Source organism: Paenibacillus sp. 2RAB27 (assembly GCF_052115445.1).
Taxonomy (GTDB): Bacteria; Bacillota; Bacilli; order Paenibacillales; family NBRC-103111; genus Paenibacillus_E.
In genome coordinates, this window is record NZ_JBFRGR010000005.1 from 230687 (window position 1) to 288357 (window position 57671).

Sequence of the window (57671 nt, forward strand, 5' to 3'; positions counted from 1 at the left end):
TCATCACGACAGGCTCATGATGAAACTTGCCTCAAGAGTAAAGGACAAGAAAGTTCTTCTACTCATACGGAAGTATCTACAAGCAGGTGTAATGGAGGATGGTTTGGTTAAACCGTCTGCGGAAGGAACGCCACAAGGCGGTCCGTTAAGTCCATTGTTATCCAACATTGTACTTGACGAATTAGACCAAGAGCTAGAGAAGCGTGGACACCGCTTCGTACGTTATGCGGACGACTGCAACATCTACGTGAAAACTAAAAGAGAGGGCGAACGAGTCAAGGCATCCGTATCCCAATTCATTGAAGTCAAGCTGAAACTTAAAGTGAACCAAGCCAAGAGTGCGGTGGATCGTCCTTGGAAACGTAAGTTTCTTGGATTTAGTTTTAGTGTGAACAAACAACCGAAAGTAAGGATTGCCAATCAATCTTTGCAGAAAGCTAAGGCACGAATTCGAGAGATAACCTCTCGGAAGAAGCCGATGAAGATGGAGCAGCGAATAAAAGAACTAAACCAGTATCTCATAGGGTGGTGCGGTTATTTCTCGCTTGCGGATACGCCAAGTATTCTGAAGGATATGGACAAATGGATTCGAAGAAGACTACGAATGTGTCTTTGGAAACAATGGAAGTCACCTAAAACCAAAGTAAAAAGGCTGTTATCTCTAGGGATTCCTAAAGATAAAGCATTTGAATGGGGAAATACCCGAAAAGGGTATTGGCGTATTGCAAGTAGTCCAATATTAACCCGAGCATTGGATAACCAATATTGGGAATTCAACGGTTTGAAGAGTCTATTGGACAGATACAACTTATTACGGAATATTTCATGAACCGCCGTATACCGAACGGTACGTACGGTGGTGTGAGAGGTCGGGGACTAGCCGTCCCCTCCTACTCGATCAATTCCGTATGCCCCGAGGGGAGCTTTTCTCAACGACAGGTTGCTGTCACCTGCTAGCGAGGACTATAATAGAAAAAGCACGCGCACGCGGAAGAAAGGGATGAGATCATTGGCTCAATCCACATTTAAGTTTCATTCTGAGCATGAAGCAGATACGGATAAACTGGGAACTCTATTATCAACGTATCTACAGCCAGGAACGGTCTTAACATTAGATGGAGATTTGGGTGCTGGCAAAACGAGATTCTCGCAAGGATTCGCCAGAGCGATGGGGATTTCGGAGCACGTAAACTCACCTACATTTACCATTATCAAAGAATACGAGGGAGCTGGACTCCCCTTCTACCATATGGATATGTATCGCATTTCGCAAGAGGAAGCAGATGAGTTGGGATTAGAGGACTATTTCTATGGGGCAGGTGTTACCCTGATTGAATGGTCGAGTTTAATTGAGGATCTGCTGCCACCTGATAGGTTAAGTATTACGATCACCCAAGAGGTTGATCAAACCCGCGTATTTCACTTGATTCCACACGGTTCGCCGTATGAGAGCTGGTGTGTACAGATGAAGGAGAACGGACATTTACATGACGGAACGGATAACTAATACGGGGCGATGCTTAGCGATCGATACCTCTACATCGGCAATGACAGTTGCTATATTGGAAAATGGACACCTGCTCGGGGAAATGAGCTCCCATGCAGAACGGAACCATTCTCTGGGATTGCTTCCCCACATTCAAGATTTGCTAGCTCGCTTAGGCATGAAGCCGAGAGATCTGCGCTCGGTTGCCGCCGGCCAAGGGCCAGGCTCGTATACAGGCGTGCGGATTGCTGTTTCTGTAGCCAAAACATTTGCGTGGTCGTTAGGACTTGACTTGATCGGCGTCTCTAGTTTGGAAGCTATGGCTATTGGTGGTTCTGTACAGAACGACTATATAGAAACTGGTTTAACATGGGTTGTTCCTCTGATGGATGGGAGGCGTAAGCAGGCCTTTACGGCTGTGTATGCTTTTGAAGGGACGACAGCAATTACGGCAACAAGAGAACCGGATGCAACTTGGCATGAAGTATTGCCTGATGGTATTCGAGTTATTGGAGCGTGGACGGAGCAGATTCTCTCGCAAGCTAGTCGTTTAGCTCCTGATCACATACTGTTCGTCGGTGAGACAGCAGGCTTTGCGGCTGAATTGGAGCAGTTTACGAAGGATTTTGCTGGTCATGTGAGCATAGTTCCCTATGGGATTGAAGCCGAGTATATTGGCTTGCTAGCTAATCCAAGATTAGCGCGGGGCGAGAAGTCAGACGTTCATTCGTTTGTACCGAATTACACAAGGCTTCCAGAAGCGGAAGCGAATCTGCTGGCTGGTCTGCAGACGAAGAAAGGGGATCTGTTATCATGGAACAAAGACAGCCGCATGCCATAGAAAATTCATTGGTATTCCGCTCAATGACCATGGAAGACATTCCTTTTATTGTCGAGATCGAGCAGGAGGCGTTCACGACACCTTGGACACGAGGTGCGTTTGAGAATGAGCTGACGAACAACCAGTTTGCGCATTATATGATTATGGACATCGATGGGGAAGTCGCGGGTTATGGCGGCATGTGGCTCATTATGGAGGAAGCACATGTCACGAACATCGCTGTAAAAGATACCTATCGCGGTCGCAAGCTAGGAGAAAGACTCCTGCGCGAGTTGATGAAAACATCCGCTTTCCTTGGTGCCATCCGCATCACTCTGGAAGTGAGAACTTCGAACTACGTGGCGCAAAATCTATACGAGAAACTAGGTTTTCGCTCCGTTGGTGTGCGTAGAGGGTATTATACAGATAATCGCGAGGACGCTGTCGTTATGTGGGCGGATCTGCCCAATCGTAGAAAGGATAGTCTCAAAGACTGAGGCTTTCAAATAGGTGAATAGTGTGAGTAGTGAACAAGAGGTAACAAAATCAGTTTATATTCTCGCCATTGAAACGAGTTGCGATGAGACTTCCGTGGCCATTGTTGAAAATGGGAAAATCATTCGCTCGAATGTGATTTCCAGCCAGATCGAAACGCACCAACGCTATGGCGGCGTTGTGCCGGAGGTGGCTTCCCGGAAGCATGTGGAGTCAATCACATGGATGCTGGAGGAAGCTGTTACAGAAGCGGGCGTCTCGCTCCATGAGCTCTCCGCCATTGCCGTAACCGAAGGCCCCGGATTGATCGGGGCCCTGCTCGTTGGCGTCGTCGCGGGCAAAGCGCTCGCTTGCGCCTTAGACCTCCCGCTGATTGGTGTTCACCATATCGCGGGACATATCTACGCCAACCAGCTCGTGCATGAGCTGGTGTATCCTTCGATTTCGCTCGTCGTGTCCGGCGGACACACCGAGCTCATTCTGCTCGAAGGCCCCGGCCAGTTCCGTATCATCGGGCGCACGCGCGATGATGCGGCCGGCGAAGCCTACGATAAAATTGCCCGGGCAATGGGATTGCCTTACCCGGGCGGCCCCCACGTGGATCGGCTTGCTCAGGAAGCCGATTCCGAGATCAAAATGCCTCGCTCCTGGCTCGAGGCAGATTCCTACGACTTCAGCTTTAGCGGATTGAAATCCGCGGTGCTGAATGTCGTCAACCAGAGCAAGATGCGCGGCGAAACCGTTCAGGTCGCGCAGATTGCCAAGGGCTTCCAAGCATCCGTCATCGACGTGCTTGTGGAGAAGGCAAGTCGCGCCGTGAAGGAATACGGCGCGAAACAGCTTTTGCTCGCGGGCGGAGTCGCCGCGAACAAGGGGCTGCGCAGCAGGCTCGCCGAGCGATGCGAGCAGCTGGGTGTGCCGCTGCTGGTGCCGCCGCACCGGCTCTGCACGGACAATGCGGCGATGATTGGCGCCGCCGCTTTCTTGAAGTGGGACAAGCAGGAGTTCGACTCCATGGAGTTGAAAGCCGAGCCTCAGCTCAAACTGGAAGAGTGGTAAATTAGTCGTACAGTCTCCTCCCTTTTGATTACTTCTGTGAGGGCGGGCGAAGGACTTCTTGATGTGATTAGTTAGAAAAAAACGAACTAAATTAAATCTAGTAGACCCCGATGATGGTGTAGTTCGATTTCGCCGAACTATTAAGCCGATTTTCGGGGTAACTGCTGTTTTAGGGCATTTTAAGTTGGTGAATTCCAACTAATGCCGTTAATCTCCTCCAACGGTCGTAAATAAGCAGGGAAAATCGAACTAATTCGACTTCTGCTCAAATACCTTACTTGCTTCCGGAGCATTTCTATCAGGTGATCGAATAAAAATAATTTTCTGATAAGTGTATTGACTTTGGAAAAAGTGCATATTATAATCACAATCAATACTTTCAAACGCAACGAACGGGAATAGTAAGGCAAGATTAGTTTCGCTCAGAGAGCTGTGCATGTGGTGAAAGCACAGACGAAACGTCACCTGAACTCGCCCGGGAGCGGTAGGACTGATTAGGATGCCAAGGATCCAGCACCCAAGTAGGTCTTGACGGTTGACCCCCGTGATCAGGTACATGAGTGGTTTCGAGTGTAACAGCTCGGATCAATTAGAGTGGTACCGCGGAAGGTTCAAGCCTGTCGTCTCTTTTATAGAGATGGCAGGCTTTTTTGGTTGTTCTGAAACAAATGTAAACTAGGCAAACACATATAATAACGCGATGAACAAGAGTAGTAAGGGCACCATGTCTCTGGTACAGAAAGCTGCGGGTTGATGCGACGCAGACCGAGAACGCCCCGAACTCGCTTGGAAGCGGTCATCTTGATCGGCTGGCAACAGCTGTTAGGGATGGACGGATGACCTCCGTGATCGGGTGATGTAGCGAGCAGTTTGCTGGCTATATCTGAGGTGGGCTCCTTAACGGAGTCAACAAGAGTGGTACCGCGCTGGGTGAAGACCCGTCGTCTCTTATGTGGAGATGACGGGTCTTTTTGTCGTCTGTTGGAAAGTGTGCTGCAGCCGCTTTTTACACAGATTCGCAAGTCACTTCCCACCTATCTCACGCTGTAACAGTGAAATTCGCGCTTACAGCACAGAAAATCTATCACATCCGACCAATTCCAGGCTGTAACGCTGAAAAACACGCTTACAGCATCAAGTAACTCGCCAATTGCCCGAATTCACCGCTGTAATAGTGAAATTCACGCTTCCAGCATCATAGTCGCTCAATATCTGATCCCCACGCAAAATAAACATCGCCTTCGGGCATACCTTAGGAGGAATTAACCATGGAAAACAACACAAATACGAATCGACGCATTCGCATTTTTGATACAACACTTCGCGATGGTGAGCAAGCGCCGGGCGCATCCCTCTACCCAGAGGAGAAAATTCGCATCGCGAGACAGCTTGCTCTTATGGGCATCGACACCATTGAGCCGGGCTTCCCGATCTCAAGTCCTGGCGATTTCCAAGCCGTGCAGCAGATTTCACGCGAGCTGCAAGGTGTTGAGATCTGCGGCTTCGCTCGCGCTGTGAAAGCCGACATTGATGCAGCGGTCAAAGCTACGCAGGACGCAGCATCCAGACGTATTCACATGTTTCTGTCCTCGTCGGACATCCACCTCGATTTCCAGCTGCGCAAATCGCGTCAGCAGGTGGTGGAGATGGCTCGCACGATGGTCGGCTATGCGAAGCAATTCGTCGATCGGATCGAGTTTTCGCCGATGGATGCGACGCGCACGGGAGATGAGTTCCTTTTTGAAGTGCTGGAAGCTGTCATCGCGGAAGGTGCAACGATACTTAACATCCCTGACACAGTCGGCTATGCTCTTCCTGAAGAGTACGGTGCGATGTTCCGCAGAGTGCGCCAAAGTGTGAGAGGCGGCGATACAGTCGAGTATAGCGCCCACTGCCATAATGATCTGGGCCTTGCAGTTGCCAACAGCCTTGCGGCTATTGCGGCAGGTGTCACGCATGTGGAGGTAACGGTGAACGGTGTCGGCGAGCGTGCTGGTAACTGTTCACTTGAGGAGCTAGTCATGGCGATTGAGACGCGGAAGCATTCGATGGGCGTGGAAACGGGCATCGTGACGAGTGAGATTTTTAACACATCCAAAATGGTCAGCCGCATCATGGGCTTCCCGATTGCGTACAACAAACCGATTGTCGGCCGGAATGCTTTCCAGCACGAGGCGGGCATCCATCAAGATGGACTTCTGAAGAACCGCAATACGTACGAAATTATGGATCCAGAAAAGCTGGGTATCCCACGCTCCATGATTATCCTTGGCAAGCACTCTGGCCGCCATGCACTGAAGCATCGAGTTGGCCAGTTTGGCATTGAGCTTACAGGCGAAGAACTGGATACACTTTATACGCGTTTCAAAGAAAAAGCTGATGAGCAGAAAATGGTCACTGACGACCAACTGATGGAGCTTGTAGGCAGCACGGTTGATGGGCAAATGGAGCCATTTACACTGTCTCATATGCAGGTTATATCAAGCAGTGATCGCAATCGTGTTGCTTCCGTTTCGGTCAGAAATAATCAGACGGGCACAGAGAGTGTCTACTCCGGCACAGGGGAAGGCCCGATCGAAGCTATCGTACACTGTCTGCAACAAGCGATCCCGATGGAGGTAGAGTTCTCGGACCTTGAGCTGCACTCGTTGTCCACAGGCGAGAAAGCGACTGGTGAAGCTGAGGTCACGATCTCCGTTGGCGGTCAAACTTACAAGAACACAGGGATCGACCAAGATGTCCTTGTTGCGGTAGCCAAGGCGTTCATATCGGCCTGCAATCAAGCCATTCGGATGCAAAATAGCGTGACGTCCGATGGAGCGGAGACGGTCATTACAGCTTCGTAATCGACAGATTCTGACCGTGTTACCTAAATTGTAAGAAAACTTAGATATATACACACCTTGTGAGCAAGGTTATGCACACCCCCTGTGTACAATGTGTATAACTTGAAGAAAACCCGAGATATCAGCCTTTTTAGAGTACGTGTAAGAGGGATAACTTTTTCATAAAAAAGTGTGGGTAATGTGGATAACTTTGTGGAAAAATAGTGAAAAGACTGATGGGGGGCGGAAAATGCCTCCCTTTTTCTGTGGATAACGTTGTGTATAACAAAATAAGGTTCCAGAAAGAACCGTTTAAATTATCGGAACAATTCGTCATTATTTTTTTGTGTATAAGAGGGTTCTAGGAAGTGAGGATGAAAGCTTTCGGAGTAGATTTTCAGGAAATTTCAAGACAAAGTAGTGGATATCTGCTGTTCCTGTGGGTAACTTTGAACATTTTGTGAACTTGTCAACAGGACGGCAATATAAACCTCCCCGCACAGATCCAGTCGAACAAAAAAAGTCCACGTCACCGGACGTGACCCGGACGTGAACCCCTTCTATTTTAAGCCAATAAAACTTCCCATTCCTCATAACAAGCTGTCAGTGAACTCTTACGCTTATCGACCTCAGCCGTTTTCTCCTGGACAAGCATATAGTCGTTATACACAGCAGGATCAGCAAGCTCAGCTTCCAGAGCTGTCACTTCTTCTTCTAGTCGAGCAATATCCAGTTCTAGCTGTTCTAGTTTCCGCTGACGACTGCGCTCCTCACGCTTAGCCAACTTGTCCGCCTCGTAACTGCCACCACTAGCAGGCTCTGCTTTCACAGCAGCAACGGAAGATGCACTTCCGGCAGATTTCTTCTCCGCCTCTTTGGCGAGACGCGTCGCTTCCATTTCAGCAAGCTCCGCTTTTTTCTCTACATAGTCGTCATAGTTGCCGAGATAGCTCGTTAAGCCATCCTTTTGCAGATCGAGCATGCTCTCCGCCATTTTATTAAGGAAATACCGATCATGGGAGATGAATAACAAGGTGCCCTCGTAATCCATCAAAGCGGACTCCAACACTTCTTTACTATATAAATCAAGATGGTTGGTAGGCTCATCGAGAATCAATACATTGGCCTTCTGAAGCATGAGCTTAGCGAGGGAGACACGGGCTTTTTCCCCTCCACTTAATGCAGCAATCTTCTTGAATACGTCCTCGCCGCTGAAAAGAAAGCTGCCAAGCACCGTGCGAATACGTGCTTCTTCCAAATGGGGATACGTGTTCCACACTTCCTCCAACACGTTGTTGGACGGATTCAAACCTTTCTGCTCTTGATCGTAATAGCCGATCGTGACACCAGCACCCCATTTGAACGTACCAGCGTCTTGTTTGTGGGCACCGATTAAGGTTTTGAGCAGGGTGGATTTCCCGACCCCGTTAGGTCCAATAAGCGCAGCGGTTTCGGAACGGCGAAGCTGGAACGAGACACCGTCGAGAAGACGATTTCGGCCATCATACGAAAGTGAAAGACGGTCTACTTGCAGGACTTCTTTCCCAGAGGTTTGCTCGATTTCGAAAGAGAAGGAGGCACGTTTCAAATCGCCCATCGGCTTATCCAAACGGTCCATTTTCTCCAACTGCTTACGACGTGACTGCGCTCTTTTGGTTGTTGAAGCACGCACAATGTTGCGCTGCACGAAATCCTCTAATTTCGAGATTTCTTCCTGCTGCTTTTCAAACTGTTTCAATTCAATTTCATAGTTCGCTTCTTTAATCTCGATAAAACGGGAATAATTGCCCGTATACCGTTTGGATGCATGGCGTTCAATTTCATAAATCGACGTTACCAACGCATCAAGGAAATAACGGTCATGGGATACGACGAGAATAGCGCCAGGATAGCCGCGCAGATAGCCTTCGAGCCACGTCAATGTGGCGATGTCCAAATGGTTGGTAGGCTCATCGAGCATGAGCAGATCGGGTTCTTCCAGCAGCATTTTAGCTAGAGCCAATCTTGTCTTCTGCCCTCCGCTGAGGGTGTTGACTAGGGTCTCTGGTGCGAACTGTCCGAAGCCCATCCCATGCAAAATGCCGCGAATCTTGGCCTCAATTTCATAGCCGCCATGCTCACGAAACCATTCGGAGCGCAGCGCATACCGATTCATGGTGGTTTCATACTTTTTCTCATCGGAGATGAGGTCAGGGTCAGCCATCAAGGCTTCCAGTTCTCGCAGCTCGCGCTCTGTTTCTAATAAGGAACTGAATACGCTAAGCAGTTCATTCCAAATGGATTTGTCAGTGTTAAGTCCGCTGTTTTGCTTTAAATAGCCGATCTTGGTTTCCTTTGCTTTGAAAAGATCACCGCTATCATAGGACATTTCACCCGCGATGATTTGAAGAAGGGTAGATTTCCCGGCACCATTGACTCCGACGAGTCCGATGCGTTCCCGATTTTCAATTTGAAGCGTTATATTAGAGAGTACGGAGCGTACCCCATAGCTTTTGGATATGTTAGAAACTTGTAATAGCATGTTGCTGCTACCTCCTGCGTTTTAGATACATATTAATGTAAGAACCTAGTTAAGTTGACCTTTAGTCGCTGTTTCAATCCCATCAAATCATTAGTATACACGAAGAATGAGGGCAACGCCTGCTTAATTTAGACAGGAAATATAGGCCATTCGGCGGGGTCTCTGGTACGAGTATAGTTTTTTACTTTATTTATGTTAAAATGGGGGAAACCACTCCTCGCTAGGAAGGGCTGTAGCTTATGATGAACATCCGAGAGCGGAAAATAGAATTACGCAAGGAAATGGAAATACGACGTGCTTCGATTGTCGCCGAGATCCGGGATGAGAAGCAACAACTAATCAACCAAAGAATGGTGAAGCTATGTTCGGATAAGCTGTTTGAACAGGGACAAATACCGTCCAATTCTCAGCCTACGCTGATGAGCTATATGCCATTTCGTTCTGAACCCGACGTTGCGCCATTAATGGAATGGTGCTGGCAGCAGGGAATTCGTGTGCTGATACCGAAAGTAGTGGCAGATACGAAAACGATGAACTTGCACATCATAAGCCGTTATGAGGACCTCGAAAGTGGTGCTTATGGGATTAGAGAGCCGCGGAGTGATGTTCCCGTTGAACATGATTTGGGCACGATCTCCATGATCGTGGTACCAGGTTTAGCCTTTGATCTGGATTTCGGTCGGCTAGGTTATGGCGGTGGCTTCTATGATCGCTTTATGCAGTTATTCGCTGCGCGCGGTTTGAAAAGGCCTTTTGCTGTTGCAGCTGCTTTCGATAATCAATTGATTCCTGCTGTTCCTTCTTCTTGGCATGATTTCCGAGTGGATGGCATCGTAACCGAAAGTAAGATGGTGTTCAAAACAGAAACCTAATATAGAGGTGATTGCAGTGCCCGATTCTTCACCATTGACGCATTTTAATGAGCAGGGACGAGCGCGCATGGTCGACATATCGGATAAAGATGAGACGAAGCGCACGGCCACAGCTCGCTCTACCTTATTAATGAAGTCAGACACGCTTGATTTAATCCTTCAGGGTAAAATGAAAAAAGGCGACGTCCTCGCCGTGGCTCAAGTGGCTGGCATCATGGCCGCCAAGAAAACGTCAGACTGGATACCGATGTGCCATCCTATCGCTTTAACTGGGGTCGATATTCAGTTTTCGAATAATGGCATCAATGAACTATACATAGAAGCAACTGTACGTACAACAGGTCCTACAGGGGTAGAAATGGAAGCCCTGACGGCTGTTTCTGCCGCGGCATTAACCGTGTATGACATGTGCAAAGCTGTAGAGAAAGATATGATAATTAACTCGACCCTGCTTGTTATGAAAACAGGCGGTAAAAACGGGGATTTTCACAGGCAAGACAACAAAGCGTGATGGGAGTAAGATCCAGCGCCAACATACCGTTAATCGGGTTAGGTTCTGCCTATCACGCAGGTTAGTGGGTTGATCTCATTCAGTGAACAAGGGAGAGGTGACGAAGGATGCACTGGAAAGTTGCGATTTTGACAGCCAGTGACCGCGGTTACCGAGGAGAACGAGAAGACACTAGCGCTCAGGTAATCCGCGAGCTGATTGAAGAGGAGATTCAAGGCGAGATCATCGAGTATCGGGTGGTTCCGGACGAGATGGACGAAATTATGGCTTCCTTAATAGAAATGACAGATTATTATCAAGCAGATTTAATTTTAACAACGGGTGGAACTGGTTTGGCTCCGCGAGATGTTACACCGGAAGCAACGCTCAATGTGATTGATCGTGTTGCACCTGGCTTTGCCGAAGCGATGCGCATGATCTCGATGCAAAAAACGAAGAAAGCGATGCTCTCACGAGCCGTCTCTGGCATTCGCGGACGCACGCTGATCATTAATTTGCCAGGCAGTCCGAAGGGTGTTCAAGAGAATCTGATGGCGATCATTGATCAACTTCCTCATGCGCTTGGTATTCTAACAGGCAAAGAAGGCGATCACGGGTGAATGGGAAAATGAACCGTGTAAGCTGCCGCATGATGAAGTGCGGAGTATTAGGAACAAGTCAGAAGGTGACTCGTGATGAGTAAAGATACTTCCATGCTGCGCGAGGTCAAAGTGGAAGATGCGATCGGCATGATTCTTCCGCATGATCTCACGCAGATCTTGCCAGGCGAGTTCAAAGGCCGTCTGTTCCGCAAAGGTCATCAAGTGACGGAAGCGGATATTCCTGCCCTGCTCAGCATCGGCAAGGAACATATCTATGTGATGGAGCTGCAGCCTGGCTATCTCCATGAGGATGAGGCTGCCATGCGCATGGCGCGGGCCATTGCGGGAACAGATAAGTGCTCGGATCTCAGACTTACTGATCCGCATGAGGGCAAAGTGAACGTGAAGTCGGAGATTCACGGCTTGGTGAAGATCGATAAAGCGTTCGTGGACAGCGTGAACGCGATCGATGAGGTCGTGATGTCGACGATTCGCAGCAACACGGTCGTTCAGGGCGGCGCTTCGCTGGTCGGTACGCGGGTGATCCCGCTGATCGTCGACGAAGCGAAGGTTGCAGAGGTCGAGCGGCTAGCCGCGGCTCGACGTGAGGAGGGCTTCACTTTGCTCGAGGTGAAGCCGTTTCGGAAGCTGCGCGTCGGCGTAATTACGACGGGCAGCGAGGTCTTCAAGGGCCGAATTCAGGATAAATTCGGCCCGGTTGTGAAAGAGAAGGTCGCGCAGCTCGGCTCCGTGGTTGTGGACCAACGCTTCGTGTCGGACGACAGCGAAGCGATTGTGGGTGAGATCCACGCGCTGCAGGCGCTAGGCGTGGATCTGGTGCTGGTCACGGGCGGCATGTCCGTGGACCCGGATGATCGCACGCCGGGTGCGATCAAGGCGGCGGGCGCCCGCGTGGTCAGCTACGGCACGCCGATGCTGCCGGGCTCGATGCTGATGATCGCCTATCTAGGCGATCTGCCGATCATGGGCCTGCCGGGTTGTGTGATGCACGACCCGTACACGTCTTTTGATGTGCTGCTACCGCGCATCTGCGCAGGCGAAGAAATCGTGCATAGTGACATCACGGAGATGGGCTACGGCGGATTTTATCAATGTTAGAAGAGTATTCATAACGCAACACATAATGGAGATGAAGTCCATGTTTCAAAATATTGGTTTCACCGAGCTTTTATTGATCGCCGTCGTCGCGCTTGTCATATTCGGACCGCAGAAGCTGCCGGAGATCGGCAGAATGCTTGGTAAGACGTTAAGAGATTTCAAGCAAGCGACGAATGAACTCATGAGTGACGAGCCCAAAGCGCCATTAGCATCCAAAACACCAGTTGTACCTGACCCGGTCACACCTGTGGAGGTTGCTAGCGTGGTTGCAATCGATAAAGAGGCAATAGATTCTATTGAGCCATTACCTCAAGGGTCGATAAAGGCGCAAATTATGGCAGAACCAGCAGCCTCGTCTGAGGTGAAACCTGCGGTGACTTTCGTAACGAAAAAGTCCTCTGAGGTTGTTCATGTTATCGGTACGCCAGCTGAAGCTGCAGAGGCCATATCCTTGCCAATTTCGTCATCATCAGTTTCACAAGCAGACAGCGATGTGTTGTCCTCCGCTCCTGCACAAGCCTCGGCCCCTACCCCGGCGCCAGCGCAGCAGTCAGGCAATACAGGCAATTCCCGGCGATTACCGGATTAGTTTTTTTGTCACGCAGATTAAGAAGTGGTTCAGCCTGCAGGCTGTATGCACTAGATTAGGTAGGTGAAATCGGTTGAAGAATGAAGAAATGTCTCTTGTAGAGCACCTTGGCGAGCTTCGCAAGCGAATCATGTGGATATTAGTTGTTCTCGTTATTGGTATGGTGGGTGGGCTCGTAGCTGCTAAACCTATCATTCGGTATCTCAAAAGTATCCCGCCAGCAGATGGCATCGGTTGGAACGTGTTCTCCCCTTGGGATGCCTTGCGTTTGTATATGAATTTTGGGTTAGCTGTCGGTCTTCTTATCACATTACCCGTGATCCTGTACCACATATGGGCTTTCGTTAAGCCGGGCTTGCGGGAGACGGAACAGAAGGCTTCGCTCCTCTACGTACCTTACGCATTTTTACTCTTTTTGTTGGGATTATCCTTTGGATATTGGGTTGTCTTTCCGATGGCGTTTTATTTTACTTCGTCAATTAGTAAGAGTTTAGAAATAACGGAGATGTATGGTGCTGCGCAGTATTTTACCTTCATGTTTAACATCGTTCTTCCGCTTGCGTGTGTGTTTGAGATGCCTATCGTGGTGATGTTTCTCACAAAGATTAAGCTGCTGAACCCGAAGCGCCTGCATAAGTTTAGAAGGTATGCTTACATGCTGATGGTCATTCTTGCGACCGTTATTACGCCGMCAGATGCGATTTCAGCGATTTTAGTTGCGGTGCCGCTCATTATTCTATATGAATTCAGTGTCTTCATGTCGGGCTTCATTTATCGCAAACAGCTTGCGAAAGATGCCGCCTGGGAACTGGAGTTTGGTCCTAAATGAAGAAGTGCATGAACATAGTCTGCCTACATGGTGGGCTATTTTTTTTCATTCATAGAGGGAATATTTGGTTATCATTTGGGTAGAATGAGGGGGGTGTCCTAAAGAATGAAAAATGTGTAAAAGGACTTGCAAATTACTCCCAGAATGAGTATCATAAGAGGTGTTGTTAGCACTAAACACATTCGAGTGCTAATAACTAAGAAATATACCCAAGACCAATTTTCTAAAGGAGGCTATTTTTCCATGATCAGACCGTTAGGTGATCGAGTTATCATTGAAGCCGTTGCGAAAGAGGAGACTACAGCAAGTGGCATCGTGCTGCCAGATACAGCTAAAGAAAAACCACAAGAAGGTAAAGTTGTAGCCGTTGGCGCTGGCGCGTTGAAAGATGGCGTACGTGTTCCGCTTGAAGTAAGCGAAGGCGACCGCATCATTTTCTCCAAATACGCTGGAACTGAAGTGAAATACGAAGGCCGCGAACTGTTGATCTTGCGCGAAAGCGACATCCTCGCTGTATTAGCCTAAGTTAGAGCAGCATATAGATCGGCTTTACGTTAATAACAATTTATCTAGGTTTTTAATTAGAGGAGGTTTCCTATCGTGGCAAAAGAAATTAAGTTCAGTGAAGACGCACGCCGCGCGATGCTTCGCGGGGTAGATGCTTTGGCGAATGCCGTTAAAGTAACACTTGGTCCAAAAGGCCGTAACGTAGTTCTTGAGAAAAAATTTGGCAGCCCATTGATCACTAACGATGGTGTTACAATTGCGAAAGAAATCGAGCTTGAAGATGCTTTCGAAAACATGGGAGCTCAACTTGTTAAAGAAGTTGCTACCAAAACAAACGATGTTGCCGGTGACGGTACAACAACTGCAACGGTGCTTGCGCAAGCGATGATCCGTGAAGGTCTGAAAAACGTTACTGCAGGCGCTAACCCAATGGTTATCCGCAAAGGTATCGAGAAAGCTGTTAAAGCGGCTGTAGAAGAGCTACAAGCTATCGCGAAGCCAATCGAAGGCAAACAATCTATCGCACAAGTAGCGGCAATCTCTGCTGCTGACGAAGAAGTAGGCGAATTGATCGCTGAAGCTATGGAAAAAGTTGGTAAAGACGGTGTTATCACAGTTGAAGAATCCAAAGGCTTCTTGACGGAGCTTGAGGTTGTAGAAGGTATGCAATTCGACCGTGGGTACACATCCCCATACATGATCACTGATACGGATAAAATGGAAGCAGTTCTAGACAATCCGTACATCTTGATCACAGACAAAAAAATCTCGAACATCCAAGAAATCTTGCCTGTTCTTGAAAAAGTGGTTCAATCCGGTAAACAACTTCTGATCATCGCTGAAGATGTTGAAGGCGAAGCGCAAGCTACGCTTGTCGTTAACAGACTTCGTGGTACATTCACTTGCGTAGCTGTTAAAGCTCCAGGTTTCGGTGACCGTCGTAAAGCGATGCTGGGTGATATCGCTGCTCTAACAGGTGGCCAAGTGATTACAGAAGAGCTTGGATTGGATCTGAAATCCACAACTCCTGACCAATTGGGTAGCGCTCGTCAAATCCGTGTTACCAAAGAAAACACAATCATCGTTGATGGTGCTGGTAACCCACAAGATATCAAGGCTCGCGTTACACAAATTCGTTCCCAACTGGAAGAAACAACTTCCGACTTCGATAAAGAAAAGCTTCAAGAGCGTCTGGCTAAACTTTCTGGCGGCGTAGCTGTTATCAAAGTTGGCGCAGCGACTGAAACTGAATTGAAAGAGCGCAAACTTCGCATCGAAGATGCTTTGAACGCGACTCGTGCAGCAGTTGAAGAAGGTATCGTTTCTGGTGGTGGTACTGCCCTAGTTAACGTTTACAACGCAGTAGCGAAAGTAGTAGCAACTGGTGATGAGCAAACGGGTGTTAACATCATCCTTCGTTCCCTTGAAGAGCCAGTTCGCACAATCGCAGCTAACGCTGGTCAAGAAGGCTCCGTTATCGTTGAGCGCTTGAAAAACGAAAAAGTAGGCATCGGCTACAATGCAGCAACTGGACAATGGGTAAACATGTTCGAAGCTGGTATCGTTGACCCTGCGAAAGTAACACGTTCCGCACTTCAAAACGCAGCATCTGTTGCAGCTATGTTCTTGACAACAGAAGCGGTTATCGCTGATAAACCAGAAGCAAACAAACCAGGTATGCCTGATATGGGCGGTATGGGTGGAATGGGCGGCATGATGTAGGGAGCTCGTCAGAGCTTCTGCGCATGCAGAGAGAAAGACTCCTTCGGGGGTCTTTTTTTGTTTGCTTAAATGACGATTTAAAGATATATATTCGGAGAATTAGAACATATGTTCTAATTCTATGGAAATAAAAAGCCCATTGGGGCTGCGAAGTTGGAGTTATCTGTTTTTTAACTTGTCGATTTCAATAGCGTGATCAACGAGTTGTTTATCGATGACATTAAAATGATGGGCGAATGTATGATGTTCTGTCACTAAATGTCTTTGAACTGCTTCTAGTTGCTTGACATCTTCTCGCGTTTCTAGGACTGCTTGTCTAATTAGAGGTATGTCAGATACAAAAGCTTCAATTGAATTTAATCGCTCATTCATTTGCTTTTGTTCGGTTTTCATTTCTTTTATTTCTTCCAGTATTTGTATTAATAATTGCTCGTTCATGAAGGTATCATCCTTTCCTAATGTTTTTGTTTCAATAAGTACAAGTCTTCCTCGGTTTTGGAGATCTTATCTCTTTGAAAGTCTAAGCGGTCATTGGTTGTGTGAATTGCTTCAAGGAGACGGTCATCAGATTCAATATTTTCGAGATGATGTGAGTCTAAAGTTAGCTGAATACGATCAAGTTTTGTTTCCACGTTTTCTAGTCTGGCGTCCATGGATTCTAGCTTTGTTTCCACGCTTTCAAGTCTAGTGTCCATAGATTCTAGTCTCGTGTCGACGCCCTTTAGTCTTGTGTCCATGGTTTCAAGTTGCAACATTATTTTATGCAGTAATTCTTCCATATCCATCACCTCTTTTTAAGTTCGCTTTAGCTTCCTGTCTAGTGTGTGACAAGCTCCTGTTCATAATTATACAGCGTAATTCCCATACTGTGAACGATAACATAAATTCACTTTTGTTTACTCCTAAGTAATCGCTACACAGCCTGGCTCTTTTCTATTTGCTTGGACACCATGCCTGCTTGGCCCACGCGCATCTGCCCAATTATGGGAAAGATAGGCATTGGTACACTCTCTGGACTAGGGTTAGGCGTATACTATCTCATACTAACAGAGGAGTTGACGCATTCATGGCTTTACAACCAAATCAAGGAAACCAATTTCAGTGTCCACCTGCTGACCCGATAATGACAGATCCAGAAAGAGTAGTTAGAGATTTCTATCACCCACAAAAGGTTCAAGTCATTCATCCAATCCAAATTGTAAATCGCCATCACTGCGTACCGGTTTATGAGCACGTGTATACATGTACCGAAACCGATGAGTATTGCGGAACTCACCCACATCCACATCAAGGTATGCTCAGGAAGTAACAGATAAGCACTTCTCGCTAAGAATCATTCGATGATTCTGGCGGGGGGTGTTTTTTTGTTAGGGGAGTTAATTATATAATAAGGGAAGGATGTTGACTGGTAACGGGGGATAGGCACATGCAAGAGTTAGAAATTGATTGGTCGTTTTGGATAGAACGGATACGTCCTAAATTCGATAAAGTGATCATCGCGAGAGGTTGGGCTTATTTCAATGAAGGTGTTGTAAGGGATATTCAAGTTGAAGGTACCTCGATTATGAAAGCTAGAGTGGACGGAACCAATAGGTACAAGGTTACCTTGGATCTCAAGAGCTTCACAAAGAGTGGCTGCACGTGTCCCTACGGTTATTATTGTAAGCATATGGCTGCGGTGCTGTTTGAAGTGGCGAAGCAAGCGGGATATGATCCGGAGGAATTTCGGTTTGGTAAAATGAAGATGGCGCAGGTAGATCAGAAAATTCCACAGAAATCTAAGTCTACAACTAGGCTGCCAGATTCGACGGATAGCTGTGAGAAATGGCTGACTTATTTTCATAAACAATATGGCAATGCCAAGATTTATAATGCATTTAGTCTTGAGGAAGTTTGTATGCGAGCGTGGCGTGAGCTCAATAAGCTTGCTGATACGTGGGAGCCGACCATTCGAGGTGTGTATGATATTCAAGTTGCGCTGTATGTTATTCAGTTATGCGATACGATGGCGGGATCAAAAGCGATCACATATGATTTTTATCAAAATACGAACTATTATGTCAAACGTGTCTTGAAGCATGCCCGTGAGCAGTTGGAAGCGATTCTTCACGTGCTAGATGTTAACAAGGCATTTAAGCAGTACGGTGGATATATGAAGGATTTATCGGCTTATTTAGCTGACATTTGCGAGAATGGATCAGGCTTGTATCTGTATGATTGGGTCGATTTGTATAAGCTGTTATGGTCACAGTTATTTCAGGATAAGGACATGGTAGCGTTAGAAACAACGAGGCTCAGACAGCTGCATGCAGATTCGGAAGCGAGCCAACAAGCGCATAAAGTCGCTACTCTCGGTTCTATTCATTTGGATATTAGCCAAGGTGAAGATGAAAATGCCTGGGAACGAGCAGAAAATGGGATGTTTGATATTGAGCCGGATTATTGGTTCGATTATTTGAATGGATTTGTTTTTGAGAGTCAGTGGGATCGTTTGTTGGCTTGGTTGCGGTGGTTAAAACCGAAAATGGCGTGGAACGAGCGAGTATATGCGGATGAATTTTTGCATTACTGGCGTTTGGCAGCGGAACAGCGAGAAGTTGAGAATGAGCAGCGGGACGTCATGATTTCGCTTTTGCCTGCAAGCTACGATCACTATGCGAAATTCCTACTGTCAAAAGGTGAGTACCAGGAATGGGCAGATCTCTGTCTCCTTTTGGATCTATCTACGGTTCACATCGATGCAGCACAGCTCAAACTCGTCGAGAAAGCGAATGTTCGATACCTTCTGCCGATTTATCATCATGCGATTGAAGCATTTATTCAGGGGAAAAATCGTCCCGATTATATACAAGCTATAAAGCTGTTGAAGAAATTAGCGGCTGCTTATAAAAAGCTGAAGCTAACCCCTCGTTTTGAAGCGTACTTGGAGCAAATCGTGAAACAATACGCTCGGTATCGCGCCTTCACTGAGGAATTGCGGAAAGGGAATTTGATACCATGATGACTTTGGCACCAATTCATATGAGAATTCAAAGGCTTCCTTCGGGGAGTTTTGCCCTGTATGGAGAAACAGAGCAAGCGAACGCGGTTCCTGGATATATGCTGCGCAAGCTGCTTTTTGCCTGGCATGAGCGCTCATTCTATGGGACTGGGCTGGAAGTGACTCGGATTCCTTATGGGGATGCGATTGTGCTGTCTCCTGTTATGGCTTTAGATTATTTACGTGCACCAGGGGTGCTCTTACATAGCAGTTTAACATGGGAAGAGGGATTTACGGAGCTGCAAAAAGGTGCGCGCTTCCTTAGTGAGGCAATCGATGCTGGCTGGTATTTGCCGTCCTATGAGCTTTGGCGCGAAGGGAAAAATGGCTGGAAGTTTAAGGTGCCGGTGGGACAGGTTGAGAGGTTTAGAGAGCTGTGCGACGGGGCTTGCCCGGAAAGCTCTTGGCAGAGATGGTTTAGCCGAATCGTTGAAGAGCTGCTAGAGACTGATGCGGATTTCGAGCTAACTCCGGTGTGGAATGGATTAGTTCAAGCGAATAGGCTGCTGCAAGTTAATGCCCGAGGGTTTGAGGCTTTGCTGTTGGAATCGTCTTGGATGCAGGAAGAGGACTGGCTCCTTGCAATTGGTTGGACTCATGACGATGATGCGCCATATCGTATTTGTGTGCAGCTCGTTGAACCMTATGCTGAGACGTATATCGACGGCACGACAACCGCTAAGGATAACGCAGCAGATTGGCGCTTGCGATTCATTGCACAGGATCGTAAGGATGCGAACCGATTCGTTGAGTTTAGTTCCACAGGCAATGTGCTAGTTGGTGAGATACCGCTTGCTTGGCAATCAGATATTGCTGATAGTCTTCAGGAACAAACGAAACGTATTTTGCGGATGCTGCCAGAGCTAGAGAGTGCCTATCAACCAGGTAAAATCATCGAGCAATTATCAGATGAAGCAGCGTGGACGTTCCTAACCGAATCGAGTCTACAGCTTGTGGCGGCGGGAATTTCCGTCTTTTTACCATCATGGTGGGAAGAGATTCAGAAGATGGGTCGTCCTCAGCTGAAGGTGAAGATCAAAAGCTCCGTGGGTTCTACGCGTAAAGCCATGTTTGGCATGGATCAAATCGTGCAGTTTGATTGGCGTGTGGCGCTAGGCGGCGTAGACTTGTCTGAGGAAGAGTTTGGGCAGTTGGCGTTGGAAAAAAAGCGCTTGATCTACATCCGAGGTAAATGGGTACAACTGGATCCAGCGCATTTGGAACAAATTCGCAATGCTATGAAGCAGGTTGAGAGGAAGAAGGGGCTGTCCTTCCGGGATGTGTTGGAAATGCATCTGTCAGAAGATGAGGAAGGTCGCGCGGTGGAGGGTGATGAGAGGGCTAAATCCTTGGAGGTCAAGGTAGAACTCAATAGTCATATGCGTGGCTTGATGAAACAGTTGAGCCAGACCAAGTCTATTCCACATGTGGGGAACATTGAGGGCTTGTGTGCTGAACTTAGGCCATATCAGGTGCAAGGGGTGTCGTGGCTCCTTTTCCTACGTAATATGGGGCTAGGTGGCTGTCTGGCGGATGATATGGGGCTAGGGAAGACCATTCAGTTTATTGCTTATTTGTTGAAGGTGAGGGAGCAGGGGAAGACAGAGGTAAGATCGACGGTAGATTCAAGATCAAAGTCAAAGTCAGATTTCGGATCAAAATCAATGTCAGATTCCAGACCAAAACCCTCCTTGCTCATATGTCCGACCTCTGTGCTTGGCAATTGGCAGAAGGAGCTTGCGCGATTTGCGCCGACGCTTCAGGTTCAACTTCATTATGGTGCGCAGCGGGCAAAAGGGGAAGCATTCGAAGCATCGCTTGGTGATGCTGATCTGGTGATAACGTCCTATACTCTCGCACAGTTGGATGAAGAGGAACTGTCGAGCGTTACATGGGATACGCTTTGCTTGGATGAGGCACAAAATATCAAGAATGTGTATACGAAGCAATCGCAGGCCATTCGTAAGCTAGAAGCGGGTCAGCGTGTTGCGTTGACTGGCACGCCGATAGAGAATCGATTGACCGAGTTGTGGTCGATTTTTGACTTTGTGAACCCGGGATATCTGGGGACGTTGACTCATTTTAATAGACAATATGTAGGTCCAATCGAGAAAAATGGGGATGGAGCGAAGGAATTAACGGGGCGCGTACAGCGTTTGATAAGGCCGTTCCTGCTGAGACGCCTGAAGAAGGATCCAGCGATTCAGCTTGATTTGCCGGATAAGTACGAAGGAAAGGCGTATGTGCGTCTCACCACAGAGCAAGGGGCGCTGTATGAGAATGTCGTGCAGAGCTTGATGGAGAAGATTGAGGAATCCAGTGGCATAGAGAAGAAAGGACTCATTCTTACTTCGCTAATGAAGTTGAAGCAGATTTGTGATCATCCGGGTTTGTTTTTGAAGGAGATTGGCGGAGCGGGCGTGAGAGCAGGCGCAAGAGCAGGCGCAAGAGCAGGCGTGAAAGCAGGCACAAGAGCAGTTGCGAAAGCAAAAGAGGGGCGCGGCGCACTCGTCGCCGCGGCTGATGTGAGAACACGCTCAGCGAAGCTGGAGCGGTTGGTTGAAATGATAGACGAACTCAGGAGCGAAGGAGGCAGCTGCCTCATCTTCACCCAGTTCGTCGAGATGGGGCACCTGCTGCAGGCAACGCTTGCGCAGGCGCTGGGAGAGGCCGTGCAGTTCTTGCACGGGGGTGTGTCTAAGGCGAAGCGCGACGCGATGATCGCGCGCTTCCAGGACGCGACGCTCCCCGCGGAGGAGCGTTGCCACATCTTCATCCTTTCGCTGAAAGCAGGAGGAACGGGGTTGAACCTGACAGCGGCCAATCATGTGTTCCACTATGACCGCTGGTGGAATCCGGCCGTGGAGAATCAGGCCACGGATCGCGCTTTCCGCATCGGGCAAACACGCAACGTGCAGGTGCACAAGTTTGTTACGCTCGGCACGCTCGAAGAGCGAATTGACGAGATGATCGAGCGTAAGCAGGGCCTCAGTGACCAAATCGTCGGCACCGGCGAGAACTGGGTCACGGAGATGTCGACAAGCGAGCTGCGCGAGCTTTTTGTCTTAAGGCGTGAGTGGATTGAGAAGTAGAAGGAGCGGCTGCAGTAAGGTAAAGCACAATTTGATGATTCTTGATAAGATATATGTAACCCACGAAGGTGTATAAACAAAGCTGCTGGTGCAGATGATTATTAAAGGAATCCCTAATTATTAAATAGTTAAAAATAGAAAATTATTTAGAGAAGGAAGAATCACAAGAGGTTCATTACGCAGTGATACTAGACTGCATTATGTAAGACTCTCAGAGAGTAGAATACAAAGAAGCCATCCACTGGAAATCTCTAGCGAGAATCAGTAGATGGCTTTACTTTATTGAATATGAATACTATGATTTCGTTCAAACTCTTGTTTTTCTTACCGTCACATTATGGGTTTATTCATAGATCTAAGGTGCGGAAGTTGACATATTAACAATGGTTTCAATCTGCTGCTTTTCATTCGGATCTTTAGCAATTAACTTGTCATAAAGTGCTTGGTCATTAGTATTCTGCTTTTGCAAAATCGCAAGATACAAACGTGCAACAGCACGATTCGTTGGGATGTCAAACTGGTCATTGACATAAGGCTTCAGGATAGTCATAGCTCCCAAGCCATCACCTTTATATAATTTTATTTGGCTGACTCCAAGGGCAATCTTGTTGGTTACGTTGAAAGCACGCCCTTGAACTTGTTCTTTAGGCAAAGTCTCCAAATATTTCATTTTGGTAAGAATTATATTATAGATTTCCAAAGCACGATCCCAGTTCTGGTCCACAGCTTGGGAATTTTTGTTGCTTTTCTCTATGAGGCCAGCTTGGACTTTTAACGAAATGCTATCTTCATATATTGTAATATCCCATGGGAAATTAGAAATCATTGAATCGGCTAATCCTGCAGCCTGAGAATATTGCCCTTTAAGTTGATAGGCGTTAAGCTGCTGGGAAATCATCTGGCGGTTATATGGCTCAGAATCGATAAGTCCAGCTAACAAATGCAAAGCTTCGTTATAAAACTGCTCATCCCTATTTTGAGAATACACCTGTAGATCAAGTCCAACCTTTTGAAGAGCATAGTTGGGGTGATTGGGATGAAGTTTGATGGCATCATTCAGTGGCTTAATAATCTCGTTATAGTTAGTGCTTTTTTGACTTACAGCTATCGTTTCTTTGAAAGAGCTATTAGCACTGAGCATTCTGGTAGATGTAGAGAGCATAACGATAGAAATGACAAGCAGTAGAGAGGGGTAAATTTTATTTATTAGTGGCTTATCTAAATTCCATTTAAAGGGGGCATCCCCAATATTAGATGTCATAGCTCCTAAGCTAAGGAACACTAAAATCCCTAAATAAACATAGCTAAGGTCGAAATCGATGATACTATGTATAAATAACGAAATGGTTATGATGAAAAATAAAAAATGAGAATCTTTTGGTTCTGCTGAATTCTTGAAATAAGATCGAATATATAAATAGAAAATACTACCCAAGAATAGTAAGAATACTATAATTCCTAATGCTCCAACCTCAACTAGATATTGAAGGAAGAAATTATGTGCTTGTCGACTAACATAAGGATTGTTTTGATATTTCTCATATAGAGAAGACCATGCTCCACCACCCGCGCCTAATATAGGATGATCCTTAAATACTTTCATGGCATCTCTATAAAAGGTTCCGCGCTCTAATACGCTGTTTTGTGCGAAGTTGATGTTCTCAAGACGATTTTTTAGATTTTCAGGAAGTAGCTTAGTGGCACCAACATTACTGAAAATAAGAAAGGCAGCCAATGCCCCTAAGACTATTGTAAGTATTGGTACTATATTATTTGTCAATTTACGACTTTTGATTCGTTCAACCTTTTTCTCTATAATAGGTGCTATGAATTTCTGTATGAGTAAAGCAACAATGGTATAAACTGCTGAAACACTAAGTAGAAGTAACCAATTATTACTTGATTCGGAACCAGAAAACTGTTTGTTAAGGGCAATCCCTGCAGCCATAAGTTTCTGTAAAATAGTAAATGAAGCAATAAAAGCGATCCCCATATGAAGAAGAAACAAAATTTGTCTATTAAGCTTCATAAAGAATAAAAGAATGAGAAGAACTACAGGAATAACGACAATGGCACCGCGGGATAAAGTAAAGAAAAAAGAGAGAATGATTGGAACCAACATGAATGAATTGATGGATACAATGGACCAACGATTTGATTTAGAAACAAAGAACAGGGCTCCAAACAAAAGTGCTATTAAATAAGCTGCGTATGAGTTGGCATACTGAAAAACAGAAGTAAGGCGAATTCCAGCATAGTCAGGTAAAACTGCATCTCTGTATACGCCGTCCGTTAACTCTGAGAAGCTTGAAACAAGGCTTCCAGCTAATCTACCATTGCCAAACCAATTCATCAAGCCAAAAAGAACGATGAAATACCCAGACCCCATTAAAGCAATTGTAAGGATTGAATTGCCTAGTTTATTTTTAGCTAAGTAGGTACCGATTAAAAAGAAAGTAATGTAAATAGTCTGTATATAGAACATAGTAGTAGCAGAATATTGAGAGGCCGCAGGAATGAGAGAGATGAGATAAGTAAGTGGAAGGAATAATACTAAAATACTAAGGGCATCTTTATTCGACTTCCATTTCCAATTAAAGAAGAAATAAATCGAGATTAAAAACATAATAGCTGAGGACCAGATCAAAGAAGTATATATTGGGCGCTCAAACTCATAATTATTCCCATTAAACAATGCTTTCTGGAACGGAGCCCAGACCATGAATATAATTACAAAACTCATTAGCAACCAGTAAATAACAGATTTTCTTTCTGCCATTATTTCAGTTATAACCTTTTCTTTTTTATACATTTTGCGATCTCCTTCTTTCCTCAAATTACGACATTATCTTATCACATGTAAAGATCATTGCCAATTGAGAACCCGGGCACTGGACGTAAGGATATAAGATTATATTACGCAGTTTCGTAAAGATAATAGACAAGATTGCGATTTAAACAGCATCACTCTTTTCTTAAACCACTAGTCATGCTGTGTTTAGTTTTATTTTTTTCTAAGTTGTATCTTTTTGAAGACTAGCTTATTAATGCAAGGCTAGTATTTTATAGGATAGTAGTGTTAGAATGGTCTTGGACTAAATAAAGATTACTTAAAGTGAAACGTGAAAGTAGTTCGGATCCCTTGAAGATCAATGTCGTTAACAAACTAGATAAGTAACAGTTTCGAAATTGATTAGAATTGTAGGGGACAGAGCTAAAAAGAATTGTCCAATAGTTTAATTACTAAAAATCGTGAAACCTTGTCTTTTTTACTAGTTAATTCGACAAAATTTTATATAAGAAACGCCTTTTTTAGCGAAATTTTATGATTCCAAATGACAAAACTTTGCAAGGGTATAGCAATTGAGTTAACATTAGAATCTAACGATTAGAGAATTATTTTTAGATCTCCTCTTATCATCTGAAGTAAAGAAACTTTTTAAATACACAACAAAGGGGAAGAATACAAATGCAAGAGGAAATAAGTCTGAGAGAAGTTATTAAAATAACCTGGCGTGGAAAATGGGTAATTATCCTAGGTACTATTTTTCTAATGTCAGTAACAGGTTTTTTTTGTTTTTTTATACTTGACCCAACATATGAGGCAGCAACTACAGTAATGGTTAACAACCAAATAAATGAAAAACAACAGCAAACGGTAAAAAAAGAACTCGCTCCTTTTGTTGAACAAGTTAAAAACAGCTTCTTTTTAGACAAAATTATGAATGAAATGCAATTGGACCCTCAAAAATATACTTTAGATGCCTTGCGTGAGAGTATCAATGTAGAGACAATTAAGGACTCTAATTTCATCCGAGTAAAAGTAAAAGGCAGTGAACCGAAAATTATAACAAATATTGCTAATGTTATTAGTTATGAACTTTCTTCTTTGATTGAGATTTCATCTAGTATGGATTTAATTGTAAATGCTAATAAAGATTTAATGGAAACAGAAGATCAATTGAAAATTTACCAAAATCAACTTGACTCGGCATTAAAGATGCTTGAAACAACTCCAGATAAATTGAATACAGAAAAGTCACTTGCTGGAGACCCATATCTACAATCTGTATTAAAAGATTTAAGTGGTTTAAGTAATAAGAGTCTTGGTTCTTTACAGCTTAATAATGAAGAAATCAATCCTATTTATATAGGACTAAAATCAAAAGTTTCTGAACTTTCCATAGAAGTATCTAAATTGCAAACAGAAAAACAAAACTTTAAAGCCAGAATTTCATCAAATCAAGCAATAATCGCAGAGCGACAAAAACAAATAAAAGAAATAGATTTAAATTTAACCAATACTTTAAATGGCAATGAAAACAATAATAATGCAATATTAATTACACCGGCGATAGAGCCTAAGATGCCACTCACTCAAGGGAAATTGTTAACATTAATTTTTGCTGGGTTAGCAGGTATTGTATGTAGTTTATTCCTAGTTTTTTTCAGAGAATACTGGAAAAATAGTAATAATCGTTTAGAAGTCCGACAAGTCGATAAAAATGTGGAGTAAAATAAAGGTGGTGATTTGAATTTTTTGTAAATTTACACATTTAATACTACGAAAAATACCAAGTCACCTAATTGTAGCAGGATCTGCTTGGATAAGTCGAGTCATTATAGCAATAATTCAATTACTAATTATACGTGTTATTATAGAGGGATTAGGATATGAGAATTATGCTGTGTTTGCCTTACTTACAAGTTTAACTGGATGGTATTTACTAGTTGACATTGGATTAGGGTACAGTTTACAAAATCATATTTCTGAACGGAGAGCAAAGGAACAATCTTACTTAGATCTCATATTTGTTACTGCAATTATTGCCTTAATTATTATGGTGTTAGCAATCGTTTTACTTTTCTATTCAAGTCAATATATAGCGCCGATTCTTTTGAAAAATTTTGAAGTTATGAAAGATTATGAAAAATCACAATATTTTTTTGTGGTAGGAATACTATTTATAATAGCAACTATTGGCGGAATAGCATATAAAATTTGGTATGCACAGCATAAAGGATATTTTTCAAATATAATCCCAGCTTTATCATATATAATCGCATTTTTGGGGATTTACTGGGTATTGAATAGTGGTAATAATGATTTCTCTGATAAATTACTTTGGTGTTTTATTTTTTATATAGGGCCTCCAGCACTTCTTTCTATAATTTCATTTATCCTACAAATTATTAAGTATTTAAAAACATATTTTAAACAAGGATTAACAATTAATTTTTTAGCAACAGTAAAAAGTCTCATGAATAAGGCATTTCATTTTTGGGTAATATCAATTATGGCTGCCGGTGTGCTGCAAATAGATTATATTGTTATGTCTCAAAAAATAAATGCAGATGAGATCGTCATATATAATGTAACCACAAAGATCTTCTTATTGATAGCTTTTATTTATAATGCTGTCTTGATGGCTCTTTGGCCAGTTTGTGCTGAGTTAATTGCAAAATCTAAGTGGGCTGGTGTAATAACTCATATAAAAAAAAATATTATAATTGGCCTTTTTTTTACTATGGTTTCTACTTTAATAATTATTGTATTTAATAGTTTCATAATTAATATTCTTTCACCAAGTGAGCACTTAATAGTTCCAGTGAAATTCATTGTTTTAATGGGATGTTATCAACTTATTAGAGTGTGGGCGGATACATTTGCTATGATATTACAAAGTATGAGTGATATGCGTCCATTTTGGATTTGGGTACCTGTCCAAGCTGTAGTATGCTTTGTTTTACAATGGGCACTTTCCCCGATTTTCGGTATCAATGGAATTCTTATTGGACTAATAGGATCGTATGTTTTAACAGTTGTGTGGTCATTTCCTCGTGCAGTTTTTCATCATATAAAAAAGTGAGCATATTACCAAGAAAATGTAATATTGACTAAATTAATGGAGGTTACAATGACTCGGCTTATGTTTATAAGTGCAGAAGAAAATTTTAGTGGTGGAGAAACAGTTCTTCTTAATTTTGCTCACCAATTTTCCATTGATCCAAATTTTGAGGTTGATATGCTTGTTAAAGACTCAAGTGTTTTATCAAAGAAGTTAATTAAAGAAGTAAAATATAATAATATAAATTTACTAGAATCAACGTATTTCCAACGAATTTCCGAGAGTTCTGCCTTAAAGTACTTAATTTCCATTTTTATAGGTAACTATAAATTATTAAAATTAATTATTCGCAGAAAGCCCGATGTAGTTATTTATAATGGAATTGGACCAAGTATATACGGAATATTAACCAAGTTATTTACATTCAAAAAAGTAATTGTTATTCATCATAATATAAAAATTAATAGACTCTATGAATTGTATGCAAAATATTTAATTGGCCTTGATATATTCGTTTGTGTATCAAATGCTGTGAAGAAAAGTATTGAGTCTAAATTAAATGAAAAAAAACTGAGAGTAGTATATAACGGCGTCGATATAATTAATAAATCATATTCTGAAAAGTTTGATCAACCCCAAAACATTCGATTAGTAATGGCAGGACATATAACAAGATGGAAAGGATTCCATATTTTTTTAGAGGCAATTAAAATATTAAGAGAAAAAAAAGGGKGGTTATCTAACGAAGTTCTATTTGAAATTCTTGGTGAACCTTGGACTGTCGATGAAAAAGAATATTACGATGAATTAAATAAGTACGTAATAACTAATTCGCTCTCTAGTCATGTAAAATTTCTTGGTTTTTTGCCATTGGTAGAATTATTGCCTGATATGCATTATTTAATTCATGCATCAATTGAGCCAGAACCTCTAGGGATGGTTTTAATAGAAGGAATGCAATATGGTTGTATTGTACTAGCCTCTAATAGTGGTGGAGCTCCTGAAATTATTACCCAAGGAAAAGATGGTTTTTTATATACGCCTGGGGATTCAAAAGAACTTGCAGATTTGTTAGAAAGATTAATTTATCACACAGACAAAACTGATTTGTATAAAATTTCTTTAAATGCTATGGATACAATTAATGAAAGATTTAATTCTATTAATCAAACTTCTGCATATAAGGAAATTATTGAGGAGATATTATTATGAAAAAAGGATATGAAAAGCGTACAATTGCGATCGATGCAAGATGCTTGACTATCCATAAGACAGGTATTCAAACATATGTAATTGAACTTGTAAAAAGACTGGTTAAGGAATTTAACATTACATTGTATACACATAAGAATCTACATCCGAGTTGTTCTATTAATTTGGCAAAAGAAGTGAACTTAGTAATAAAAGTAGTAGATAATTTCTTATCTTTCTATGGAACGGTGTGGGCTCAATTATCTCTTCCAGTTTTAATAAGGAATGATCAACCGGATTTTTTCTGGAGCCCTGATCATACATTGCCATTTATTTCACAGTTTTTTATCCGGAAAAAAACAAAACTTATTGTCACTGTACATGATCTAGCATACTTAGAAGTTCCGCAATATGTGACTAAGTTAAATTGGTTAAATAACAAATTATTTCTCAAATCTTCTGTTCAAATGGCTGACTTAGTTCTAGTAGACTCAAATACAACTATGGAAGCGGTAAAAACTAATTTTAGTAAAATTAGAAATATTGAATTGTTGTATATTGGATATACCGCTAGGGAATACAAACAGAAGGTTGAGGTTATTCAAAAATATGACTTGCGAAAAAAGAACTATTTTCTTTTTGTTGGTAATTTAGAAGGCAAAAAGAATTTATTAAGAGCTGTCCAAGCATTTGAACTCGTATCTTCAGAAATGAAAAATATGGTTTTCGCTATTGTGGGTGGAAAAGGCTGGAAGGCAGATGAAGAACGCGAATATTTTAAAACATTAGAGAACAAAGGTTTGTTGCGTATTATTGGCTATGTATCTGATGATGAGTTGGCGACACTTTATAATGATAGTTTTGCATTTATTTTTCCATCGATTTATGAAGGTTTTGGCATACCACCATTAGAAGCAATGTCATACGGAATTCCAGTAATTGCGTCAAATGCGTCTACGATTCCGGAAGTATGTGGAGATGCTGCGTTATACTTCGATCCTTTTAACATTAATTCTATTAAAGAAATCATGGAAGTCTTATATAAAGACCCAATAGTCTACAACCAACTTTCAGTTGCTGGAAAAATAAGATGTAAAATGTTCTCATGGGATGAATCATTTGTTCGTTTTGTTGACTTGGTGAATAAGTTATGAGAACACAGAATAAAATTTTAAATTTATTAATAACAACGGTTCTTATATTCGGCATGTTCTATACATCTTATAGATATCCTTTTATGATAAATGATTCAACTACAAGTCCTTATTATAGTGATACCCCTAAATGGCTAGCAGTTGGTAAATATTTATTTTTTGGTTTTCTCTTGTTATATGTAATTTCTTACAAATTATTGAATAAACAAGAACTGATAATATATAGGCCACTGTATTTACTTTCCTATATGACTCTTTCAGTCGTTCCAATGTTTTACGGTTTGATGATAAAAGATTTTATGTTAGTCGAAACAGGTGTGTTTTTTTTGATACCAGCTGGATTACATTTATTCAGTAGTAACTACTTTTCTTACCAGAAACTTAATAAAATAATTGTATTTATTATCTATATTGCGATTGCTTCGGAAGTAATTCAATTATTACTATTTTTACTATTTAATCGTCTGCCAGCTTTAGCTTATGATAATTCAATATCTGTTCGTTTTGGAAGTTTTCTAGATGATCCTAATGGATTTGGGGTATTATTAGCATTTTTTATTGGGTTCTCATTTTCATTTTTTAAAGGAATAAAAAGAACCCTATTATTAAGTTTACTATTTATATTTCTTATACTTACACAATCATTAACAGCAATAATGTCAGTTATTCTTGCTGTTATAATTTTTATTATTATATTTTATATAAGGTTTCTAAGACTTATAGCTAAAATAATGATAAAAACAATTATCCCTATTGTGACTATTTTGATTGTAATTGGTATTCTTCAATATAAGAAGATTATAGAGATTTACAATAAATTTCTGGAAACAAAAATCGGCAGTATTTCACAACATTTAGATGTATTGGATATTGTCGGTAGATTAAAACCAATTCAATTAATCGGACTCGAACCTAAGGGATGGATTGGGGAATCGGGATATATCAATATCTTAGGCAACTTTGGGGTTGTTTATTTAATGTTATATATAATGGTTGGACTCTTTGCAATATATAAGTACTATAGAGTTATAAATGACAAGCAGTTTCCAACTGAGAGAAAAGCGTTTGCTTCAGGGGCTTTCCTTTTTCTAATAACAACCTATATAGCGACCGCTAACTTGCCTTTCGACCAAATATTTCCTATAAATCTTTTTCTAACACTAGTTCTCGGATTATCATCATCGGATATTTTATTTGGAAATAATAACTCAAAATCTGTAGTGAAAAAATAGATAAAGGATGAGGAGGTACTCATGAATGAAAGTGATAACTATTGACGTACGAATGTTACATTCATCTGGAATAGGTACCTATATTAGAAATCTTATCCCTCTAATAGTTGAATCTTTTCCAGAAATCAAATTTAACCTTCTAGGTAAAATAAGTGAAATTAACCAATACTCTTGGTCTAAAAGTAAAAATATTAATTTAATTGATTGCCGATCACCAATATATTCTATAAATGAACAATTGGAAATGTTTCGAAAAGTCCCAAGAGATACACTGCTTTTTTGGTCTCCTCATTATAATATTCCATTATTTTATAAAGGTAAGATGTTAGTCACCGTACATGATGTAGCTCACTTGGCTATGCCTGATTTAGTGAAAGGCATTCATAAAAGAATTTATGCAAAACTAATGTTTAAAGTGTTAAAATATAAAGCTAGTGCAATTATATGTGATTCACATTTTACACAAATGGAATTAAATAAACAAGTTGGCCCCGATAAGCAAAAGGTTCATACTATTCATATCGGTGTAGATAAATCATGGTTCAATGTTACAAAAGTTCAAAATCCATATTCAAAGCCTTATTTATTATATGTAGGAAATGTGAAACCTAACAAAAATCTTTCGGGTTTGCTTCAAGCGTTTGAAGTTACTATTGATAAGTATCCACAAGATCTAGTTATTTTAGGTAAAAAGGAAGGGTTTATTACAGGGGATGAAGCAGTTGCGAAAATGGCTGGAAGATTGGGTGGAAGAGTCCACTTTACTGGTTTTGTAGAAGAGGATATTTTAAAACAATACTTTGCACATGCGGATATGCTAGTATTTCCATCTCTATATGAGGGTTTTGGGTTACCGCCATTAGAAGCAATGGCTTCAGAATGTCCAGTAGTAGTATCTAGTGCAGCGTCCCTACCCGAGGTTTGTGGTGATGCAGCTTTATATTGCGATCCCTTCAACCCAATGGATATTGCAAATAAAATTGARAAGTTATTAAATGATAAATCATATAAGGATTTAATTGTGAAAAAAGGAAAAGAGCATGCAAAAAAATATACTTGGGAAAAATGTGCTAAGGAAACAATTGCCATTATAAAGGAGGTAATAGCAAAATGAAAATCGCTATCGTCCATGAATGGCTCGTAACCTATGCAGGTTCAGAAAGAGTATTGGAGCAAATGTTGCTTATTTTTCCAGATGCCGATTTATTCAGCTTGGTAGATTTTTTACCTTCAAATCAACGTGAATTTATTCAAAATAAACCAGTAACAACATCTTTTATCCAAACGCTGCCTTTTGCAAAGAAGAAATACCGACAATACTTACCTTTGATGCCTCTCGCTGTGGAACAGTTCGATTTGTCAAAATATGATTTGATAATTTCTAGTTCACATGCTGTTGCAAAAGGAGTACTAACAGGACCAGATCAATTACATTTATGTATGTGCTATTCGCCAATTCGATATGCATGGGATTTACAACATCAATATTTAAAAGAATCTGGTTTGACAAGTGGCATTAAATCATGGGCGGCTAAATGGATGTTGAATCAAATTCGCCAATGGGATTATAGAACAGCAAATGGCGTTGATGAATTCATTGCAATTTCGCGCTTTATTGAACGTCGAATTTGGAAAGTATATAGACGTAAGTCCAATGTCATCTACCCTCCAGTAGATATTGATGCTTTCACCTTTAATGATAATAAGGATGAGTTTTATTTGACTTCCTCTAGGATGGTCCCGTATAAAAAAATCGACTTGATCGTAGAAGCTTTTTCGCAAATGCCTAATAAGAAATTAGTAGTAATTGGTGAGGGACCTGATTATAAAAAAATTTTATCTAAAGCAGGACCCAACGTTATTTTAATGGGTTATCAATCTTTTGATGTACTTAAGAATCATATGCAGCGAGCAAAAGCATTTGTTTTTGCTGCAGAAGAGGATTTTGGAATCGCACCATTGGAAGCTCAGGCATGTGGGACCCCAGTTATTGCTTATGGTAAAGGTGGAGCTCTAGAGACTATTAATGGGATATTTGAATCACTAGTGCCTACTGGAGTCTTTTTTAAAGAGCAGACAGTATCATCCATAATAGATGCTGTACAGATATTCGAGAGAGAGAGTCACAACATTACACCAGAAGCTTGTAGAGAAAATGCTCTTCGGTTTTCTTCGGAAAGATTCCAAGTAGAATTTAGAAATTTTGTGAACAAACAAGTTAGTTTGTTTCTTGAATCTAATAATTAATTTAATAAGGAGAAAACTTATATGAAAACTGCTTTAATTACTGGAATTACAGGTCAAGATGGATCTTATTTAGCGAGATTGTTGTTGGAAAAAGGATATAAAGTATATGGTCTCATGGCACGAAGAAGTACAAGTACCATATGGAGATTAGAATTTTTGAACATAGAAAAAGAAATAGAATTAATTGAAGGCGATTTGACTGATTTATCTTCGATAATAAGGGCTTTAGTAAAATCTGAAGCAAACGAAGTCTATAATTTAGGTGCACAAAGTTTTGTTGCTACATCTTGGGAACAACCAATACTGACTGCAGATGTAACAGCAGTTGGTGTTGTAAATGTGTTAGAGGCTATTCGACTAACAGATCCTTCGATTAGATTTTATCAGGCCTCTACTAGTGAGATGTTTGGACTAATTCAAGAAGAGAAACAGTCTGAAAAAACACCGTTTTATCCTAGAAGTCCTTATGGAGTAGCAAAACTTTATGGTCATTGGATTACAGTTAATTATAGAGAAAGTTTTAATATACATGCATCCAGTGGAATTCTTTTTAATCATGAATCCCCTCTCCGCGGAATTGAGTTTGTTACTAGAAAGGTTACAGATGCTGTAGCAAAAATTAAATTAGGAAAACAAAATGAGCTTCGATTAGGTAACATTGATGCAAAACGTGATTGGGGATTTGCTGGAGATTATGTGGAAGCTATGTGGCTAATGCTACAACAACAGGAAGCAGACGACTATGTAATAGCAACTGGAAAAACTACAACAGTAAGAGATATGTGTAATATTGCTTTTGATTACGTAGGTTTAAAGTATGAAGATTACGTTATCATTGATCCGAAATTTTATAGACCTGCAGAAGTGGATGTTTTACTAGGCGATCCTACAAAAGCAGAAGTTAAACTAGAATGGCAAGCTAAGACGAGTTTAGAAACTCTTATACAGATGATGGTTGATGCCGATTTAGATAGAATTAAGAAATTTTAGGGAATAGAGGGGCTCTAATGCGAGTTTTTGTTACTGGAGCAAATGGTTTTGTTGGAAGACATCTTGTCCCTCTGCTGGTAAAAAAAGAACACCAAGTATTTGTTGGAGTTCGTAGTAATTTGGACCATTACGATAGCACAGTTACAAAGGTATTGTATAATTTGGTCGATAATGAAATAGGATCACTTATTAATAAGATAAAACCCGAAGCAATCATACATCTTGCGGCTCAAAGTTTAGTAAAAAAAGCTTGGGAATCACCAACGCATACGTTTATGGAAAACACTATTGGAACTATTCAATTAATAGAAGCAGTTAAAAAGTTTGCTCCTAATGCAAAAATAATTACCATTGGGTCAAGCGAAGAATATGGTTTATCTGGGCTTTTAGGCGAACCTTTAACTGAAGAACATCCTTGTATGCCTCAAAATCCTTATGCAATAAGCAAATATGCCGCAGGGCAAACTTCCATTAGTTTAGCGCGAAAAGATGGATTAAACTTGATTCACATCAGGCCATTTAATCATTTTGGTCCTGAACAGAGAATAGGTTTTGTAATAAGTGATTTTGCATCGCAAATTGCACTTATTGAAAAACTATCTGGCCCCTCCTTGATTAAAGTAGGAGATTTAAGTGCAAAGAGGGATTTTACTGATGTGCGAGATGTAATTAATGCATATTTGGCTGTATTAGAAAACGATGTTCAAACTGGAGTATACAATGTCTGTTCAGGGCAACCAAGGGCAATCCAAGAAATATTAAATATTATGATAAAAGACTCAAAAATTAAGATTGATGTAGAAGTCGATCAAGAAAAGTTCAGACCTTCTGAAGTACCAATATTTATTGGATCAGCAGAAAAGATTCAAATAGCTACAGGGTGGAAACCTGAGAGAAATTTCGAAGAAAGCTTATTTGAAACACTTGAGTGGTGGCGTCAGAGATGAAATTTATTAATATATTATTCATATTTTTAGGAGTGGAAGAATGAAATTAGTATTACTCTCTGGTGGTTCAGGTAAACGGCTATGGCCTCTTTCAAATGATTCTAGATCAAAACAATTTCTCAAAGTTTTACAAAATAATGATGGTCATATGGAGTCAATGGTACAACGCGTATGGAGACAACTTGAACGAGTAAACCTTAAAGATTCTGCAGTTGTCGCAACGAGCAAATCGCAACTAGATATGATAACCAATCAGCTTGGTATTGAAGTACCTTTGATTGTGGAACCTGAGAGACGTGACACATTTCCTGCGATTGCCTTAGCAGCAACATATATTTATTCAAAAGGTGTCAATCTAGACGAGGTAATAGTTGTGTTACCAGTGGACCCATACGTAGAAGAAGGTTTTTTTAATAAAATTAAAGAAATGGAAGATGCTCTTAATTCTACACAAGCTAATATAGCTTTGTTAGGAGTTATTCCATCATATCCTTCAGAGAAATATGGATATATTGTTCCTGAAAGTCAAGAGGAGACTAGTACATTTTTAAAAGTAAGTCATTTTAAAGAAAAACCGACTGAATCACAAGCAATTGAATTGATAAATCAAAAAGCTCTATGGAATTGTGGTGTATTTGGATTTAAATTAGATTATATTATCTCTCTGCTTCTCGATAAAGGATTTCCGATAAAATATGAAGAATTGTTAAAAAAGTATAGTTTACTTCCCAAAATTAGTTTTGATTACGAAGTTGTTGAAAATGCTAAACAAATAGTAACACTTTCATATGACGGATTTTGGAAAGATCTAGGTACTTGGAATACGTTAACAGAAGAAATGGATACGAATTTATTAGGCAATGGAATTATTAGTAAAGACTCTATTAATACACATATAATAAATGAATTAGATATACCCGTAACAGTACTGGGTTTATCGAATGTTGTAGTTGCTGCGAGTCCAGATGGTATTCTAGTAAGTGAAAAAAATTCAAGTCCTCGAATTAAGGAAATGGATATTAATTTTGATAAACGCCCGATGTATGAAGAAAGAGGATGGGGATGGTATAAAGTCTTAGATTACTCCAAATTTGAAGATAATGAAGTTTTAACGAAACGGATAGGAATAAAAAAAGATAACTATTTAAGTTATCAAAGACACAATAAACGTAAAGAAGTTTGGACTATTATTAGCGGTAATGGGATTGTTGTTTTAAATGAAGAGATAATTCATGTTAATCCTGGAGATGTTATACAGATTCCTGTTGGCGCAAGGCATTCAATTAAAGCAATTACTGAACTTCAATTTATTGAAGTGCAAAACGGTAGTGAGTTAATTGAAGAAGATGTATATCAATTACATTTAACTTGGTTTGATATTATGGAAAATTGTTTCTCTAAGTAGTAGTCTATCTACAAAATGTTTGGGGTGGTCTTATGGTACGAGGAAACCAAAAGTTTTTAACTCAAGTTTATTCTTTTGCTGATTTAATTTTCGTTGAATTGTCCTTCCTTTTTGCATGGTGGTTGAAATTCGAAAGTGATTTAATATCATATGAACCTTTCATTCCATTCAACAAGTATGTCCCTTGGAGTTTTGTATATGGGCTAATCGCTATAGGGTTCGGATACCTCACCTCGCTATATTCTTCCAAACGTAAAAAAAGTTTTTCATTCGAATTCTTTAAAGTGGTTCAGGTTCACATAATTAGTTTGTTAATCCTAGTCAGCATACTATTTTTATTTAAAGAAGTAGATATATCAAGACATTTTTTGGCGATTTTTCTTATAGCAAATATTTCATTTATCCTAATATATCGATATTTTTTAAATATTATTCTTAAATTAATTAGGGCAAAAGGGTATAATAAAAAATTTATATTAATATTAGGAGCAGGTTCTTTAGGTAAAAAGTTTAATAAAAGTCTTGTTCAACATCCAGAACTAGGTTTTGAAGTGATTGGTTTTCTTGATGATTTTCAAAATAAACACGAACTGTTAGAAAATAATATTAAACCTATTTTAGGTAGTATTGATGATCTCGAGATTATTTTGCAAAAAACGCTAGTGGATGAAGTCATTATTGCTCTTCCCCTAGTCGCCTATCAAAAGTATGAGGAAATTGTTAATGTTTGCGAAAAGTATGGAATTAAAGTTATGATTATTCCTGATTTTTTCGATTTTCTTCCAGCGAAACCATATTTCGATAATTTTGCAGGAATGCCCTTAATTAATATTCGTGACATCCCGCTAGACGAAATGGGAAATAAGTTACTGAAGCGTTCGTTTGATATTGTATTTTCGCTTTTAGTAATAATAATGATTTTACCTATATTAATAATAATTGCAGTATTCGTTAAGTTAACGTCTCCTGGCCCAGTGATATTCAGACAAGAAAGAGTAGGACTAAACCGTCGGAAATTTATGATGTATAAATTTCGTAGTATGAAGGCTTTGCCTCCAGAAATTGTTGATACGGGATGGACTATACAAAACGATCCACGCAAAACTAAGTTTGGCTCCTTTTTACGCAAAACAAGTTTAGATGAATTACCGCAGTTTTTTAATGTTCTATTTGGTCATATGAGCGTGGTTGGCCCACGTCCTGAACGACCACATTTTGTTGAACAGTTTAAAGGAGAAATTCCTAAATACATGGTGAAGCATCACATTCGTCCTGGAATCACAGGTTGGGCGCAAAGTAATGGATTACGCGGAGATACATCAATTACAGATCGCATCAAGCATGACATTTTTTACATTGAGAATTGGTCGTTTCTTTTTGACATCAAAATTATATGTAAAACGATAATAAATGGATTCATCAATAAAAATGCATATTAGGTTTTCTCAAACGCATGATTTACCTGTATCAAGGTGATTGAGAAGCGAAGTCATTTTACCAATTCCTTTCTCCGATTTTCAAGTTCAATTGATCACAAAGTTGACAAGTTGCTACACTCAAGTAATAAATTAAATTTTTTAACATCAACCGCATGATTCATCAGCAACTTCCCTATACTATGCAAATACTTAGTATTTATGGAGGTTTTGGGTATGATTGATCATGAAGACGCTTATCAGGATGAACATGTGTCGATCGGCAAGGGATTGATTGTCGGTGTGGTCTTCGGTTCCCTGATTTGGGCAGGTATAATCGCAGGTATCGTATATATATGGTAGATGCATCTCATACATGGAAAAGGCTGCTGGGGCTGTGAAGCTCTTGGTGGCCTTTTTACGCTTGCATAGAGCCCAAACGATAGAGGGAGGTCACTTGTCTATAAACGGTTGTCTGAGGCTTTCTACGACTCTCCTGCATATGCTAGTCAATGAGGTGAGAGGACGTATGAAGATAACGCCAACAGCTTTAGCTGGGCTTGTGATTATTGAACCTGAGGTCCATGCGGACCATCGGGGATTTTTCATGGAAAGCTATCATGCGGCGAAGTTTGCCGTACAGGGGATTACGATAGATTTTGTGCAAGATAATCATTCACTTTCAGAAGAAGTAGGCGTGCTGCGCGGGCTGCATTATCAATTGAACCCACAAGCGCAAACGAAGTTAGTACGAGTAGTCGCGGGTTCGATCTACGATGTGGCTGTAGATATTCGCCCAAGCTCCCCTACATTTGGTCAGTGGGTGGGTGTTACCCTTAGCGCCGGCAATAAGCGTCAGTTGTTAGTTCCACAGGGCTTCGCACACGGGTTCTGTACTTTAGAGCCGAAGACGCAGGTGCTGTACAAGGTGGATGCTTATTATTCGCCGCAGCTTGACCGCGGGATACGGTGGAATGATCCGGCAATCGGGATAGCTTGGCCGACGACGTCACCGATTTTATCAGCAAAGGATGAGAAGCATCCTGTACTGAGGGATGCGTGCATTAATTTTTAAATTCATGTCCAAGCCGTAAGCTTGGCTGCATAATCGAACAAGTCCCCTCATATGCATGTACTATGTTGATGTTAATCATGAGTGAGGGGATGATCGAATGCGCCGGGTCACATGGATGGTAGCAGTGGTAATGTGCGTAGCATTGGTTCTCGCAGGTTGCGGGATGGGTAAAAAGGATGCAGGATCTATCGTAAAGGACTTGGATCATGTGATGGGCAAGTCGAGCAGCTATCAAGCTTCAGGCAGCATGATTCTAAATACAGGGCAGCAGCCGCAGGAGTATCAGGTTGAGGTGGCGTTCTCGCCTGAGCATTTCTACCGGATTTCCCTGACGAATGCCACGAAGGATGTTACTCAAATCGTTTTGCGTAATGAAGAAGGCGTGTTTGTCTTGACGCCGCATTTGAAGAAGAGCTTCCGCTTCCAAAGTGATTGGCCAGAGAATCAAGGTCAAGTGTATCTGTTCCAATCTTTAGCGAAAAGCATCATTGCGGATAATGACCGTCAATTTACGACGGACAAGGATGCCTACGTTTTCGATGTTGCCGCGAATTACCAAAATGAGCAACTATCTCGTCAGAAAATCTGGCTGAATAAGAAAACTCTCGCACCTGCGCAAGTGCAAGTGTCAGATGCGAATCAAAATGTGTTGGTGCAAGTGAATTTCACGAATTTTGAATTTGATACGAAGTTCGATAAGGATTATTTCCAAATGGAGCGTAACATGACGAGCTGGAATTTGCAGCAAACAATGCCTACGTCAGCTGACGTTGCGGTGACAGATGGGGTTCACCCGGCAGCAACTGGGGACAAATCGGTAACGGACAAAAACCTGTCCGCGACAGGTGGTCAATCCGATCAATCCAAAGCCACAGGCACTACGGCGAAACCAGATGCGACGAAAACCGCACCAGCAGCTGCCAAAGCCCAAAGTATTGGTATTGTTGAGCCGTACTACTTGCCTAAGGATGTTGTGAAGCAGGACATCAGTGATATGAAGTTTGGTGAGGATGCCGCTGTACTTTTACGATATAAAGGGAAATACAACTTCAATTTGATTGAGGTTAGACCTCAAGCCAAATCGGTTTCATTGCCACCAGGAGACATCGTTGATCTCGGATTCACGGTTGGTGTGATCACAGGGAATGGCTCGAAGGATGAGCCTAGAACGCTGACTTGGACGAACGATGGTGTTGAGTTCCGGATGTTTACGGGCGATATGCCAGTGAATGAAATGATTCAAGTTGCGATGGCAACGGATGGACAGTCCGGGAAATAAGTTCGTTTTTATTTAAAATTTTAATCAATAAGAGAAGGCTCTGCATCCTAGTGGTGCAGGGTTTTTTCTCATGTATAACATAAGAATTCGGAAAAAAATTTACAAGAAGATTTAACCAACCCCCACGAACGGTCGTTTTTTTGGTATAATGCAACTTTGGAGCGAATAGATAATTGGAGTGTTTAAGATGAATACAATTGATAATTTAACTTGGGAAGAGCAGCAGTTGTTCTGGGAAAATGAGACGAAGGCTTTCGCGACGTTCCTGAATGATGAGGGGAAGTTGAAGCAAGAAACGGCTAACAAACATGTGGATCGCATGGGCTTTGTGATGACCGAATATTTCGTCCGTTATGGAATCAGCTATGAGGATGTACAAGGTGAAACGATTGTTGATTTTGCAGGCCGTTTCTTAATTAGCCATGTACTCAGCACAAAAGAATCCGATATCGGTGCTTATGTGACTTCTTTCAAAAAGTGGATTCAATTCCTACAGGTGACATCTAGAATTTCAAAAGAACAGTACGCTTCACTGAATGAAGTATGTAAGTATAAAACTTATTTCGAAGAGCGATTCGAGCAGTACATGGAAGCAGATAATGACTATGCGCTGGAACGTTGGCTGAACTCGAATGATATAGAAGCCTATATGGAAGAACATACGCCGCCTTCTAAGCGCAAGCTGAAACCACTTGTAGTTGACCAGAAGCTGCTTCAGCTTTGGATGGATGGGCGGACATCAGTACCACAAATCGTTCAGGAATTCAGAGCTTTTCTTGAGGCCGTTCAGACCGGAAAGAACGTTAAGTTGTCCGCTGCGCGCAAACATTTGCCGCGGAAATTCTGGAGCGAGTTCGATGAGGGGCTGAATCTGCAGCTTTTCCGTAAACCGACATTGAATCAAGACCAGGAGCCGGTGTACCAATTCTTTTTCTATGCAGCGGTAGTGTTAGGACTGACGGTAGAAGAAACGCAACTTACGGTAAATGCGAAGCAATTAGCCTTTTACTTGGCGCTCACAGAGCAGGAACAAGCCACTGTTCTCTTGGATACACTTTGGAATCGAGTGAACTGGGGAATTCTCGAGGAAGTGAACGAAGGTGGTCGTCCAGAAGATATTCAGGCCTGGAGAAGGGCCATCGCAAGTGTTTTAGCCAGCTGGCCAGTGGGAACACCGCACAATGTGAAAAAAGAATGGGATAAGCATCGACAATCCGGCATCTTGTTGGATACAAGTGCTGATGTGTTTTTACACGCGGTAGCTACCATATTGGTTCGTTTCGGTGTGATACAGGCACAATTCTTGCCAGACTCGGAGATGAAGTATGGGTTTGAGCGAAAGCCAGTCGTCATGACGGTTCTTGAGCCTGGAAACCGCGTCTTCCGTTATTTTGTAAACGAGGCAGCCTATGTGCTAAATAATACGCCTATGATTGCTGCCGAACCTAAAATCGGACGTAACGAACCATGCCCATGCGGCAGCGGCAAGAAATATAAAAAATGTTGTTTGTAACAGGATAGAAGAGGTGAACGCTGGTGGATGCTTTTTATCGGCCCACGTGGGTGGAAATATCGTTAGATGCACTGCGAAGCAACATTGAACAATTTCAGAAGGTACTGCCTGCAGGGATGAAGCAGATGGCAGTCGTTAAAGCGGATGCTTACGGACACGGGGCTGTAGAAGTATCCAAAGAAGTTCTCGCCGCGGGTGTGGATTATTTGGGTGTGGCGTTCTTTGATGAAGCACTGGAGCTCCGAAATGCAGGGATTACTGCACCTATTCTCGTACTCGGCTACACGCCGCCAGAAGGGATTAACCGCGCACGGGATTTGGATGTGACGATTGCGGTATACAGCCGTGATGTATTGGAAGCATTGCGAGAGCAAGGACGTAAGCAAGAGAACGCATCCCAGAAGAAGCTGAAAATCCATATCAAATTGGATACTGGCATGGGGCGACTCGGCTTGCACACGGAAGCAGATGCGATTCCTTTTATAGAGGAAGCCTTATTGCTGCCGAATGTAGATGTAGAAGGACTGTTTACACATTATGCCAATGCAGATGAAGTCGATAAAAGCTATACGCTAGAGCAATACGGCCGATTCGAGCGGATCGTGAGCTATTTTACAGATAAAGGGGAAACGTTCCCTTATATTCACGCGGGAAATAGCGCGGCAGCCATTGATTTGCCAGGCTTAACCTATTCGATGGTGCGCCTCGGAATTTCGATGTATGGTCTTTATCCTTCTAAGGATGTGGATCAAACGAAAATTGAGCTAAAGCCAGTCCTGAGTCTCAAAACAGGGATTGTGCATCTCAAAACGTTGCCTGCGGGTTCAGGTGTTAGCTATGGAACGATTTATCACACCAAGGGTGATGAGCAAATCGGGACCTTGCCGATCGGCTACGCGGATGGATACTCTCGTATGCTTTCGGGTAAAGCGGAGGTGCTGGTTCGTGGCAAAAGAGTGCCAATCGTCGGCAGAATCTGCATGGATCAAAGTATGATCAATGTATCCGATGTGCCTGATGTAAGTGCACTTGATGAGGTTGTCCTCATCGGTGAGCAAGGCGAAGAACGAATTACCGCGGAAGATGTGGCCGATCAGCTTGGGACGATCAATTATGAAATTATATGTATGATTTCACACCGTGTTGCGCGCGTATATGTGCGTAATGGGGAGCGGGTTGAGGCTTTAAATCCTCTCATGCGGCACCGTTATTAGGGCGGGATGAAGTCCTGCATGAATTTACCATGTAAATTATGCAGGCATTGGAGAGGATTTTCAGAATAGGGTATAGAATACTATGTATTAACAATCTTATATCTTTAGGTGTAACATAATTGATATACCGGAGGCATATATTCTATTGTATAATTTGGTTTTTGGAATGACATACTGGTAATATTGTCTTTGTATCGTTTCTGGGGGTGCGAGAGTGTGAGCAATGCGCATAATACGAAAAGGATCATGATTAGCTTGCCTGACAATCTGTTGCAAGAAGTGGACGGAATTGTTGAGAAGGAAAACTCCAATCGGAGCGAATTCATTCGTCAGGCAATGAAGCTGTATTTAATTGAACGCAAAAAGCGCAGTCTACGCGAATCCATGCAGCGTGGGTATATGGAAATGGCGAAAATAAATCTCAGCATGGCATCTGAAGCTTTTCAAGCGGAGGAAGAAGCGGACGGTACGCTTGATCGCTTAGTTAGCGGGGTGTAAGACGTGATTGTGAAACGTGGCGATGTATTTTTCGCAGATCTTTCGCCGGTCGTAGGATCGGAGCAGGGAGGAGTCCGTCCTGTTCTAGTGATCCAAAATGATATCGGCAACCGCTTTAGCCCCACTGTGATTGTTGCAGCGATTACAGCTCAAATCCAAAAGGCAAAGCTTCCCACGCATGTGGAAATCGACGCGGAGACGCACGGTTTCGATCGAGATTCGGTCATTCTGCTTGAGCAAATCAGAACAATCGACAAGCAAAGATTGACGGACAAAATTACGCATTTAGATGAAGAAACGATGCGAAAGGTTGACGACGCTTTGCAAATTAGTGTGGGACTGATAGAATTTTGAATATGGTCTGGAACGGACGAGGGCGATAGGTACCCTCGTTTTTTGGTTTGTACATACATATACATACGATCAATAGAAAAGAGGTATGACTGTGGCAAATGTGGAGACGGATGGTCTAAAGGCAAAAGCTGAAGGCCAAATAACAGAGAACGAAGGAAAACCAAAAGCAAGTGAGTTTGAGGAACCGAAGGCGAAGATACAGATTCCTGCGGAGAAGAAAGCGGAGATTCAGGAACGAATCCTGAAGCAAATCTCCGCTGAGCTGCAGTTGCCTTCTGGTAAAGTGAAGACGACGATGGATCTGTTGGATGAGGGCAATACGATTCCGTTTATCGCGCGTTATCGGAAAGAGATGACGGGTGAGCTCGACGAGAATCAACTGCGGGATATCGAGGAGCGCTTGCAGTATTTGCGTAATCTGGAGGATCGCAAAATCGAGGTTGTTCGTCTGATCGATGAGCAAGGCAAACTCACGGACGAGCTGCGCACATCGATTGAGAAAGCTGTGAAGCTACAGGAAATCGAGGATCTCTACAGGCCTTATCGCCAGAAGCGGAAAACGAGAGCTAGCGTTGCGAAGGAGCGCGGTCTGGAGCCGCTTGCCGCGTGGATTTGGAAGCAGCCTCGTCAAGGCTCTCTGGAGCAAGAGGCTTCGCGTTATATTAACGCGGACAAGCAGGTTGGAAGCGCCGCAGAGGCGATCCAAGGCGCGATGGATATCCTAGCGGAGAATATCGCGGATGATGCGAAAATACGGGCCTGGGTGCGTCGCTTCACGCAGGATAACGGCATTATGCGGACAGAGGCTAAAGATGCGAAGGCAGAATCAGTCTATGAGATGTATTATGCCTATCAAGAGCCTGTGAAGCGCCTGCCGCCTCACCGTATTCTCGCGATTAATCGCGGGGAGCGGGAAGAGATTCTGAAGGTTGGACTAGATGTTGGGCCGGATAAAATACACGATTACATGTTGCGTCAAATCGTGAGGGGTGATTCCGTGGTGCGGGATGTACTTCGAACGATTGTCGAAGACGCTTATAAAAGGCTGCTTGCCCCGTCCGTTGAGCGCGAGGTGCGCGGTGAAATGACAGAAGCGGGCGAGGAGCAGGCGATTAAGATTTTCGCCGAAAATCTGCGCAATCTCTTACTGCAAGCGCCGATTAAGGGCCATGTGGTGCTTGGTGTCGATCCGGCTTACCGGACAGGCTGTAAGCTGGCCGTCATCGACGACACCGGTAAAATGCTTGAAATCGCCGTCACCTACCCAACCCCACCGAATAATAAGGTGGCGGAAGCGAAGGCGAAGTTCAAGCAGTTGATCAGCACATACAGCGTGGAGCTGATTGTGATCGGGAATGGGACGGCGTCCCGTGAAACGGAGCAGTTCGTTGCGGAGCTGATCGGTGAGATCAAGGAGCGGAAGCTCAAGTACTTGATCGTCAGCGAAGCGGGGGCGAGCGTGTACTCGGCGTCGAAGCTGGCGCAGACGGAGTTCCCTGAGCTCGACGTGGCCGAGCGCAGCGCGATTTCGATCGCGCGGAGGCTGCAGGACCCGCTCGCGGAGCTTGTAAAAATCGAGCCGAAAGCGATCGGCGTCGGTCAGTACCAGCATGACGTTTCGCAGAAACGTCTGGACGAGAACTTGAAGGCCGTCGTAGAATCGGCCGTTAACCATGTCGGGGTGGACTTGAACACGGCATCCCCGTCCTTGCTGTCGTACGTGTCGGGGGTCAACGCGACACTGGCGAAGAACATCGTGAAGTATCGCGAGGAGAATGGCAAGTTCAGCTCCCGCCAGGAGCTGTCGAAGGTTCCGCGCCTTGGCGCGAAATCCTTCGAGCAGTGTGTCGGGTTCATGCGGATTGCGGGTGGCCGGAATCCGCTCGATAACACCCCGATCCATCCGGAGTCTTACGACGTGGTGGATCGGTTGTTCAAGGAGCTGCGCATCGAGCTTGCGCAGCTAGGCTCTCAGCAGCTGCTAGCGCTGCTGCAGACGCTGGAGCCAGAGGAGCTGGCTCCTAAGCTTGGCGTCGGTGTCCCGACGATGCGGGACATCCTAGACAGCCTGCAGCGGCCTGGGCGGGATCCGCGGGACGAAGTCCCTGCGCCGATCTTCCGCACAGACGTGCTGCAGCTGGAGGACCTTGTGCCGGGCATGGAATTGACCGGCACGGTGCGTAACGTCATCGACTTCGGCGCCTTCGTCGATATCGGCATTAAAAACGATGGGCTGGTGCACATCTCCCAGCTCAAGAACGGCTTCGTGAAACATCCGATGGATGTGGTTTCCGTCGGAGACATCGTCCAAGTATGGGTGCTCAACGTGGACCAGAAAAAAGGCCGTGTAGGCTTAACCATGAAGAAACCGCAATAGTAGGTTGATGAGAGCAGTTTATTATGGCAGTTGGGAGTTCACTCCCAACTGCTTTTTTACTTGTGTTAGCCATTTAACTGGATTTCCTCCATCTAAATTCCCTGCTCACCTCCACATTTAGGGATTTAACTGGATTTCATGTAGCTAATTTCCACATATTTCATCAAATTCGCCCATTTGACTCGAAATAGATGGAGGTTTTCCAGCTAGTCTCCGAAATAGGTCGGATTCGATAAAATTAACTGTAGGTTATACAGGTATTTGCTAGATGTCGAATTTGTTGTTTGCATCCCCTACTTCTGCCCAGCTCCCACCTCCTTCACCGAGTAAGTCATCGTATACCGCTGACCAGCGACTAGGGAAAGCATTCCTTCCATGGAAAGACGGATGAGCCACTCAGCAGCGATACGAATGTTCACATTGCACTCGGCAGCGACTTCTTGAAGCCGCACTTTGCCGTTACGCCGATTGGCGATCTGGAGGATAAACTTCTTTCGAAGTTCCCACACATCCGCCTCAAGCTCAGCGATGGTGGGGGGATGTGGTTTACTGCTAGAGACGATCCTTCTTTGTTCCAAAGGGATAACGTTGTTATTTCGATGTCCGTTTTTTTGCACTTTACTTGCTTGTTCTCCAGTCTGTTGCATTATATCTACTTGTTTTCCAGTCTGTTTCACTTGGTTTTTTCTCTTCACGTTTTTTTGCACTCGCCCTGCTCTTTCTCCAATCTCCTTCACTTGATCTATTCCATTCCCATTCTCCTGCACACGTCCCACGGTTTCCCCTTTCTGCAACACCTGAAACCGATCCTCCAATTCCCTTTTCCAAAACAACCTACGATGCTTCTCGCGCATTCTGCGCAGCCACTGACTGCTATTTGTCTGCATGTAAATAAGCCCCCTTTTCAAAATAAATACGCAAAAAAAGCACAAACGAACGGCAGATAATCTGCAAGCTCGAGTGTGCTTCACTCAGGTATTTATATTTGTATTTGTTTTTTTGTTTTCGCATTTTCTTTGTTTTCGTACTGTTTTCACTTTATGCGCATTTACTTTTTGTTACATTTATTTACAGTATAGAGGGCACATTTCAAATATGCAACTATTTTTTCCTATTCTGCATCTCATCATGTTCGTACTTTTTATCGCGTGATTATTCTTTCTATCTGGGTTCTATGTACCCAATGGCAAAAAAGCCAGCACTTGTGGCACAAGTACTAGCTTTTTTATCAAAATTTACGTTTACTCGGTCCGTCCGTCGATTGGCTGTCAGGCCACTCCTCTTGTGAGCGGCGAGTGCGGTAAAAGTACCAGCTATCGTTCAATAATCGAATTTGTCTGCGGTTTTTGTTCTGGAAGGCACGCATTAATTGATTACAAAGCCATTGCGGCATATGCCCATCCCCTTCTTCGCCATGTACTTATAGCATATGAAGATTGAAGGTATTGGGTGCAGGTCCCTTTATTTTAGAGCTCAAATTCCTCTTCGTACCACTGCTCAAGCTGAGCTTGCAGCGCACGAATTTCAGTCAACAACGAGATCAGCGGGTACGATTTCTCTTGGATACCAGCGAACGTTTTCTCCAAACCATTGATGTAATCCAAGCCTTGGATGAGTATATACGTCGTACCGATCAATTCCAAGTCGTCACACTCCGCAATGACGCGTGGAAGCTGTGGTACATGGTCTGCGGTTAATTTCTCTAATTCTTTGTGCAAACGTTGGTTCAAAGCTGTTAATTGATAGGAATAGGAGGAAGGCATTTCGACGAATTCTAGTTGTTGGTCAAGCTTCAATATCGCATAGCGCATTTGTGGCATGGGTGGTTCAAATCCTTTCTGTATAGAGCGTTCGTTCTTCTTTTCTACTTGACAGTATAGCCGTACATACGGTACAAATTCAAGTAAGAACTTGTCATTGGAGTGTTCGTAGATGGAAGATCAAGAGCTGCAGCAATGGATTGAGCAGATTTCTATGGAATCGTTTGGTAGACCCTTCGTTCACCAGGCGCGTTTTAACCGAAGATTGCGATCGACGGGTGGACGTTATTTTATGAAATCACATGATATTGAAATCAGTTGGAGCCAGTGGGAGACCTATGGGCGGGATGAAATCGAGAAGATTATCAAGCACGAGCTCTGCCATTATCATTTACATATTTTGAAGCGAGGTTATCAGCATCGGGATCAGGATTTCAAAACCTTGCTAGCCCAAGTCGGAGGTACCCGATATTGCCAATCCTTACCGCGGCCCCGGGCGAAACAACCCTATAAATATAGGATAGAGTGCGTGAATTGCAAGACGGAGTATTATCGGAAACGTAAAATGGATGTGCGTAAATTTGCCTGTGGAAATTGCAGGGGAAAATTGAAATCGTATACACTTGACTTAACAGCGCCTTCATAATAAAATAAAACTTGTTCATTCCCTGATAGCTCAGTTGGTAGAGCACTCGACTGTTAATCGAGTTGTCACAGGTTCGAGTCCTGTTCGGGGAGCCATATATGGAGAGATACMCAAGTGGCTATAAGGGGACCCTCTGCTAAGGGGTTAGACTGCGTAAGCGGTGCGAGGGTTCGAATCCCTCTCTCTCCGTCACGAAATAAGTCCAATGGCATTTATGCCGTTGGGCTTATTTTTGCTCATCCGAATCTCAACCAATTCTAACAATTTTCTAATAAATGTTAAACGTTTGTCCTCTATAGTGAATAAAAAAAGCTTCACGATGGGGGAACTACCGGTGACTACATTTTTCTCGATACGTTTGCGTCTTATCTTATTGCTATTAATTCCTTCTCTATTGTATTTAGGTTCAAGCGTATATCTTCTACAGGTAAACAAGTCCAATACGGATACGCTGACCTCTTCCTTGTATGAGACGACGGAGAAGAGTGTGTCACTTATATTGAATGCGGACAGGGATATGTATCAAGCCATGAACGCTTATCAGTTGTTAGTGTCGGGCACCTTAACTGCCGAGGAGAAAACGAACCAGTTGAAGCTGCTGAAAGACAATATTGAACAAACGAATACAAGGGTTGGACAGGCCGTTACTATTTCAAAATCAAAGGAATTACTGCAAACGGCACATGCGGAGACGAAAGTGACCATAGAGCAAAGTGCATCGAGCTTCCAAACATCCTTCGACCAGTGGGTCAAAGAAGCGAATGCCGTCATTCAAGCGGGGAGTGTTGGCAAAGGCGTTTTGAATGAAGCGAAGCTAATGACCACTTTTGAGAAGGGACGCGAAGGGCTGAATGCTATTGGTGAAATACTAGACGTGCATGCTAAGCAGAGTATTGTCGATATTAAGCAGGAGAATAACGCAACAGCGAAAGGTGTTTACATCGGTGTGGCAGTTATCATCTTCATTTTGTTTGGAGCTGGCGGATTCGTGATCAGGAAGATCATGTCAGTGATTCGTAGGATTATAACCATTACGGGCGGGGTTGCTGCAGGAGATTTGCGTCATGAGGCTCAATTGACGTATTCCAAGGATGAGCTGGGGCAGATTTCAGAATCGGTAGATCATATGGTTGCCAAAATGAGAGGCTTGATCGGTACGATCGCACACAATACGCAATTCGTGCACGATGCTTCCGTGGAGCTGTCGGACAGCTCCAAAGAGTCTGCTCACGCTGCTGAACATGTCGCTTCGAATATCCAAGAAATGACGCAGGAAGTCGAAGTTCAAGCAAGAAGCAGTGAAGAAACGAGCCGTGCTATTGAGGAAATGGCGATTGGGATTCAACGCGTAGCAGAGAACTCAAGCGTTATGGCGGATCACTCCTCATTAACCTCTCAGCACGCAACACTCGGCAATGAGCTGCTCTCGAAGCTGCAACATCAGATCGTGAATATGCTGAGCTCGGTTGAACAGCTGTCTATGACGGTACAGTCGCTGACACGTAAATCGGATGAGATTGGGCAAATCGCATCGAGCATCACGAGCTTCGCGAACCAGACGAATCTCTTGTCGCTGAATGCGTCCATTGAGGCGGCTAGAGCAGGTGAGCATGGCAAAGGGTTCAATGTCGTTGCACAAGAAATCCGCAAACTTGCCTCACAATCCATCGAATCCGCTGACGGCATCAATCAGTTGATCCACGAGACAAGAGTAGAGATTGCTAGTGTATCCCGGTCGATGAATGCGACGAAGCAGGAAGCGAGCGCTGGCTCACAAATGATGCAGGAAGTGAACCAGAGCTTCGAAACGATCATGCAATCTGTGACACATATCGTCACGCAGATTCATGAAACATCAGCCATAACAGAGCAAATGTCGGCTAGCTCGGAAGAAATTTCAGCGACGATGGATCAGTCAGCGTCAAGCTCGTCCCACATTCTGACGAGATCTCAGACGGTGGCAGCAGCCACAGAGGAACAGCTTGCCATGATGCAGAATATTGCTGCTGCGTCGGAACAACTGAAGTCCGTCGTGGATACATTGAACGAGTCTGTGTCCTATTTTAAAATCAAATAGTGAGTTGAAAGGAGGAGTTCTCATGGTTTATGCAGCATGGGCATGCGGGCTCCTCACTTGTAAGCTTCGACTGGTTTTATTACCAATAAATAGGCTTGTCAAAGAGCCGGGAATCCTTTATAATAACACTTGTCGTCCATAACGGGCTGAATTGTTCAATGACGATGTTATGGCCCGTTGGTCAAGTGGTTAAGACACCTCCCTTTCACGGAGGTAACAGGGGTTCGAGTCCCCTACGGGTCATTTTTTTCTCTCATGCGGTCGTGGTGGAACGGCAGACACACCATCTTGAGGGGGTGGCGCTCACAAGGCGTGAGGGTTCAAATCCCTCCGACCGCATCCCATGGAAACCCTTGGTAATCAAGGGTTTTTCTTTATTTTCACTTACATGATTAAGCTTCAATTAGGCGGAATTTTAAATGCTTGGGGACGAATTGGGGACGAAACTTTTTCCGATAATATGTGCGGGGTTAAGGCCATCAAATTTATTAGCAGCTTCGCGGCTGATTTTTCGTGTAACATGGATGTAAATATTTGCGGTAGTAGCGAAATTAGCATGGCGAAGCCTTTCCTGAATTGTTTTCAATCAGTCTGTTTTTCAAGCAAAATGGTTGCAGTTGTATGTCTAAGTCCGTGGAGCGAAATCCTTTTTAGATTCTGCCTTTCAGTAAACCTACGCCACCATTCGGAAGGGTACGTATAATACAGTGGTTTGCCGAAACCTCCGTGAAACACATAACTATGTCCTGCTCCGAGCCATAAATCTTTAACATCTCGTCTATTTTCTTCCCATTTTATCGAAAGATAGCCCGATCTTTTTTTGCGCGAAAAAAAACTTGACAAGACCGTGAAAGTATGTGGCGAAGCCCCTCGAAAAAACGAGGAGGTTACGCCCATGAATGAGTACGCGAATTCTTTAAAAAACACGCTGACATCCCTCATCCGAGATATGTCCGCCGCTCCCGAACTTTATGTAAAAAACCCTGAAAAAGATTTTTCCCGAAAGAAAAAATTGCCCTTTGAAACCGTTATGCAACTCTTGATCTCCATGGGAGGCAACAGCTTATATAAGGAACTCCTTGAATCGCAAGGCTATAACGTAAATACCGCAACTACCTCAGCTTTTGTCCAGCAGAGGCATAAAATCCTACCCTCTGCCGTGGAATCCTTGTTTCACAAATTTACGCAAGCACAGACAGATATCAAGGATTACCGAGGGTATCGATTACTTGCTATTGACGGCTCAGACTTGCATATCGCAACCGATCCAACGGACACGGACACCTACTTTCAAAACGGTCCGGATACGAAAGGCTACAACCTTCTGCATTTAAACGCAGCCTATGACCTCTGCAACAATCTTTACGTGGATGCCATTGTTCAGCCGCGAAGGTTGTGTAACGAAGGAAGGGCACTAGCTGCTATGGTTGACCGCTCCCCGCTCAAGGGTAAAATCATTGTGATTTCCGATCGAGGTTATGAAAGTTACAACAATTTCGCGCATATTGAGCGCAAAGGGTGGAACTACGTTATCAGAGTGAAAGATTTAGCATCGAATGGTATTCTTTCGGGCTTGCGCTTGCGCTTGCCTTCTAGCGGAGAGTTTGACCTAGACATTCATCTGACACTCACAAAAAAACAAACGAAAGAGGTTAAAGTTCATCCCGAGCTATACAAATTCGTCCCTTCTACGTCTACCTTTGATTTTTTGGATTTGAAGGAGAATCTGTTTTACACGATTTCCTTTCGGGTTGTTCGTTTTGTCCTGCCAGGTGGCGGTTATGAAACCATCATTACGAATCTTTCTGCCGCGGATTTCCCACCCGCTGAAATCAAATCCCTCTATCACATGCGATGGGGCATTGATACCTCATTCAGAGTCTTGAAATACACCGTCGGTCTAACGAATTTTCATGCAAAGAGGCGAGAGTTCATCATCCAGGAAGTTTTCGCAAGAATGATCATGTACAATTTTGCTGAAATGATGACCTCGCACGTCATCATTTCCCAAAAGAATAAGCGATACGACTACCAAGTCAACTTCACAGTCTCCGTTTATGTTTGTAGACAATTCCTGCGCTCGAGGGATAATGAGCCCCCGCCCGATGTTGAAGCGCTGATTCGTAAAAACATTCTGCCGATTCGACCCATCCGCCCAGGACAGAAAAATACACGCAAAATTCGTTACAAATCCGCTGTTAGCTTCATTTATAGAGTAGCATAATTCATTTCACATGAACATTTTTTAAGTGGATAGACCATCCGCTTGTTTGCTGTACACATTTCTCCTTGCCCGCAACCAAAAACAAACGGCACAGGGAGTATCCCATGCCGTTTCAGATTCTGTTTTAATTTCCTGTCTTCTCTTTAAGCTTAACTTAATGGCATTGGGAGGAGGCCCTGGTTTTTTTTGGTGCTTCCTTTCACTGTATTGCATCGATCCCCAATGTAAGGCTCTCAGGCAGATATGTCCATGACACGGCGTTATGGGGGAACGGGGCTTGGGCTTGTGATTAGTCAAAATCTTGCCGAACTCATGCATGGCACCATACAAGTGAAGAGCGAGTTGGGGAAAGGGAGCTGTTTTACGCTCATCTGCCAATTTGATAACGCAACCTATCCAGCGTTGCCGGTCGAGCCAAGTTCCGACAATCGCGTTGTATCTGAAATGGATACAGCGGAGCGATATGCGGTTCTGCGCAATGCGCGTATTTTATTGGTGGAAGACAACGAAATCAACCAAATCGTGGCTACAGATATATTAAGCCAGCAGGGTATACTCGTAGATGTTGCGAATAATGGCCTCGAAGCTGTGCGCATGGCTCAACTGAATACGTACGATGCGATTCTAATGGATGTACAAATGCCAGAAATGGACGGCTATGAAGCCACCCGTCAAATCAGGCGCCTCCCCGATCAAGGCGACACTCCGATCATTGCGATTACAGCTGACGCCATAAAAGGCGTGAAGGAGCAGGTGTTGGAGGCCGGTATGAATGACTACGTCACGAAGCCGTTCGAGCCTATCCACTTACTTGTTCGGTGTTTTGCAGCGAGTGATGCAGCGGCGAGTGGATTAAGGCTGGCTGGCGGTTGTTAGATGTCTAAAGGGTCATAGAAACAATATAGAAAACGCTTGCTTCCTTTCTATCCTGATTGCTATAATCGGGTTATCGCTTGAGCGAATTAGAAGGGAGGCATGTAAGATGAGCAAGCCAACTACGATACATGATATAGCCAAAGCAGCCAATGTTTCCTCGGCTACAGTGTCGCGAGTGCTCAGCAATAGCAGCTATCCAGTCAGCAAGGCAAAGCGCGAGCGAATAATGTCTCTTGCCGAGGAGATGAATTATGTCCCCAACCTGCTTGGTCGACAGTTGAAGGGAAACAAGGGGACGACAATCGGAGTTATTATCCCTTCGATCATGAACCCATTCTATTCCTCTGTCTTGTTCGGGATTGAAGAGGTTGCCAGACAAAACAATTTTACGGTCATTGCTTGTAATTCGCTCCACGATCCGCTGCTGGAGGATGAGTACATTCGGACGATTATGGAGAAACAAATTAAAGGCGTCGTGATATCTTCGATTTCCAACGACAAGTCTCAACTTCAGAGTATGATCAAAGCGGGCGTACATGTGGTCGCCATCGATCAGAAGATCGAAGAGGAACAAATCAGCCAGATTGAGTTCGACTATCAGAAGGGTGGCCAACTGGCGACGAAATATCTTCAATCCAAAGGACATACGCATATCGGCTATGTGACTTCGAAGGTTGATCGACCAAGCCGAAAGAGCATACTGTCCGGCTATATGGAAGCAATGAGATCGAAGGGACTTGAACCTCTTGTAGAAGAATCGAAAGCGGATTTCTTCGACAATGCCTTGTCGGAATTTGATACTGGAAAGCTTTTGACAGGGAAGCTGCTGGATGCGCCCGTACCGCCTACAGCGATATTTGCTTGTAACGATATGATGGCGTTCGGTGTCATTCGCGAATTGACGGAACGAAATATTCACGTGCCGCAAGAGGTGTCGGTCATCGGTTTTGACGGCATTGACCTTGGCCAGATGATTAGTCCGCAATTAACAACAATTAAGCAGCCGGATTATGAGATGGGCAAGCTTGCTTGCAAGTTGTTGCTCGATAAGATGAATGGAGCGGACGTACCGGCCTATGATATTACGCTCCAGCCAGCACTGCTAGAGCGAGGTTCAGTCGAACAGCGTTAAATTATAGCTCAGTCATGCTATAATTTAATCTTAAAAAGTAATCGATTGCTGTAAATTTCCGAAATATATGAATTTATAAGCAAAAATAACGCGGAAAGGGAATAAAATATTGCCTTGAAAAGGTTTCCATGTTACTATTTCAAAAGAAATCGATTTCTTTTTCCTTTTGTGAACGGTAACGATTTCGGATGTTTCAATTGAACGAAGGTGTAATAAAGGGGGAGGGGAGGACAACGATGACGAAGAAAAAGTATGTGCTGGTCGGCGCCGGCGGAAGAGCATTGCATATGTTCGCCAAACCAATGGTGACGGAATTGCAGGATTACGTGGATTTCAGAGGCGTGTTTGATACGAACCAGACGCGAGCGAGGCTATTGAGTAAAGAATGCGGCGATGTGCCGGTATATACCGATTTTCATCACATGCTTCGCGAGGCCAAGCCGGATGTTGTCATTGTCGCGAGTACGGACTATACACATCATACCTATATTATTGAGTCGCTCCAGGCAGGTTGTGACGTCGTATCCGAAAAACCGATGACGATTGATGAAGAGAAGACGCGGGCGATTGTTGATGCGGAGTTGAAAAGTGGCAAGAAAGTAACGGTAACGTTTAATTTACGGTTCGCTCCCTATTTCGCCAAAGTCAAAGAACTCATTCAGTCAGGGACGATTGGCGATGTTTATCATGTTCAGTTGGAGTGGTTCCTTGACCGCAATCATGGCGCCGACTACTTCCGAAGATGGCATGCGGAGATGAGGAACAGCGGCGGGTTGCTCGTGCATAAGTCCACGCATCACTTTGATATTATCAACTGGTKGGTCGATTGCAGGCCGAAACAGCTTCAGGCATTCGGTGCGCGGCGTGTATATGGCGACCAAGGGGGGCCTAAGGGCGAGCGTTGTATGACCTGTGATTATCAATCCACCTGCGCATTTTATAAAGATATTACTGCCGATGACTTCATGGGCAACTATTATGTCGGCGCCGAGCATGAAGATGGTTATTGGCGAGATCGGTGCGTATTCGACGAACGTATCGATATTTATGACACGATGAGTGTCAATTTGGAATATGAGAGCGGTGTATTTCTTAATTACTCCTTGGTTGCCTATAGCCCGTATGAAGGCTGGAAAGCGACGATTAACGGCAGCAAGGGAAGGCTGGAAGTTGGCAATACCTACCGCAATGCGGATATGAGCGCCGTGAATCCGAGCATCATAGAGTACTATAAGCTGGATGGCACCTCAGAACGGATTGAGGTTTCCACGCAAATTGGCGGTCATGGTGGCGGCGATGAGAAGCTGCGCAAAGCGATATTTATAGGCGGTGTTGAGGACCCGCTCGGCCAACAGGCAGATAGCCTTGAAGGGGCGGATTCTTGTCTGATCGGCGCGATAGCCAACCGTTCGATTGCGGAAGGAAAATTACTGAAAGTGCCTGATTTGCGAGGATAGAACGTATTCATGATAAGGATAGGAAAGGTGGAACTCGTATGCAACCCATTACAATTACGTTGATCGGCGCAGGCCTCCGGGGAATCAGATATGGTGAATATGCTTCCTCGAAACCGCGAGAAATGAAGATTACAGCCGTTGCGGAGCCTGATGACTTCAAACGCAACCGCGCCAAAGAAGCATTCGACATTCCGGAAGAAAAGTGTTTCAAAACCTGGGACGATTTGTTCGCTGCGGGCAAGCAATCTGATGCGGTGTTCATTGCTACGCGGGATCAAGATCATTTTGTTCCGGCTATGAAGGCGCTGGAAGCCGGGTATCATGTGATGCTGGAGAAGCCGATGTCACCAAGCTGGCAAGAATGTATTGAGCTTGAGAGGACGGCAGAACAGCACAATCGTATTTTAACGATTTGTCATGTGCTGCGTTATGCTCCTTTCTTTCAGACCATCAAGCAATTGCTGGATGAAGGCCGAATTGGCCGGCTGATGTCCATTCAGCATAATGAGAACGTTGGCTATTGGCATCAGGCGCATAGTTTTGTTCGCGGCTATTTCAACAATGCGGAAAAGTCCAGTCCGATGATTCTTGCCAAATCGTGTCATGACATGGATATTATTCAATGGTTTGCCGGCGGCAAATGCGTGAGTGTTTCGTCCTATGGGCATTTGTCTTATTTCAATAAACAGAA

The 57671-nt window shown here is 43.3% G+C and carries 51 protein-coding genes, 4 tRNA genes and 1 other annotated feature (2 of these 56 running past the window's edge); of the genes, 47 read left to right on the top strand and 8 right to left on the bottom strand.

From position 1 onward, the window contains the following. From ltrA to AB4114_RS10060, 6 genes are all read left to right on the top strand, one after another. On the top strand, nt 1-829 hold the 3' portion of the coding sequence (ltrA, locus tag AB4114_RS10035) for a group II intron reverse transcriptase/maturase (RefSeq protein WP_441988419.1). It extends 425 nt beyond the left edge of the window; the window shows 829 of its 1254 coding nt (coding positions 426-1254); its start codon lies off the left edge, out of view; it ends in the stop codon at nt 827-829. 171 nt (nt 830-1000) lie between these two features. Beyond that, nucleotides 1001-1507, top strand: a complete 507-nt coding sequence (gene tsaE / locus AB4114_RS10040; RefSeq protein WP_441988334.1) for a tRNA (adenosine(37)-N6)-threonylcarbamoyltransferase complex ATPase subunit type 1 TsaE — start codon at nt 1001-1003, stop codon at nt 1505-1507. Further along, nucleotides 1488-2327 (top strand): tRNA (adenosine(37)-N6)-threonylcarbamoyltransferase complex dimerization subunit type 1 TsaB, encoded by an 840-nt coding sequence (gene tsaB, locus AB4114_RS10045; RefSeq protein ID WP_441988335.1) that lies wholly within the window; start codon nt 1488-1490, stop codon nt 2325-2327. The genes tsaE and tsaB overlap by 20 nt, the downstream gene beginning before the upstream one ends. Then, nucleotides 2300-2803 (top strand): ribosomal protein S18-alanine N-acetyltransferase, encoded by a 504-nt coding sequence (gene rimI, locus AB4114_RS10050; RefSeq protein WP_171632509.1) that lies wholly within the window; start codon nt 2300-2302, stop codon nt 2801-2803. Before tsaB ends, rimI begins: the two co-directional genes overlap by 28 nt. A 22-nt stretch (nt 2804-2825) precedes the next feature. Further along, the gene (gene tsaD / locus AB4114_RS10055) at nt 2826-3860 is read left to right on the top strand and encodes a tRNA (adenosine(37)-N6)-threonylcarbamoyltransferase complex transferase subunit TsaD (protein WP_312886307.1); all 1035 of its coding nucleotides are present in this window, start codon (nt 2826-2828) and stop codon (nt 3858-3860) included. 379 nt (nt 3861-4239) lie between these two features. Next, nucleotides 4240-4491: a binding site (T-box leader), on the top strand. Between the two features lie 637 nt (nt 4492-5128). Continuing rightward, nucleotides 5129-6706 carry a 2-isopropylmalate synthase gene (locus tag AB4114_RS10060; protein WP_441988336.1) on the top strand — a complete coding sequence of 526 codons (1578 nt, stop codon included), beginning with the start codon at nt 5129-5131 and terminating at the stop codon, nt 6704-6706. Nucleotides 6707-7250: 544 nt separating this feature from the next. Here the strand turns inward: AB4114_RS10060 and AB4114_RS10065 are convergent. Further along, nucleotides 7251-9206, bottom strand: a complete 1956-nt coding sequence (locus AB4114_RS10065) for an ABC-F family ATP-binding cassette domain-containing protein (protein WP_441988337.1) — start codon at nt 9204-9206, stop codon at nt 7251-7253. A 239-nt stretch (nt 9207-9445) separates the two neighbouring features. On the opposite strand from AB4114_RS10065, the gene AB4114_RS10070 reads away from it, so the two are divergent. The 8 genes from AB4114_RS10070 to groL all read left to right on the top strand — a co-directional run bounded on the left by AB4114_RS10070 (nt 9446) and on the right by groL (nt 15936). Continuing rightward, nucleotides 9446-10078: a 5-formyltetrahydrofolate cyclo-ligase gene (locus AB4114_RS10070; protein WP_441988338.1), complete on the top strand. Its 633-nt coding sequence runs from the start codon at nt 9446-9448 to the stop codon at nt 10076-10078. A gap of 16 nt (nt 10079-10094) precedes the next feature. Further along, nucleotides 10095-10589 (top strand): cyclic pyranopterin monophosphate synthase MoaC, encoded by a 495-nt coding sequence (gene moaC / locus AB4114_RS10075; RefSeq protein WP_441988339.1) that lies wholly within the window; start codon nt 10095-10097, stop codon nt 10587-10589. Between the two features lie 107 nt (nt 10590-10696). Continuing rightward, entirely contained in the window at nt 10697-11188 is a 492-nt protein-coding gene (locus AB4114_RS10080) for a MogA/MoaB family molybdenum cofactor biosynthesis protein (RefSeq protein ID WP_056608535.1), read from the top strand. A gap of 75 nt (nt 11189-11263) precedes the next feature. Then, complete coding sequence (locus tag AB4114_RS10085) at nt 11264-12289, top strand: molybdopterin-binding protein (protein WP_441988340.1); 1026 nt, start codon at nt 11264-11266, stop codon at nt 12287-12289. Between the two features lie 40 nt (nt 12290-12329). Further along, nucleotides 12330-12878, top strand: coding sequence for a twin-arginine translocase TatA/TatE family subunit (locus AB4114_RS10090; protein WP_171632518.1), 549 nt, complete (start codon nt 12330-12332; stop codon nt 12876-12878). Nucleotides 12879-12966: 88 nt separating this feature from the next. After that, nucleotides 12967-13707 (top strand): twin-arginine translocase subunit TatC, encoded by a 741-nt coding sequence (gene tatC, locus AB4114_RS10095; RefSeq protein WP_441988420.1) that lies wholly within the window; start codon nt 12967-12969, stop codon nt 13705-13707. A gap of 243 nt (nt 13708-13950) precedes the next feature. Further along, nucleotides 13951-14232, top strand: a complete 282-nt coding sequence (gene groES / locus AB4114_RS10100; RefSeq protein ID WP_028553854.1) for a co-chaperone GroES — start codon at nt 13951-13953, stop codon at nt 14230-14232. Between the two features lie 75 nt (nt 14233-14307). Beyond that, nucleotides 14308-15936, top strand: a complete 1629-nt coding sequence (groL, locus tag AB4114_RS10105; protein WP_028553855.1) for a chaperonin GroEL — start codon at nt 14308-14310, stop codon at nt 15934-15936. Nucleotides 15937-16095: 159 nt separating this feature from the next. Here groL and AB4114_RS10110 read toward each other — a convergent pair whose 3' ends face one another. After that, nucleotides 16096-16374, bottom strand: coding sequence for a hypothetical protein (locus AB4114_RS10110; protein WP_441988341.1), 279 nt, complete (start codon nt 16372-16374; stop codon nt 16096-16098). Nucleotides 16375-16391: 17 nt separating this feature from the next. Then, complete coding sequence (locus AB4114_RS10115; protein ID WP_441988342.1) at nt 16392-16715, bottom strand: hypothetical protein; 324 nt, start codon at nt 16713-16715, stop codon at nt 16392-16394. A 287-nt stretch (nt 16716-17002) separates the two neighbouring features. Between AB4114_RS10115 and AB4114_RS10120 the strand changes: the two genes are divergently transcribed. From AB4114_RS10120 to AB4114_RS10130, 3 genes are all read left to right on the top strand, one after another. Then, complete coding sequence (locus tag AB4114_RS10120) at nt 17003-17245, top strand: hypothetical protein (RefSeq protein ID WP_082595183.1); 243 nt, start codon at nt 17003-17005, stop codon at nt 17243-17245. 117 nt (nt 17246-17362) lie between these two features. Beyond that, nucleotides 17363-18937: an SWIM zinc finger family protein gene (locus AB4114_RS10125; protein WP_441988343.1), complete on the top strand. Its 1575-nt coding sequence runs from the start codon at nt 17363-17365 to the stop codon at nt 18935-18937. Next, the gene (locus tag AB4114_RS10130) at nt 18934-22068 is read left to right on the top strand and encodes a DEAD/DEAH box helicase (protein WP_441988344.1); all 3135 of its coding nucleotides are present in this window, start codon (nt 18934-18936) and stop codon (nt 22066-22068) included. Before AB4114_RS10125 ends, AB4114_RS10130 begins: the two co-directional genes overlap by 4 nt. A gap of 355 nt (nt 22069-22423) precedes the next feature. Here AB4114_RS10130 and AB4114_RS10135 read toward each other — a convergent pair whose 3' ends face one another. Beyond that, nucleotides 22424-24880 carry an O-antigen ligase family protein gene (locus tag AB4114_RS10135; protein ID WP_441988345.1) on the bottom strand — a complete coding sequence of 819 codons (2457 nt, stop codon included), beginning with the start codon at nt 24878-24880 and terminating at the stop codon, nt 22424-22426. Nucleotides 24881-25537: 657 nt separating this feature from the next. Here AB4114_RS10135 and AB4114_RS10140 point away from each other — a divergent pair. From AB4114_RS10140 to AB4114_RS10230, 19 genes are all read left to right on the top strand, one after another. Next, complete coding sequence (locus AB4114_RS10140; RefSeq protein ID WP_441988346.1) at nt 25538-26584, top strand: Wzz/FepE/Etk N-terminal domain-containing protein; 1047 nt, start codon at nt 25538-25540, stop codon at nt 26582-26584. Nucleotides 26585-26756: 172 nt separating this feature from the next. Beyond that, nucleotides 26757-27938, top strand: a complete 1182-nt coding sequence (locus AB4114_RS10145) for an MATE family efflux transporter (RefSeq protein WP_441988347.1) — start codon at nt 26757-26759, stop codon at nt 27936-27938. A gap of 48 nt (nt 27939-27986) precedes the next feature. Next, a complete protein-coding gene (locus tag AB4114_RS10150) occupies nt 27987-29129 on the top strand; it encodes a glycosyltransferase family 4 protein (RefSeq protein WP_441988348.1) in 1143 nt (380 codons plus the stop codon). Next, nucleotides 29126-30262 (top strand): glycosyltransferase family 4 protein, encoded by a 1137-nt coding sequence (locus AB4114_RS10155; protein ID WP_441988349.1) that lies wholly within the window; start codon nt 29126-29128, stop codon nt 30260-30262. The genes AB4114_RS10150 and AB4114_RS10155 overlap by 4 nt, the downstream gene beginning before the upstream one ends. Beyond that, on the top strand, nt 30259-31494 hold the full coding sequence (locus tag AB4114_RS10160; RefSeq protein WP_441988350.1) for a hypothetical protein: 1236 nt from the start codon (nt 30259-30261) through the stop codon (nt 31492-31494). The genes AB4114_RS10155 and AB4114_RS10160 overlap by 4 nt, the downstream gene beginning before the upstream one ends. A gap of 25 nt (nt 31495-31519) precedes the next feature. Next, complete coding sequence (locus AB4114_RS10165; RefSeq protein ID WP_441988351.1) at nt 31520-32608, top strand: glycosyltransferase family 4 protein; 1089 nt, start codon at nt 31520-31522, stop codon at nt 32606-32608. Beyond that, nucleotides 32605-33741, top strand: coding sequence for a glycosyltransferase family 4 protein (locus tag AB4114_RS10170; RefSeq protein WP_441988352.1), 1137 nt, complete (start codon nt 32605-32607; stop codon nt 33739-33741). Before AB4114_RS10165 ends, AB4114_RS10170 begins: the two co-directional genes overlap by 4 nt. Before the next feature lie 21 nt (nt 33742-33762). Beyond that, on the top strand, nt 33763-34731 hold the full coding sequence (gene gmd / locus AB4114_RS10175; RefSeq protein WP_441988353.1) for a GDP-mannose 4,6-dehydratase: 969 nt from the start codon (nt 33763-33765) through the stop codon (nt 34729-34731). Nucleotides 34732-34748: 17 nt separating this feature from the next. Next, a complete protein-coding gene (locus AB4114_RS10180) occupies nt 34749-35678 on the top strand; it encodes a GDP-mannose 4,6-dehydratase (protein ID WP_441988354.1) in 930 nt (309 codons plus the stop codon). A 40-nt stretch (nt 35679-35718) separates the two neighbouring features. Continuing rightward, nucleotides 35719-37083 (top strand): sugar phosphate nucleotidyltransferase, encoded by a 1365-nt coding sequence (locus AB4114_RS10185; protein WP_441988355.1) that lies wholly within the window; start codon nt 35719-35721, stop codon nt 37081-37083. Nucleotides 37084-37115: 32 nt separating this feature from the next. After that, the gene (locus tag AB4114_RS10190) at nt 37116-38522 is read left to right on the top strand and encodes an undecaprenyl-phosphate glucose phosphotransferase (protein ID WP_441988356.1); all 1407 of its coding nucleotides are present in this window, start codon (nt 37116-37118) and stop codon (nt 38520-38522) included. A 213-nt stretch (nt 38523-38735) separates the two neighbouring features. Then, nucleotides 38736-38861: a hypothetical protein gene (locus tag AB4114_RS10195; protein WP_268796177.1), complete on the top strand. Its 126-nt coding sequence runs from the start codon at nt 38736-38738 to the stop codon at nt 38859-38861. A 166-nt stretch (nt 38862-39027) separates the two neighbouring features. Further along, nucleotides 39028-39573: a dTDP-4-dehydrorhamnose 3,5-epimerase gene (rfbC, locus tag AB4114_RS10200; protein ID WP_441988357.1), complete on the top strand. Its 546-nt coding sequence runs from the start codon at nt 39028-39030 to the stop codon at nt 39571-39573. 97 nt (nt 39574-39670) lie between these two features. After that, complete coding sequence (locus AB4114_RS10205; protein ID WP_441988358.1) at nt 39671-40852, top strand: LolA family protein; 1182 nt, start codon at nt 39671-39673, stop codon at nt 40850-40852. Nucleotides 40853-41039: 187 nt separating this feature from the next. Next, a complete protein-coding gene (locus AB4114_RS10210) occupies nt 41040-42365 on the top strand; it encodes a YecA family protein (protein ID WP_441988359.1) in 1326 nt (441 codons plus the stop codon). 23 nt (nt 42366-42388) lie between these two features. Then, a complete protein-coding gene (alr, locus tag AB4114_RS10215) occupies nt 42389-43579 on the top strand; it encodes an alanine racemase (protein WP_441988360.1) in 1191 nt (396 codons plus the stop codon). A gap of 216 nt (nt 43580-43795) precedes the next feature. Further along, nucleotides 43796-44077, top strand: coding sequence for a CopG family ribbon-helix-helix protein (locus tag AB4114_RS10220; protein WP_028553892.1), 282 nt, complete (start codon nt 43796-43798; stop codon nt 44075-44077). Between the two features lie 3 nt (nt 44078-44080). After that, entirely contained in the window at nt 44081-44431 is a 351-nt protein-coding gene (locus AB4114_RS10225) for a type II toxin-antitoxin system PemK/MazF family toxin (protein WP_028553893.1), read from the top strand. A 196-nt stretch (nt 44432-44627) separates the two neighbouring features. Beyond that, a complete protein-coding gene (locus AB4114_RS10230; RefSeq protein ID WP_441988421.1) occupies nt 44628-46808 on the top strand; it encodes a Tex family protein in 2181 nt (726 codons plus the stop codon). A gap of 293 nt (nt 46809-47101) precedes the next feature. Here AB4114_RS10230 and AB4114_RS10235 read toward each other — a convergent pair whose 3' ends face one another. The 3 genes from AB4114_RS10235 to AB4114_RS10245 all read right to left on the bottom strand — a co-directional run bounded on the left by AB4114_RS10235 (nt 47102) and on the right by AB4114_RS10245 (nt 48628). Next, entirely contained in the window at nt 47102-47695 is a 594-nt protein-coding gene (locus AB4114_RS10235; protein ID WP_441988361.1) for a hypothetical protein, read from the bottom strand. Between the two features lie 341 nt (nt 47696-48036). Further along, nucleotides 48037-48201, bottom strand: a complete 165-nt coding sequence (cmpA, locus tag AB4114_RS10240) for a cortex morphogenetic protein CmpA (RefSeq protein ID WP_141692697.1) — start codon at nt 48199-48201, stop codon at nt 48037-48039. Between the two features lie 73 nt (nt 48202-48274). After that, nucleotides 48275-48628: a hydrolase/acyltransferase gene (locus tag AB4114_RS10245; RefSeq protein WP_441988362.1), complete on the bottom strand. Its 354-nt coding sequence runs from the start codon at nt 48626-48628 to the stop codon at nt 48275-48277. A 112-nt stretch (nt 48629-48740) separates the two neighbouring features. On the opposite strand from AB4114_RS10245, the gene AB4114_RS10250 reads away from it, so the two are divergent. The 6 genes from AB4114_RS10250 (at nt 48741) to AB4114_RS10275 (ending at nt 51630) form a co-directional block, all read left to right on the top strand. Beyond that, nucleotides 48741-49214 carry a SprT family protein gene (locus AB4114_RS10250; RefSeq protein ID WP_441988363.1) on the top strand — a complete coding sequence of 158 codons (474 nt, stop codon included), beginning with the start codon at nt 48741-48743 and terminating at the stop codon, nt 49212-49214. A 19-nt stretch (nt 49215-49233) separates the two neighbouring features. Further along, nucleotides 49234-49309: transfer RNA gene (locus AB4114_RS10255), tRNA-Asn, on the top strand. Between the two features lie 5 nt (nt 49310-49314). Next, nucleotides 49315-49403, top strand: a tRNA-Ser gene (locus tag AB4114_RS10260). 145 nt (nt 49404-49548) lie between these two features. Next, nucleotides 49549-51291 (top strand): methyl-accepting chemotaxis protein, encoded by a 1743-nt coding sequence (locus tag AB4114_RS10265; RefSeq protein ID WP_441988364.1) that lies wholly within the window; start codon nt 49549-49551, stop codon nt 51289-51291. Between the two features lie 171 nt (nt 51292-51462). Beyond that, nucleotides 51463-51534 (top strand) — tRNA-Glu (locus AB4114_RS10270). 14 nt (nt 51535-51548) lie between these two features. Beyond that, nucleotides 51549-51630: transfer RNA gene (locus AB4114_RS10275), tRNA-Leu, on the top strand. Between the two features lie 243 nt (nt 51631-51873). On the opposite strand, the gene AB4114_RS10280 is transcribed toward AB4114_RS10275, so the two are convergent. Further along, a complete protein-coding gene (locus AB4114_RS10280) occupies nt 51874-52233 on the bottom strand; it encodes a tyrosine-type recombinase/integrase (protein WP_441988365.1) in 360 nt (119 codons plus the stop codon). On the opposite strand from AB4114_RS10280, the gene AB4114_RS10285 reads away from it, so the two are divergent. The 5 genes from AB4114_RS10285 to AB4114_RS10305 form a co-directional block, all read left to right on the top strand. After that, entirely contained in the window at nt 52187-53515 is a 1329-nt protein-coding gene (locus tag AB4114_RS10285) for an IS4 family transposase (RefSeq protein ID WP_441988366.1), read from the top strand. The two genes, AB4114_RS10280 and AB4114_RS10285, sit on opposite strands and share 47 nt — an antisense overlap. A gap of 249 nt (nt 53516-53764) precedes the next feature. Next, nucleotides 53765-54391, top strand: a complete 627-nt coding sequence (locus tag AB4114_RS10290; RefSeq protein WP_441988367.1) for a response regulator — start codon at nt 53765-53767, stop codon at nt 54389-54391. A gap of 106 nt (nt 54392-54497) precedes the next feature. Beyond that, the gene (locus AB4114_RS10295; protein ID WP_441988368.1) at nt 54498-55523 is read left to right on the top strand and encodes a LacI family DNA-binding transcriptional regulator; all 1026 of its coding nucleotides are present in this window, start codon (nt 54498-54500) and stop codon (nt 55521-55523) included. A 236-nt stretch (nt 55524-55759) separates the two neighbouring features. Next, on the top strand, nt 55760-56980 hold the full coding sequence (locus tag AB4114_RS10300; RefSeq protein ID WP_441988369.1) for a Gfo/Idh/MocA family protein: 1221 nt from the start codon (nt 55760-55762) through the stop codon (nt 56978-56980). 38 nt (nt 56981-57018) lie between these two features. Then, nucleotides 57019-57671 carry the 5' portion of a Gfo/Idh/MocA family protein gene (locus AB4114_RS10305; protein ID WP_441988370.1) on the top strand. It continues 619 nt past the right edge of the window, so 653 of the gene's 1272 nt are visible here — the first part of the coding sequence; its start codon is at nt 57019-57021; its stop codon lies beyond the right edge, outside the window.

Excerpts from the sequence above, each read along its gene's own strand:
- tsaE (WP_441988334.1), top strand. The coding sequence starts at position 1,001 with ATGAGATCATTGGCTCAATCCACATTTAAGTTTCATTCTGAGCATGAA.
- tsaB (WP_441988335.1), top strand. The coding sequence starts at position 1,488 with ATGACGGAACGGATAACTAATACGGGGCGATGCTTAGCGATCGATACC.
- rimI (WP_171632509.1), top strand. The coding sequence starts at position 2,300 with ATGGAACAAAGACAGCCGCATGCCATAGAAAATTCATTGGTATTCCGC.
- AB4114_RS10060 (WP_441988336.1), top strand. The coding sequence starts at position 5,129 with ATGGAAAACAACACAAATACGAATCGACGCATTCGCATTTTTGATACA.
- AB4114_RS10065 (WP_441988337.1), bottom strand. The coding sequence starts at position 9,206 with ATGCTATTACAAGTTTCTAACATATCCAAAAGCTATGGGGTACGCTCC.
- AB4114_RS10070 (WP_441988338.1), top strand. The coding sequence starts at position 9,446 with ATGATGAACATCCGAGAGCGGAAAATAGAATTACGCAAGGAAATGGAA.
- AB4114_RS10080 (WP_056608535.1), top strand. The coding sequence starts at position 10,697 with ATGCACTGGAAAGTTGCGATTTTGACAGCCAGTGACCGCGGTTACCGA.
- AB4114_RS10085 (WP_441988340.1), top strand. The coding sequence starts at position 11,264 with ATGAGTAAAGATACTTCCATGCTGCGCGAGGTCAAAGTGGAAGATGCG.
- AB4114_RS10090 (WP_171632518.1), top strand. The coding sequence starts at position 12,330 with ATGTTTCAAAATATTGGTTTCACCGAGCTTTTATTGATCGCCGTCGTC.
- groES (WP_028553854.1), top strand. The coding sequence starts at position 13,951 with ATGATCAGACCGTTAGGTGATCGAGTTATCATTGAAGCCGTTGCGAAA.
- AB4114_RS10110 (WP_441988341.1), bottom strand. The coding sequence starts at position 16,374 with ATGAACGAGCAATTATTAATACAAATACTGGAAGAAATAAAAGAAATG.
- AB4114_RS10115 (WP_441988342.1), bottom strand. The coding sequence starts at position 16,715 with ATGGAAGAATTACTGCATAAAATAATGTTGCAACTTGAAACCATGGAC.
- AB4114_RS10120 (WP_082595183.1), top strand. The coding sequence starts at position 17,003 with ATGGCTTTACAACCAAATCAAGGAAACCAATTTCAGTGTCCACCTGCT.
- AB4114_RS10125 (WP_441988343.1), top strand. The coding sequence starts at position 17,363 with ATGCAAGAGTTAGAAATTGATTGGTCGTTTTGGATAGAACGGATACGT.
- AB4114_RS10135 (WP_441988345.1), bottom strand. The coding sequence starts at position 24,880 with ATGTATAAAAAAGAAAAGGTTATAACTGAAATAATGGCAGAAAGAAAA.
- AB4114_RS10140 (WP_441988346.1), top strand. The coding sequence starts at position 25,538 with ATGCAAGAGGAAATAAGTCTGAGAGAAGTTATTAAAATAACCTGGCGT.
- AB4114_RS10155 (WP_441988349.1), top strand. The coding sequence starts at position 29,126 with ATGAAAAAAGGATATGAAAAGCGTACAATTGCGATCGATGCAAGATGC.
- AB4114_RS10160 (WP_441988350.1), top strand. The coding sequence starts at position 30,259 with ATGAGAACACAGAATAAAATTTTAAATTTATTAATAACAACGGTTCTT.
- AB4114_RS10170 (WP_441988352.1), top strand. The coding sequence starts at position 32,605 with ATGAAAATCGCTATCGTCCATGAATGGCTCGTAACCTATGCAGGTTCA.
- gmd (WP_441988353.1), top strand. The coding sequence starts at position 33,763 with ATGAAAACTGCTTTAATTACTGGAATTACAGGTCAAGATGGATCTTAT.
- AB4114_RS10180 (WP_441988354.1), top strand. The coding sequence starts at position 34,749 with ATGCGAGTTTTTGTTACTGGAGCAAATGGTTTTGTTGGAAGACATCTT.
- AB4114_RS10185 (WP_441988355.1), top strand. The coding sequence starts at position 35,719 with ATGAAATTAGTATTACTCTCTGGTGGTTCAGGTAAACGGCTATGGCCT.
- AB4114_RS10190 (WP_441988356.1), top strand. The coding sequence starts at position 37,116 with ATGGTACGAGGAAACCAAAAGTTTTTAACTCAAGTTTATTCTTTTGCT.
- AB4114_RS10195 (WP_268796177.1), top strand. The coding sequence starts at position 38,736 with ATGATTGATCATGAAGACGCTTATCAGGATGAACATGTGTCGATCGGC.
- rfbC (WP_441988357.1), top strand. The coding sequence starts at position 39,028 with ATGAAGATAACGCCAACAGCTTTAGCTGGGCTTGTGATTATTGAACCT.
- AB4114_RS10205 (WP_441988358.1), top strand. The coding sequence starts at position 39,671 with ATGCGCCGGGTCACATGGATGGTAGCAGTGGTAATGTGCGTAGCATTG.
- AB4114_RS10210 (WP_441988359.1), top strand. The coding sequence starts at position 41,040 with ATGAATACAATTGATAATTTAACTTGGGAAGAGCAGCAGTTGTTCTGG.
- AB4114_RS10235 (WP_441988361.1), bottom strand. The coding sequence starts at position 47,695 with ATGCAGACAAATAGCAGTCAGTGGCTGCGCAGAATGCGCGAGAAGCAT.
- cmpA (WP_141692697.1), bottom strand. The coding sequence starts at position 48,201 with ATGCCGCAATGGCTTTGTAATCAATTAATGCGTGCCTTCCAGAACAAA.
- AB4114_RS10245 (WP_441988362.1), bottom strand. The coding sequence starts at position 48,628 with ATGCCACAAATGCGCTATGCGATATTGAAGCTTGACCAACAACTAGAA.
- AB4114_RS10250 (WP_441988363.1), top strand. The coding sequence starts at position 48,741 with ATGGAAGATCAAGAGCTGCAGCAATGGATTGAGCAGATTTCTATGGAA.
- AB4114_RS10285 (WP_441988366.1), top strand. The coding sequence starts at position 52,187 with ATGAATGAGTACGCGAATTCTTTAAAAAACACGCTGACATCCCTCATC.
- AB4114_RS10280 (WP_441988365.1), bottom strand. The coding sequence starts at position 52,233 with ATGAGGGATGTCAGCGTGTTTTTTAAAGAATTCGCGTACTCATTCATG.
- AB4114_RS10290 (WP_441988367.1), top strand. The coding sequence starts at position 53,765 with ATGACACGGCGTTATGGGGGAACGGGGCTTGGGCTTGTGATTAGTCAA.
- AB4114_RS10295 (WP_441988368.1), top strand. The coding sequence starts at position 54,498 with ATGAGCAAGCCAACTACGATACATGATATAGCCAAAGCAGCCAATGTT.